The organism is Streptomyces sp. NBC_00572, from assembly GCF_026341815.1.
Taxonomy (GTDB): Bacteria; Actinomycetota; Actinomycetes; order Streptomycetales; family Streptomycetaceae; genus Streptomyces.
Genome location: NZ_JAPENX010000001.1, coordinates 5,001,739 through 5,058,478 on the forward strand (window position 1 = coordinate 5,001,739; position 56,740 = coordinate 5,058,478).

General features: G+C 70.3%; 51 protein-coding genes and 2 pseudogenes (2 of these 53 running past the window's edge). 24 read left to right on the forward strand and 29 right to left on the reverse strand.

Annotated elements, in window-relative coordinates; genetic code table 11:
- The 7 genes from OG514_RS23025 to OG514_RS23055 form a co-directional block, all read right to left on the reverse strand.
- Positions 1-810 carry the 5' portion of an AAA family ATPase gene (locus OG514_RS23025; RefSeq protein ID WP_266897704.1) on the reverse strand. 177 nt of this gene lie to the left of the window's left edge, so only the first 810 of its 987 coding nucleotides appear in the window; the start codon lies at positions 808-810; the stop codon falls past the left edge of the window.
- A 256-nt stretch (positions 811-1,066) separates the two neighbouring features.
- Positions 1,067-1,315: a hypothetical protein gene (locus OG514_RS23030; RefSeq protein ID WP_266897706.1), complete on the reverse strand. Its 249-nt coding sequence runs from the start codon at positions 1,313-1,315 to the stop codon at positions 1,067-1,069.
- 335 nt (positions 1,316-1,650) lie between these two features.
- Positions 1,651-1,782, reverse strand: coding sequence for a hypothetical protein (locus OG514_RS23035; RefSeq protein ID WP_266897708.1), 132 nt, complete (start codon positions 1,780-1,782; stop codon positions 1,651-1,653).
- A 705-nt stretch (positions 1,783-2,487) separates the two neighbouring features.
- Positions 2,488-3,924, reverse strand: coding sequence for a cellulose binding domain-containing protein (locus OG514_RS23040; protein ID WP_266897710.1), 1,437 nt, complete (start codon positions 3,922-3,924; stop codon positions 2,488-2,490).
- A 356-nt stretch (positions 3,925-4,280) separates the two neighbouring features.
- Positions 4,281-6,206: an acyl-CoA synthetase gene (locus OG514_RS23045; RefSeq protein WP_266897712.1), complete on the reverse strand. Its 1,926-nt coding sequence runs from the start codon at positions 6,204-6,206 to the stop codon at positions 4,281-4,283.
- A 227-nt stretch (positions 6,207-6,433) separates the two neighbouring features.
- Positions 6,434-7,885 carry an amidase gene (locus OG514_RS23050; RefSeq protein ID WP_266897714.1) on the reverse strand — a complete coding sequence of 484 codons (1,452 nt, stop codon included), beginning with the start codon at positions 7,883-7,885 and terminating at the stop codon, positions 6,434-6,436.
- A gap of 155 nt (positions 7,886-8,040) precedes the next feature.
- Positions 8,041-9,105 carry an Lrp/AsnC family transcriptional regulator gene (locus OG514_RS23055; protein ID WP_266897716.1) on the reverse strand — a complete coding sequence of 355 codons (1,065 nt, stop codon included), beginning with the start codon at positions 9,103-9,105 and terminating at the stop codon, positions 8,041-8,043.
- A 119-nt stretch (positions 9,106-9,224) separates the two neighbouring features.
- On the opposite strand from OG514_RS23055, the gene OG514_RS23060 reads away from it, so the two are divergent.
- From OG514_RS23060 to OG514_RS23090, 7 genes are all read left to right on the forward strand, one after another.
- Positions 9,225-10,793, forward strand: a complete 1,569-nt coding sequence (locus OG514_RS23060) for an ABC transporter substrate-binding protein (RefSeq protein ID WP_266897718.1) — start codon at positions 9,225-9,227, stop codon at positions 10,791-10,793.
- On the forward strand, positions 10,793-11,788 hold the full coding sequence (locus tag OG514_RS23065; RefSeq protein ID WP_266897720.1) for an ABC transporter permease: 996 nt from the start codon (positions 10,793-10,795) through the stop codon (positions 11,786-11,788). Before OG514_RS23060 ends, OG514_RS23065 begins: the two co-directional genes overlap by 1 nt.
- Positions 11,788-13,626: a dipeptide/oligopeptide/nickel ABC transporter permease/ATP-binding protein gene (locus OG514_RS23070; RefSeq protein ID WP_266897722.1), complete on the forward strand. Its 1,839-nt coding sequence runs from the start codon at positions 11,788-11,790 to the stop codon at positions 13,624-13,626. Before OG514_RS23065 ends, OG514_RS23070 begins: the two co-directional genes overlap by 1 nt.
- A complete protein-coding gene (locus OG514_RS23075) occupies positions 13,623-14,414 on the forward strand; it encodes an ATP-binding cassette domain-containing protein (protein WP_266897724.1) in 792 nt (263 codons plus the stop codon). The genes OG514_RS23070 and OG514_RS23075 overlap by 4 nt, the downstream gene beginning before the upstream one ends.
- Positions 14,411-15,652, forward strand: coding sequence for an amidohydrolase (locus OG514_RS23080; protein WP_266897726.1), 1,242 nt, complete (start codon positions 14,411-14,413; stop codon positions 15,650-15,652). The genes OG514_RS23075 and OG514_RS23080 overlap by 4 nt, the downstream gene beginning before the upstream one ends.
- A 92-nt stretch (positions 15,653-15,744) precedes the next feature.
- Positions 15,745-16,695: an alpha/beta hydrolase gene (locus tag OG514_RS23085; RefSeq protein WP_266897728.1), complete on the forward strand. Its 951-nt coding sequence runs from the start codon at positions 15,745-15,747 to the stop codon at positions 16,693-16,695.
- A 128-nt stretch (positions 16,696-16,823) separates the two neighbouring features.
- Positions 16,824-17,939 carry an alpha/beta hydrolase gene (locus OG514_RS23090; protein ID WP_266897730.1) on the forward strand — a complete coding sequence of 372 codons (1,116 nt, stop codon included), beginning with the start codon at positions 16,824-16,826 and terminating at the stop codon, positions 17,937-17,939.
- Between the two features lie 19 nt (positions 17,940-17,958).
- Here OG514_RS23090 and OG514_RS23095 read toward each other — a convergent pair whose 3' ends face one another.
- The 7 genes and pseudogenes from OG514_RS23095 to OG514_RS23125 form a co-directional block, all read right to left on the reverse strand.
- On the reverse strand, positions 17,959-18,789 hold the full coding sequence (locus OG514_RS23095) for an SGNH/GDSL hydrolase family protein (protein WP_266897732.1): 831 nt from the start codon (positions 18,787-18,789) through the stop codon (positions 17,959-17,961).
- A 28-nt stretch (positions 18,790-18,817) separates the two neighbouring features.
- Positions 18,818-19,660: a formylglycine-generating enzyme family protein gene (locus OG514_RS23100; RefSeq protein WP_266900932.1), complete on the reverse strand. Its 843-nt coding sequence runs from the start codon at positions 19,658-19,660 to the stop codon at positions 18,818-18,820.
- Between the two features lie 161 nt (positions 19,661-19,821).
- The gene (locus tag OG514_RS23105) at positions 19,822-21,162 is read right to left on the reverse strand and encodes an MFS transporter (RefSeq protein WP_266897734.1); all 1,341 of its coding nucleotides are present in this window, start codon (positions 21,160-21,162) and stop codon (positions 19,822-19,824) included.
- Between the two features lie 113 nt (positions 21,163-21,275).
- A complete protein-coding gene (locus tag OG514_RS23110; RefSeq protein WP_266897736.1) occupies positions 21,276-23,042 on the reverse strand; it encodes a sulfatase in 1,767 nt (588 codons plus the stop codon).
- Entirely contained in the window at positions 23,039-23,632 is a 594-nt protein-coding gene (locus OG514_RS23115; protein ID WP_266897738.1) for a PadR family transcriptional regulator, read from the reverse strand. The genes OG514_RS23110 and OG514_RS23115 overlap by 4 nt, the downstream gene beginning before the upstream one ends.
- Positions 23,633-24,329: 697 nt before the next feature.
- Positions 24,330-25,173, reverse strand: a pseudogene (locus OG514_RS23120) (IS5 family transposase).
- A 216-nt stretch (positions 25,174-25,389) separates the two neighbouring features.
- Positions 25,390-26,658 (reverse strand): cytochrome P450, encoded by a 1,269-nt coding sequence (locus OG514_RS23125; RefSeq protein WP_323181588.1) that lies wholly within the window; start codon positions 26,656-26,658, stop codon positions 25,390-25,392.
- 906 nt (positions 26,659-27,564) lie between these two features.
- Between OG514_RS23125 and OG514_RS23130 the strand changes: the two genes are divergently transcribed.
- Together OG514_RS23130 and OG514_RS23135 are read left to right on the forward strand one after the other, a co-directional pair.
- Complete coding sequence (locus OG514_RS23130; protein WP_266897740.1) at positions 27,565-27,933, forward strand: biotin/lipoyl-containing protein; 369 nt, start codon at positions 27,565-27,567, stop codon at positions 27,931-27,933.
- A 100-nt stretch (positions 27,934-28,033) separates the two neighbouring features.
- Complete coding sequence (locus tag OG514_RS23135; protein WP_353962704.1) at positions 28,034-28,501, forward strand: 2-oxo acid dehydrogenase subunit E2; 468 nt, start codon at positions 28,034-28,036, stop codon at positions 28,499-28,501.
- Positions 28,502-28,716: 215 nt separating this feature from the next.
- On the opposite strand, the gene OG514_RS23140 is transcribed toward OG514_RS23135, so the two are convergent.
- From OG514_RS23140 to OG514_RS23160, 5 genes are all read right to left on the reverse strand, one after another.
- Positions 28,717-29,235, reverse strand: coding sequence for a hypothetical protein (locus OG514_RS23140; protein ID WP_266897742.1), 519 nt, complete (start codon positions 29,233-29,235; stop codon positions 28,717-28,719).
- Positions 29,236-29,321: 86 nt separating this feature from the next.
- Complete coding sequence (locus OG514_RS23145) at positions 29,322-30,809, reverse strand: hypothetical protein (RefSeq protein ID WP_266897744.1); 1,488 nt, start codon at positions 30,807-30,809, stop codon at positions 29,322-29,324.
- Between the two features lie 14 nt (positions 30,810-30,823).
- Complete coding sequence (locus OG514_RS23150) at positions 30,824-31,192, reverse strand: hypothetical protein (RefSeq protein ID WP_323181589.1); 369 nt, start codon at positions 31,190-31,192, stop codon at positions 30,824-30,826.
- Between the two features lie 126 nt (positions 31,193-31,318).
- Positions 31,319-31,858 carry a hypothetical protein gene (locus tag OG514_RS23155; RefSeq protein WP_266897748.1) on the reverse strand — a complete coding sequence of 180 codons (540 nt, stop codon included), beginning with the start codon at positions 31,856-31,858 and terminating at the stop codon, positions 31,319-31,321.
- A 30-nt stretch (positions 31,859-31,888) separates the two neighbouring features.
- Positions 31,889-32,011, reverse strand: a complete 123-nt coding sequence (locus OG514_RS23160) for a restriction endonuclease fold toxin-2 domain-containing protein (protein WP_266897750.1) — start codon at positions 32,009-32,011, stop codon at positions 31,889-31,891.
- Between the two features lie 253 nt (positions 32,012-32,264).
- On the opposite strand from OG514_RS23160, the gene OG514_RS23165 reads away from it, so the two are divergent.
- Positions 32,265-32,912: a hypothetical protein gene (locus OG514_RS23165; protein ID WP_266897752.1), complete on the forward strand. Its 648-nt coding sequence runs from the start codon at positions 32,265-32,267 to the stop codon at positions 32,910-32,912.
- Between the two features lie 47 nt (positions 32,913-32,959).
- On the opposite strand, the gene OG514_RS23170 is transcribed toward OG514_RS23165, so the two are convergent.
- Positions 32,960-33,916 (reverse strand): helix-turn-helix domain-containing protein, encoded by a 957-nt coding sequence (locus OG514_RS23170; protein WP_266897754.1) that lies wholly within the window; start codon positions 33,914-33,916, stop codon positions 32,960-32,962.
- A 467-nt stretch (positions 33,917-34,383) separates the two neighbouring features.
- Between OG514_RS23170 and OG514_RS23175 the strand changes: the two genes are divergently transcribed.
- The 5 genes from OG514_RS23175 to OG514_RS23200 all read left to right on the forward strand — a co-directional run bounded on the left by OG514_RS23175 (position 34,384) and on the right by OG514_RS23200 (position 39,866).
- Positions 34,384-34,824, forward strand: a complete 441-nt coding sequence (locus tag OG514_RS23175; protein ID WP_266897756.1) for a spore-associated protein A — start codon at positions 34,384-34,386, stop codon at positions 34,822-34,824.
- 97 nt (positions 34,825-34,921) lie between these two features.
- Complete coding sequence (locus OG514_RS23180) at positions 34,922-35,359, forward strand: spore-associated protein A (protein ID WP_266897758.1); 438 nt, start codon at positions 34,922-34,924, stop codon at positions 35,357-35,359.
- A 21-nt stretch (positions 35,360-35,380) separates the two neighbouring features.
- Positions 35,381-35,812, forward strand: coding sequence for a spore-associated protein A (locus tag OG514_RS23185; RefSeq protein WP_266897760.1), 432 nt, complete (start codon positions 35,381-35,383; stop codon positions 35,810-35,812).
- Positions 35,813-35,892: 80 nt separating this feature from the next.
- Positions 35,893-36,339: a spore-associated protein A gene (locus tag OG514_RS23190; protein ID WP_266897762.1), complete on the forward strand. Its 447-nt coding sequence runs from the start codon at positions 35,893-35,895 to the stop codon at positions 36,337-36,339.
- A 1,043-nt stretch (positions 36,340-37,382) separates the two neighbouring features.
- On the forward strand, positions 37,383-39,866 hold the full coding sequence (locus OG514_RS23200; protein ID WP_266897766.1) for an RICIN domain-containing protein: 2,484 nt from the start codon (positions 37,383-37,385) through the stop codon (positions 39,864-39,866).
- Positions 39,867-39,994: 128 nt separating this feature from the next.
- Here the strand turns inward: OG514_RS23200 and OG514_RS23205 are convergent, their stop codons facing one another.
- From OG514_RS23205 to OG514_RS23220, 4 genes are all read right to left on the reverse strand, one after another.
- Positions 39,995-40,597, reverse strand: coding sequence for a helix-turn-helix domain-containing protein (locus tag OG514_RS23205; protein WP_266897768.1), 603 nt, complete (start codon positions 40,595-40,597; stop codon positions 39,995-39,997).
- An 88-nt stretch (positions 40,598-40,685) separates the two neighbouring features.
- The gene (locus OG514_RS23210; RefSeq protein WP_266897770.1) at positions 40,686-42,008 is read right to left on the reverse strand and encodes a Cmx/CmrA family chloramphenicol efflux MFS transporter; all 1,323 of its coding nucleotides are present in this window, start codon (positions 42,006-42,008) and stop codon (positions 40,686-40,688) included.
- Between the two features lie 385 nt (positions 42,009-42,393).
- Positions 42,394-43,116, reverse strand: a complete 723-nt coding sequence (locus OG514_RS23215) for a response regulator transcription factor (RefSeq protein ID WP_266897772.1) — start codon at positions 43,114-43,116, stop codon at positions 42,394-42,396.
- Entirely contained in the window at positions 43,113-44,063 is a 951-nt protein-coding gene (locus tag OG514_RS23220) for a HAMP domain-containing sensor histidine kinase (RefSeq protein ID WP_266897774.1), read from the reverse strand. The genes OG514_RS23215 and OG514_RS23220 overlap by 4 nt, the downstream gene beginning before the upstream one ends.
- Before the next feature lie 234 nt (positions 44,064-44,297).
- Between OG514_RS23220 and OG514_RS23225 the strand changes: the two genes are divergently transcribed.
- Both OG514_RS23225 and OG514_RS23230 read left to right on the forward strand, forming a co-directional pair.
- A complete protein-coding gene (locus OG514_RS23225; RefSeq protein ID WP_266897776.1) occupies positions 44,298-44,768 on the forward strand; it encodes a cation:proton antiporter regulatory subunit in 471 nt (156 codons plus the stop codon).
- Positions 44,769-44,775: 7 nt separating this feature from the next.
- Positions 44,776-46,071 (forward strand): cation:proton antiporter, encoded by a 1,296-nt coding sequence (locus OG514_RS23230; RefSeq protein WP_266897778.1) that lies wholly within the window; start codon positions 44,776-44,778, stop codon positions 46,069-46,071.
- 15 nt (positions 46,072-46,086) lie between these two features.
- On the opposite strand, the gene OG514_RS23235 is transcribed toward OG514_RS23230, so the two are convergent.
- Both OG514_RS23235 and OG514_RS23240 read right to left on the reverse strand, forming a co-directional pair.
- Positions 46,087-47,505, reverse strand: a complete 1,419-nt coding sequence (locus OG514_RS23235; RefSeq protein WP_266897780.1) for a flotillin family protein — start codon at positions 47,503-47,505, stop codon at positions 46,087-46,089.
- Between the two features lie 90 nt (positions 47,506-47,595).
- Positions 47,596-48,114, reverse strand: coding sequence for a hypothetical protein (locus tag OG514_RS23240; protein WP_266897782.1), 519 nt, complete (start codon positions 48,112-48,114; stop codon positions 47,596-47,598).
- A gap of 176 nt (positions 48,115-48,290) precedes the next feature.
- On the opposite strand from OG514_RS23240, the gene OG514_RS23245 reads away from it, so the two are divergent.
- Together OG514_RS23245 and OG514_RS23250 are read left to right on the forward strand one after the other, a co-directional pair.
- On the forward strand, positions 48,291-48,695 hold the full coding sequence (locus OG514_RS23245) for a BlaI/MecI/CopY family transcriptional regulator (RefSeq protein ID WP_266897784.1): 405 nt from the start codon (positions 48,291-48,293) through the stop codon (positions 48,693-48,695).
- Positions 48,696-48,700: 5 nt separating this feature from the next.
- Complete coding sequence (locus OG514_RS23250; protein WP_266897786.1) at positions 48,701-49,657, forward strand: M56 family metallopeptidase; 957 nt, start codon at positions 48,701-48,703, stop codon at positions 49,655-49,657.
- An 82-nt stretch (positions 49,658-49,739) separates the two neighbouring features.
- Here OG514_RS23250 and OG514_RS23255 read toward each other — a convergent pair whose 3' ends face one another.
- Together OG514_RS23255 and OG514_RS23260 are read right to left on the reverse strand one after the other, a co-directional pair.
- Positions 49,740-50,195 (reverse strand): tellurite resistance TerB family protein, encoded by a 456-nt coding sequence (locus OG514_RS23255; RefSeq protein ID WP_266897788.1) that lies wholly within the window; start codon positions 50,193-50,195, stop codon positions 49,740-49,742.
- 89 nt (positions 50,196-50,284) lie between these two features.
- A complete protein-coding gene (locus OG514_RS23260; RefSeq protein WP_266897790.1) occupies positions 50,285-51,532 on the reverse strand; it encodes an SLC13 family permease in 1,248 nt (415 codons plus the stop codon).
- A 220-nt stretch (positions 51,533-51,752) separates the two neighbouring features.
- On the opposite strand from OG514_RS23260, the gene OG514_RS23265 reads away from it, so the two are divergent.
- Together OG514_RS23265 and OG514_RS23270 are read left to right on the forward strand one after the other, a co-directional pair.
- Complete coding sequence (locus OG514_RS23265) at positions 51,753-52,439, forward strand: GntR family transcriptional regulator (RefSeq protein ID WP_266897792.1); 687 nt, start codon at positions 51,753-51,755, stop codon at positions 52,437-52,439.
- Positions 52,440-52,542: 103 nt separating this feature from the next.
- Positions 52,543-53,769 (forward strand): PLP-dependent aminotransferase family protein, encoded by a 1,227-nt coding sequence (locus OG514_RS23270; protein WP_266897794.1) that lies wholly within the window; start codon positions 52,543-52,545, stop codon positions 53,767-53,769.
- Between the two features lie 116 nt (positions 53,770-53,885).
- Here OG514_RS23270 and OG514_RS23275 read toward each other — a convergent pair whose 3' ends face one another.
- Positions 53,886-54,371, reverse strand: a complete 486-nt coding sequence (locus OG514_RS23275; protein ID WP_266897796.1) for a VOC family protein — start codon at positions 54,369-54,371, stop codon at positions 53,886-53,888.
- A gap of 200 nt (positions 54,372-54,571) precedes the next feature.
- Between OG514_RS23275 and OG514_RS23280 the strand changes: the two genes are divergently transcribed.
- The 3 genes and pseudogenes from OG514_RS23280 to OG514_RS23290 all read left to right on the forward strand — a co-directional run.
- The gene (locus OG514_RS23280; RefSeq protein WP_030322791.1) at positions 54,572-55,003 is read left to right on the forward strand and encodes a cell division protein SepF; all 432 of its coding nucleotides are present in this window, start codon (positions 54,572-54,574) and stop codon (positions 55,001-55,003) included.
- A gap of 55 nt (positions 55,004-55,058) precedes the next feature.
- Positions 55,059-56,450, forward strand: a complete 1,392-nt coding sequence (locus tag OG514_RS23285; protein ID WP_266897799.1) for an ATP-binding protein — start codon at positions 55,059-55,061, stop codon at positions 56,448-56,450.
- Positions 56,447-56,740 (forward strand): annotated as a pseudogene (locus tag OG514_RS23290) (nucleotide pyrophosphohydrolase) (its annotated part continues 24 nt past the right edge of the window); the annotation flags it as partial. The gene OG514_RS23285 and the pseudogene OG514_RS23290, both read left to right, overlap by 4 nt.

Here is a 56,740-nt window from a genome sequence, read left to right on the forward strand (position 1 = left end):
ATCCATTCCGGCTAGGCGTCGGCGCATCACCTGAACCGCTTGCTCGGGAGTGGGAGGGCCGTAGGTGACGACCATGTCGAAACGGCGGAACAGCGCCCGGTCCAGAAGTTGGTGGTGATTGGTGCCAGCCACCACGAGGCTCTCGGAGGGCGCCTCGTCGAGGAACAGCAGGAACGAGTTCAGGATCCTTCGGGCCTCGCCGACGTCATTACCCGCCGCCCGCTCGGCACCGAGCGCATCGAACTCGTCGAATAGATAGACCGCCCGTGTTTGGGCCACCGCGTCGAAGACCAGCCGCAGCTTTGCCGCCGTCTCGCCCATGAACCGGCTGATCAGACCGTCCAGGCGGATGGTGAACAACGGCAGCTTCAGCTCGCCGGCCAGTGCCGAAGCCGTCATGCTCTTGCCTGTGCCCGGGGGCCCCGACAGCAGGATCCGGTGTACTGGAGTGAAGCCGAAACGCTCCAGCCTGGCACGCTGGCGTTGCTCGTGCAGCACCCGGTCCAGAGACGCGAGCAGCCCGGCATCCAGAGTCATGTCGTCGAGCTGTGTGTCGGGGTACCCGGCCGTCAGCAGGCTGGAGAGCTCACCGCGGGGCTGCACCACCGGCGTCGCGGCACGCCGCTTATCGGCCTGCCCCTGTTTCTGCCGTGCGGCCTCGACCAGCTCCCGCAGGTCCACAGCGAACTTTCCCTGCCCTTGGCGGGCGGACTTCGCCGCCACCTGCAGGGCCACGCTGTAGAAGAGATCGTCATCGGCTTCGGCATGCGCGCGCACCAGGGCTTTCAGGTGCTCGGCGTTCGCTGCCATCGCCTGTCACCCTTCTGATGCCGGCTTCCTCGTACGAGAGCGTTCGGTGATTCGATACCCGGGAGCCACGAAGGCACCCGCGCCTGCATCGTACGGCCCTATCGGACCGGCCGCCGCCAGAGTGGGCATGGCTGGCGTGAGCCGCAGCAACGCCACACAGAAGGCGACCGTATCCCGCTGCCGCCGGACATGGTCGCCAAGGAAACCTTCCACAGCCGGTCTCACTACAGGCCCCGGCGTCGATGAGCCTGCCGATTCAAGCGGACACGGTACCGAGGCGGAAGAGCTGGGTCAGTGTCCGGAACTGGTGGCCCCGTAGTGATGGAGGAAGAGGGGCCTCGACGTGTGCCATGTGATCGATGTCGGCTGGGTCGACGCTTTCGTTGGGAGCGTGGGTGAGGCACTGGGGTTCTTCGACGTGGAGGATCTGTTTGGCGAGGTTGCGCAGGGGGATGGAACCGCCCTGTCCGAGGTAGGCCATGGGATCGCTGTAGACCTCAGTCATGGCCTGGTCGAGGGTGGTGTACGCGGGGCCGTCGATGCCGCGCGGGTGGCGGAGCCGCTGCTTTCGGTCTTGACGGTGACGCGCGCCCCTGGGGACGGCGGCGCGCAGGGGGCGGTGAGAGCTGCGACGGCGTCGTCGGCGTCGGTGCCGGGCGGGAGGCACGGCGAGCCACAGGCGCGGGCGGGCGGGACGGAGGCAGAGGAGCCGACGACGGGCGGGCAGTCGATGCCGAGGACGAGTGACGGCGGGCCGGGCCTACAGCTGGTCAGTGATGGTGCCGGTACCGGTGAGCCGGCGCCGTCAAGGACGCTGGCGTCGGGGCGGACTGCTGCTCGTCAAAGCCGACCCCGTCCCCAGCCCTCGCAGTCGAGGCCGTCGATGCGCATGGCGTCGATCTTGGGGGCCCGCGGGGTGGACAAGGCATAGATGAGGGCGGCGAGGGCGTCCAGGGCGGGGCCTCCAAACATGCCGGAGTGGATCTCGCCCTATGAGCCTCTCGACGGTGACGACGATGTTCGCCAAGCCCCGCAAGGAGGCGGTCGCGGCTCCCGTGCCGACGGCGGCGTTGCCGATGTCGCAGATCAGGAAGGCGTCGGCCTGAAAGTGCTCGGGGTGCTGGGCGCCTCTGTCTGAGTCTCTGTCTGAGGAGATCCGTCGGCGCTCTCTGGTGTGCGTCAGAGGTCGCCCGTAGCGCCCATAGCGCACGTAATGCACATTGATCTTGAGTCCGTTTTGTGGTCTACATGCTGCTGACCTGCGGTTTTCCTTGACCTGTTTTGGCTCTACATGTTTGCGATGACGCACCATATCGAGTGCGTGGCGATCCTGGAGCCGGTGAAGAAGGACGCCTGACCTGCGGTTTCACCAGTGCGCATTATGTGCGGTGTGGGCGTTACGGGCGATATCTTGACGCTGAGATGACGCTCGTTCTGATGGGTTGTCAGGTCGAGTTTGGTGCAGGTGACGGTGGGTGGAGCGCCGCCTGCACCGGGGCTCGCCCCGGCTCGGTGGGCCGGCCGGTTGGCAGCCGGTGCTCGTGGTGAGGCACGGAGTAGCCGTCGGAGAGCCCCGGCACCTGGTCAGGTCAGACTGCTCAGCGCCGCCGCCACATCGACGACGGTGCCGGCGCCGCGGGCGATCGCACCGCCACAGCCCTGCCCGGGCCGGTTCGTTCAGGAGGCGGGAACGGAGTCCTCGAAGGCCGTCCCGGTCGTGCGGTACGCGGCGACCTTCGCCGCCACTTGGGCGGGGGTGAGGACCTGGTCCTTCACGTGGAGGACGTAGTCGACCTGCTCCTCGTAGGCGCGGGGCACTGTGGAGGTCTGGCCGGCGAGGTCGATCAGCCACTGGTTGAAGTGGATCGACATGGGCCGTTCCGGCAGGTAGCGGGCGTCGTGCCGGGCGAACTCCCGGCCGTCGAGGTAGTAGACGAGCGTTGTGTCGTCGATGGTCAGGACGAGGTCGTGCCAGCCGGCGTAGCTCGTGCGGGCCTCGGTGTGCTGGTTTACCGCCTCCCAGGGGTCGGGCCGGAAGGTCTCCCAGGAGGTGGTGTAAAGGACGTTCGCCGCCTCGCCCCAGCCGCCGTTGGGGAGGTACTCGAAGTCGTACTCGGCGTAGTCGTCCGCCATCGGTGCAGTGAGGTCGTTGATGGTGAAGAAGCTCTGGACCAGGTGGTCGCCGTCCGGACCGCTGGTCGGGGTGTCCGCGAAGCGCACGCGGGCGGCGTACGTCCCGTTCTTGAACTTCCGTGCATCGGTGTGCACTTCGGTCTGCCGGGTCGACGCGCCGGTACCCGCGGTCGACGTGCGCAGCGTCATGACGGAGTTCGCGCCCTCTTTGGCGAAGGTCACGTTCTCGGGCGCCCAGGTCGCCTGGCCGACCCCGGGGCCGCCTCCGCCGGAGCGGATGGTCCAGCCGTGTGCGGCGATCGCCGGGTCGGTGTGACCGGTGTATGAGAAGTCGTCGAAGAGGACACCCTGTCCGGCCGGGGGAGTGGTCGGACCTGAAGGGGACGGGGCACTCGGCGTCGGGGTGGGCGTGTCGCCGCCCGGGACGGTGCCCCAGACCTGGACCCCGCCGATGGTGGCGGTGACCTTGGTCCAGTTCCCGTACGTGGTCTGGGCGGGCCCGAACGAGTAGTCGTCGGACTGGTCGAGCGACTGCCAGTCGGAGCGGTGGAAGCGCAGCTGTACGTCCCCGGTGCCGGCGCCCGGAGCCAGCGAGCCCGCCCCCGCCGTGAACCCCACCTCCAGGAACCGGTCCGCCTCGGCGGTGGGACTGGCCGGCGTGCCGAACGTGCCCGTCAGGTGCGTACAGCCCCTTACGGCCCAGTCGCAGGCGTAGGTGTACGAGGCGCCGGGGTCGGCCTTGAAGTAGTAGCGCAGCTTGACCTGGCTCAACGGGACGCTTGTCGTCCCGGTGTTGACCACGGTGAACCAAGGCGCCGCCTGGTCGCTGCCCGCGCTGCCGTGCCGGTACTGGACGGCGATGCTCTCGTCCGCGGCGGCGGCAGGGAGGGCGGTGAGCGCGGTGGCGCCGAGGCCGATCACGGTGGCGGCGACGAGCGCGGTGCGCATGCCGGGCTTCCGCCAGCTCGTTCCGTTGCGCATGGGGGTTCCTCTCGGAGAGGTGATGGGGGGAAGGCAGCACGGTGCCGCGGGCGAAGCCTGATGCTTCAACGCTCGTGTGGGGAACGGCTGATCACGCGCCGAGGAGAAGTTGGCATAGACCAATGGTCCGGTCAACCCCTGGAGCTGCGTCCGGATGTGGGAGTCATGGGCACGGCCTGACTGCTGGCGCCACCGGGAGGCCCTGCGGCACTCGTGCGCGATCAACTCTGCGCGAACACGGCTGTCGGGCAAGCTGGAGCCGGCCAGTCCCCTGGGCCGCGGCCTTCCTGCCCCCAGGCGCGCCGGCCCGGTTGGGGTCTGTTCACGGGAGGTGCCACGGTGACGGCAGGCCTGCCTCAGTAGCTGCCGGAGTCGCTGAACGCCCAGTCCACGCCGTATGGGGCTAGTTGGCCGGCGATTCGGCGGCGTAGGTCGGGGCCGGAGACCGGAGGCAGGGTTACCGTCGGGCGGCCGTCGGCCAGGTCGCACCGGATCTGCTCGTCGGCGTAGGCGATGCCGATGTCGGCCAGAGCGCTGGAGACCGCGCGCCGGGTGGAGTCGAGGTGCAGGGGGACCTTGGAGGGCTTGCCGATGTCGGTCAGCGGAAGCGCCGACAGGACGATGACGTCCTTAGGGGCCGCGGCTCGCTCGGGTACGTGTCGTGCGGCGAACGCGATCAGTTCGTCGGGGTCGGTGTCGGTCGTGCCGGGGGCCAGGGTGACGTAGGCGACGGGGACTTCGCCGGAGTGCGGGTCGGGGCGTCCGACGGCGCTCGCGCCGGTGACGGCCGGGTGGGCGAGGAGGGCGTCCTCGATGACGGCGGGGTCTATGTTGTGGCCGCCGCGGATGATCAGGTCCTTCGCGCGGCCGAGCAGGTGGACGAAGCCCTCGGGATCCACGCGCGCGAGGTCACCGGTGTTGAGCCAGCCGTCGCGCACGCTGCCGAGGGAGTCCATGCGCGGTCCGTCGGCGTCGTGGCCGACGACGTAGCCGGGGAAGACGGTGGGGCCGCTGATGGCGAGGATGCCGGGTTCCCCCTGCGGGAGGTCGTGCCAGTAGCCGTCGCTGTCGATCCGTACCGTCTTCACCTGCTGGTAGGGCATGCGCTGGCCCGCCGCCTCGGGGCGCTGGTGTTCGCGCAGGAAGCTTCGGGCGCTGCCGCAGGTGGCCTCGGTCAGTCCGTACCCCTGGCACAGGGGGACGCCGGTGTGGTCCTCGAACGCCACGCGTACCGCCGACGGCAGAGGGGACGCCCCGACGATCGCGAAGCGCAGCGAGGTGATGTCCGCGTCGAGCGGCACCCGGGCTAGCCCGGCGTAGACGGTCGGAACGGCGGACATGGTGGCGATCCGGAAATGCTCGACGATCCGCCAGATGACCGTGAACAACGTCGGTTCACGGTAGCCGAGGGGACCGGCCCACACACTGTGCTGACCGCGCAGCAGCGGTGCCAGCAGTGTGACGACCAGGGCGTTGACGTGGAAGAGCGGCAGCCCGGCGAAGAGTACGGAATCGGAGTCCAGTAGGCTGTTGGCCGCGATCATCCAGGCGTCGGTCACCTCGTTGGTGTGGGTGTGCGCGGCCAGCTTGGGGGCCCCGGTGGTGCCGCCGGTGTGGAAGTACGCGGCCAGGTCACCGGCTTTCGGGGGCACCACGCCGGGACGGAGTTCTGTCGGCTGGGCAGCGGCCGCGACGTGCAGGTAGGCGACCTCGATGCCGGCGACGCGTTCCAGGGCGGGCGCGGGATCGGTCGCGCCGAGGGGACGTAGGGCGAACAGCGCCGAGCAGCGGAGCGATGCCGCCACGGCGCGGGCCGTCCGCCATGCGTCGGGGTCGAGTTCGGGTCCGGCCGCGACGAGGATCCTGGCCCCGCCCAGGCCCAGAAGGCGTTCGGCGTGCTCGGCGGCGAGGGCAGGGTTGACCGGTGCCGCGATGCCCGAGAGCTGGGCGGCCAGGAGCGTGGCGGGCAGCAGGCCGGTATTGGGGGTCAGCAGGCCCACCGCGGTGGTACGGCGGACACCGTGCTGGTGGAACAGGTTCGCGATGCGGTGCACCTGGTCGCGTAGTTGACCGAAGCCCACGGTCTCGCCGCGCGTCCACTGCTCCGCGCTGGGCAGTACGGTGAGAGCCGGCCGGTCGGGCCAGAGGGTGGCGGCGCGGGCCAGAACGTCGTAGGTGGTACCGGGCAGGCCGCGGTCCTCCAGTGCGAGGGACTCGATCGTCTTCAGGTCGCCCGGCTGGTCGTACGCCGGCCAGAGCGGATCGGGTTGAGGGGCGTTCACGGGGGCTGCCTTTCGAGGGTTGACCGATGAGTGTGAGGTTGCTGCGCTGGAGCCTGACCGGGCATTCCCGCGCGGGCGGAGACGTCTGTGCCGCTCTTCCGGCGGTAACCGTCGCGTCGCCGACCGGTCTTCGGCGTCGGCCGGCAGGGAGGTCAGCAAGGGGGTGAGGCGCGCTGGTGCGGCCCAGCCGTCTCCACGGTCGTCCCGCCGAGGAATCCCCGTCGTGGTTACGACAGGTGGTCTTCGAGCTGCGCGTACGGCCAGGGGCGGAGGGTCTCCAGAGCCTTGCCGACGCGGAAGACGGAGGGGTCGTCGTAGGGGTGGCCGACGATCTGGAGGCCGGTGGGGATTCCCCAGCTCGACATGCCGGAGGGGACGTTGAGGACGGGGCAGCGGTTGTTGATGTTGAAGGGGGTGGTCATGGCGCTCCACAGGGTGTCGGCCACCTCCTTGCCGTGCACCACGACCTTGTCGCCCGCGAGGTCGTCGCCCGCGTGCCAGCCGGGGATGGCGGTGGTGGGGCAGACCAGGGCGTCGAATCCGTCCATGGCGGTGGCGAGCCCGCGTTGCAGCTGGTGTTCGGCGCGCAGGGAGTCGAGGTAGCTGACCTCGGTGCGGGCGTACGTCATGGTGTCGGCGAAGGCGACCGCGTACGGGCTGAGCAGGTCGCGGTGGGTTTCGGCGGCTTCGATGACGAGGGCGCCGAAGATGGTGGAGAAGTGGCCGGCGATCGCGGTCAGCAGGTCGAGGTGGGTCCAGGGGAGGGTGATCTCCTCCACGTGGGCTCCGGCGTCGGCGAGGGCCTGGGCGGCGGCGCGTGTGTTGGCCTCGATCTCCGGGTGGACGTCGTACTCGCCGAGGCGGACGCACAGGGCGATCCGCATGCCGGTGACGTCCTTGTACGCGGTGGGCAGGGTGAGCTTGGGGCGGATCGAGGTGTGGTCGCGGGGGTCGGGGCCGGCCAGGACGTTCTGGAAGGCGATGACGTCGTCGACCGTGCGGGCCATCGGGCCGTCGCCGCGGTAGTGGTCGGCGGTGAGCACGCCGAGCCCGGGATTGCGGCCGTAGGGGGCCTTGAAGCCGACGGTTCCGGTGAAAGCGGCCGGGATGCGGGTGGAGCCGCCTATGTCGGAGGCCGAGGCGAGCAGGGTCGTGCCGGCGGCGAGGGAGGCGCCCGCTCCGCCGGAGGAGCCGCCGGGGGTGAAGTCGGGGTTCCACGGGTTGCGGGTGACACCCCACATACGGGAGTGGGTGTAGGTGGCGAGGGAGAACTCGGGGGTGGCGGTACGGGCGTGGATGATGCCGCCCGCGTCGAGTATGCGGTCGACGACGGGGGCGTTCTCGGTGGCGACCTGGCCCTTCCTGGCGAGGGAGCCCTCGGTCAGGGTGCGGCCCAGGATGGCGTGCTTCTCCTTGGCCGCGACCGGGATGCCCTCCAGGGGGCGGGGGGTGAGACCGTTCTTGCCGAGATAGCGGTCCTCGGCGTGCCGGGCCTGCTCCAGGGCCTCGTCGAAGAGGCGCTCGGTGAAGGCGTTGATCCGCGGTTCGACTTTCTCGGTGCGATCGACGACGGCCCGCATCAGCTCAACGGGGGAGACCTCGCGCAGGGCGAAGAGCCGGATCGCTTCGGTGGCGCTGAGGTGGACGAGGTCGTCGCCGGCGGGCGGGTTGCTGGGCATGGAGGTGTCCCTCTCGGTCTTGGGCTGAGGCCGGTCGGCCGTCCGGCGGTGGTGCCTCAGCCTCGGGTACCCGTCCCACCCGCCTCGCAGATTGCACGGATCCACCAGAACCGGCGGCAGTGTGCGAGAAACCGCAGCCCGCTGGGAGGAGGGATTCAGGCGATCGGGTGCCACAGATCGATCGGGACGCAGCCGGTGCTGCGGCCGTCGTCTCCGAGCAGACGGCCCATGCGTTTGACCCATCGCAGGGTGACCGTGCGGTTCAGCACCCGCAACGAGGGGATCCGTGCGGCGGCCTGGGCCTCGTAGCGGGCGAGGTCGTCCAGGGCGTGCAGCCACGCGACGCTCAGCAGGTTGGCCTCGGAGGACACCGACGCCGCCATGCGGGTGTCCCGCAGCCGGGTCAACTCCTCACCGGCCGTCGTGAGCTGCGCGGGCGGTACGGACATCCAGAGCGTCGCCGAACTGCGCCATCCCGCGTGCAGGTGGGCGGTGTCGCAGCGCAGCACCGCTCTGCCGCCGTGGAGCAGCGAGTGCAGCAGCCGCCGTACCGTCGACTCGGGGCGGTCCGACTCGGCGGCGATCGAGGCGACGGAGCGGCGGCCGTCCTCGGCGAGGGCGAGCAGCAGGGCGCGGTCCTCGGGGCTCAGGGTCGCGGCGGCGGTGCGGGAGGCGCTGTCCTCGGTCTCCGCCAGATCGCGCCGCTGGTCGCGGGAGAGCGAGTCCATGCGCCACTCGCTTCCGTCCTGGTGCAGGTGCTGCACCAGGTGGGTGCGGGTGGCGGTCACCGCCTCGTCGCGGCCGAGAGCGAGGACGTACGCGGTCATCAACGACTTCGTCGCCGTGGCCACCGTCAGCAGCAGGTCGCACGATCCCGCCACCAGTTCCACGCTCGTCGCCTGCGGGTGACGGGCGAGCCGCCCGGCCAGGGCCTCCCGGGCCTGGGGCACGCACGACACCTCGATCAAGGCGAGAGCGCCGTACGCCACTTGGGAGGGAGCCGCGTGGCAGGTGATCCACGCCTCGCCGGAATCGCGCAGCCGGGCCCAGCGTCGTGAGAGCGTCGCCGCGTCCACTCCGAGCGGGCGGGCCAGCTGCGCCCAGGGAGCGCGGGGCGCCATCTGCAGGGCGTTGACGAGCGCGAGATCGAGTTCATCGAGTGTTCCCCGGGACGGAGTGTCGCCCCTGACCGAGCCGACGGATGCTGCGGATTCGTGCATGCGATCACCTTTCCCGTGCGGATTCTTGCAATTTCGAGGTGGGGAGGGAAGCGGCCTGTTTTGTATCCCGCATCACACCGCAGCACCGCCCTCCCACCCTCAGCCCTGGGGAGTCCTCCATGCACCGTTCGCGGTTCCTCGCCGGCACCATCACGGTCGCCGCCACATCCCTCCTGGCCTCCGCCTGCACCACCGGCTCCGCCGGCGGGCCTTCGTCGAGCGGCGACACGAGCGGGGGCACCGTCAAGGTCGGCGTCACCTCCGACGTCACCTCGTTCGACCCGGCGAAGGGCGCGAGCGCGACGGACTACGTGATGACGTCGCTGCTGTACCAGCCGCTGATCGGGCAGGACGACGGAGGCACGTTCGTCGCGGGTCTGGCCGAGACCTGGACGTCCACGCCGACGAAGACGATCCTGACCTTGAAGAAGCGCCTGACCTGCTCCGACGGCTCACCGCTGACCGCCACGCAGGTAGTGGCCTCCCTGAAGCGCTACCGGGCGACCTCGGCCGGAGCCCTGCTCGCCTTCGGCGCCGCGAACGCCGGCGAGAAGACCACGATCACGGGCGACGACGCGGCCGGGACCGTCACCGTCACCACCGCCACCCCGTGGGGTGAGGTCCTGAGCGGCCTGTCCAGCACCGGCGCCGGGATCGTCTGCGAGGCCGGTCTCGACGCGGGGGCCGCCGCGCTCGCCCAGGGCGCCGTCAAGGGCGCCGCCTCCGGCCCGTACGAGATGGCGACGGCGCGGCGCGGAGCCTCGTACGAACTGCGGCTGCGCAAGGGCTTCGACGCGTACCCGCGCTACGCCTCGATGCCCGCCGGGAAGCCGGCCGACACGCTACGGATCCAGATCGCGAAGAACGAGTCGACCCTCGCCAACCAGCTGCAGACCGGCGCCCTCGACCTGGCCCCCATCACCGGCACGGACGTCACACGGTTCACCGGCAAGACCGGGTACGTGATCAGGTCGACGCCGTTCATCCGCAACTACATCGCCTTCAACCAGCGCCCCGGGCACCCGGGCGCCGACCCCGAGATCCGCAAGGCGGTCGCACACGCCGTCAGCGCCTCCGCTTTCAACAAGGTCTTCGGCGGCGCCGGGCAGACGATGACCTCGTACGTGGACGAGAAGGCCGCCTGCGTCTCCACCGACACCACCCTGCTGACCACGACCGACCCGGCCGCGGCGAAGAAGACCCTCACAGGGGTGTCCCTCAAGCTGGAGGGAACCAACGGCGTCGCAGGCGGCGCCGGCAACTCCTACGTCGCAGAGGCCCTGCGCGCCGCCGGCGCCGAGGTGAAGCTCACCAACTCCGACAACGCCACCTGGGCCACCGACGTCACCGCGAACCAGGGCGACTGGGACGTCACCGTCTTCCCCCTGATCAGCGGCACCCTCGCGCGTGGCGGCAGCTACTTCCTGGGGCCCGAGCCGGCCAAGGGCGGCCAGAACTACGGCGCGATCACGAACACTGCGTACGCCGAGAACTACGTCGCGGCCACGTCCACCACCGATCAGGGCGCCAAGTGTGCCGCCTGGCAGAAGGCCCAGGAGGCGCTGCTCAAGGCGAACGACGTGATCCCGCTCGCCACGGTCGACGTGCACTACGTCGCCCGCAAGGGAATCTCCTTCGCGATGCCGGGCGGACTCCTGACCGTCTCCACGCTCAGGGTCACCCGCTGATGGCGGCGACACTGACCAGCAAGCCGGCAGTGGGGGCCGGGCGCGCGACGGTGCTCGGCCCCTGGGGCACCTTTCTCGTCCGGCGGCTTGTCGGGCTCGTCGCTGTCGCGGTCACGCTCGTCGTCGGCACGTTCCTGATGGTGCAGCTCATCCCCGGCGACCCGGCGCGCGTGGTCGCGGGCATCGACGCGACGCCCGCCGACGTGGAGCTGGCCCGCCACGAGCTGGGCCTGGACCGGCCCCTGTCGGCGCAGTTCGGCACGTACGCGAGCGGCCTGCTCCGCGGTGACCTGGGCACGGCCTTCCAGACGAAGGAGCCCGTTGCCGAGATCATCGGCAGCCGCCTGCCGTTCACCGCCGAGATCGCGTTCCTCTCCGTCCTGGTGGTGCTGGTGCTCGCCGTGCCGATCGGCCTCGCCGTCGCCGCACGGGGCAGCCGGCGCACCGACGGGGCGTTCACCTTCGTCACCGGCCTGGTCGGCGCCACACCCGAGTACATCATCGGCACGCTCCTCGTCCTCGGCTTCGCGATCAGACTGGGCTGGCTCCCGGCGGCGGGCGCCGAGACGGTGACGTCGATGGTGCTTCCCATCGCCGCGTTGGTCCTGCCCGGGACCTGCGTCATGGCCCGCATCGTGCGCAGCGAGGCCGCACACGTCCTCGCCCAGGACTACATGCGCACCGCGCGCGGACGCCGCCTGCCCCCGCTGCGCCTGTACGCCCGCCATGCCCTGCCCAATCTGCTGACCGCCACGCTGACCCTCGGCGGGCTGATCCTCGCCGGGTTGCTCGGCGGCACGGTCGTCGTGGAGACGGTCTTCGCCTGGCCCGGCATCGGCCAGCGGGTCGTCGAGGCGCTGCTCGTGCGCGACTACCCCGTGATCCAGGGCTGCGTCCTGGTCCTGGGGCTCCTCGCGGCTCTGCTCAACCTGCTCGTCGACGTCGCCCTCGCGCTGCTCGACCCGCGCACCCTGGCCGGAAAGGGAGGCCGCTGATGCGACGCATACGGTGGAACACGCCTCTGGTGGTGGCCCTCAGCGGCCTCGGACTGATCGCCCTCCTCGGCATCGCCGCCCCCTTCCTCTGGGAGGAGGAGGCGACCGCGCTGAGCGGAGCCGCCCGTGCGCCCGCGAGTGCCGAGCACTGGCTCGGCACCGACGCCCTCGGCCGCGACGTACTGGCCCGCACCCTGGTCGCCACCCGCCTCACCCTGGAGATGTCCCTCGCCGCGACCGCGATCGCCTCGGTGGCGGGCATCCTGCTCGGCACCGTCGTCTGGGTGTCGGGCCGTCGCGTACGCGAGCTGGGGCTGCGCCTGATCGACGTGATGATCTGCTACCCGGCGCTCCTGCTGGCGATGGTGATCGCCACGGTCCTCGGCACGGGGCCCACCGCCTCGATCCTCGCGATCGGCCTGGGCGGCGCACCCGCGTTCGCCCGTCTGACCGCGAACATGGCGGCCTCGGTCGCCCAGCGCGACTTCGTGACGCAGGCCCGCCTGATGGGCGTACCGCCCTCTCGCCTGCTCGCCCGCCACCTGCTGCCCAACATCTCCGGGCCGCTGCTCATCCTGCTCTCGGTGGCCTTCGCGAACGTGCTCGTCGCGCTGTCCGGCCTGTCCTTCCTGGGGGTCGGCGTGCAGTCGCCGGACTACGACTGGGGGTCGCTGCTCAACTCCGGCCTGGAGTCGCTCTACACCAATCCGGCCGAGGCGATCGGCCCGGTGGCGGCCATCACGCTCACCGGCGTCCTCGCGGGCTTCGTCGGCGACGGCCTCGCCACGGCACTCGACCCGCGCGGCGGTGGTGCGAAAGCCAGGACGAGGCGCCCTGCCCCGGTGTCCCCGAGCTCGCTCCGGGCACCCGCGGACGCCCTGCTGAAGGTGGACGGCCTCGTCGTCACCCTGCCCGACGGCACCCGTCTCGTCGACGGCGTCTCCTTTCACGTCGCGCCCGGCGAGATCGTCGGCCTCGTCGGAGAGTCCGGTTCCGGCAAGTCGTTGACGGCGATGAGCGTGGCCCGGCTCCTGCCGGAGGGGCTGTCCGCGCACGCGGCGGAACTGACCTTGGACGACCTCGACCTGGCAGGCCCCGAAGCCGACCCGAGGCGTCTGGCCACCGAGATCGGCATCGTGTACCAGGACCCGTCAGCCTCCTTCAACCCGGCCCTGAAGATGGGCGGTCAGCTGACCGAGACACTCCGCGTGCACCAGCGTGCAGGCAGGGCGGAGGCGTACAAGCGCGCCGTCGACGCCCTTGAGCAGGTGCGGATCGAGAACCCGGACCGGGTCGTGAAGCAGTACCCGCACGAGCTGTCCGGCGGCATGCGGCAGCGCGCGATGATCGCCGCCGCCCTCCTGCCCGGTCCACGGCTGATCGTCGCCGACGAACCGACCACCGCCCTCGACGTGACCGTCCAGGCCGACGTCCTCGACCTCCTGAAGGACATTAACCGCACGCACGGCACGAGCATGCTCTTCATCTCCCACGACATCGGCGTGATCGGCACGGTCTGCCACCGGGTCGTGGTGATGTACGCCAGCCGTGTCGTCGAGGAGCTGTCCGCGGCCGACCTGCGGACGGGCCGTGCCCGACACCCCTACACCAAGGCGCTGTTGGCGGCGAGCCCGCGCCTTCAGGACACGGACGCCGGGGAACGCGCGCTGCTCGCCACGATCCCGGGACGACCGCCGGCGCCCGCCGACCGGCCGACCGGCTGCGCGTTCGCCGACCGCTGCCCGGTGGTGCTCGACGGCCTCTGCGCGACCGAACGGCCGGACCTCACCGACGCCGTCGCCTGCCATGCCGTACACCAGGAGGTGCAGCCCATATGACCACGTCCCCCCACAAGCTGGCCGTCGATGATCTGACCGTCACTTTCGGGCACGGCAGGCGCGCCCGCGACGTACTGCACGGCGTGTCCACCGGTGTCCGGGCCGGGCAGACGCTCGGCCTGGTCGGCGAGTCCGGATCGGGCAAGTCGACGATCGCCAAGGCGATCGTCGGCATCCACCCGGTCCGGGCAGGCCGCATCACCCTCGACGGAGAAGACCTCACCGGCCTCAAGGGGAGGGAGCTCGTCGCGGTTCGCCGCCGGGTACAGCTCGTCTCCCAGGACCCGTACGCCTCGCTCAACCCGCGCATGACCATCGGCGAGGCCATCGCCGAGGCCGTCGACCCCGTGCGGGCCGATGCCAGGAAGCACGCGGCGACGGTCGAACGGTGGCTGGAGACCGTCGCGCTGGACGGCTCGGCAGCCGGCAAGTACCCGCACGAGTTCTCCGGCGGCCAGCGCCAGCGCATCGCCGTGGCCCGAGCCCTCGCCGTGGAGCCCGAAGTGGTGATCGCCGACGAGATCACCTCGGCGCTGGACGCCTCCGTGCAGGCCGAGGTCCTCAACCTCCTTGAAGAGCTGCGGCGTTCACTCTCCCTGACGATGGTCTTCATCTCCCACGACCTGGCCGTCGTCCGCCACGTCAGCGACGAGGTCGCTGTCCTGCGCCATGGAGAACTGGTGGAGCAGGGGCCGGTGCGCGACGTGTATCGCGCGCCGCGACACCCCTACACCCGCCGCCTGCTGGCGAGCGTGCCGACATTCGACGACAAGGAGACAGCAGCATGAGCGAGTCGACCGGCGTCGCCCGCCTCACTCGGGAGATCACCTCTGGCCTGAAGCCCGCCGCACTGGAGGAGTTCTACCGGGACCTGCACCGCCACCCCGAGCTCGCTTTCCAGGAGCACCGCACCGCGGCGAGGCTCGCCGCCCGTCTGCGCGCGACCGGCTACGACGTGACGGAAGGCGTCGGCCGCACCGGTGTGGTCGGTGTCCTCGCGAACGGCGACGGCCCGGTCGTCTGGCTGCGCGGCGACATGGACGCCCTGCCGGTCCACGAGGCCACCGGACTGGAGTACGCCTCCACCGTCGACGGAGTCATGCACGCCTGCGGCCACGACCTGCACGTCACCTGGCTCGCCGGCGCCGCCGAGGCGCTGGCCGCCGCCCGCGACACCTGGTCCGGCACGCTGGTCGTCATCGGGCAGCCCGCCGAGGAGTCCGGCGGCGGCGCGTCGGCCATGGTCGCCGACGGGCTGCACACCCGCTTCCCGCGCCCCGACGTGCTGCTCGGCCAGCACGTCACGCCGGGTCTCGCCGGGTTCTACCCGCACACCCCGGGCCTGACCATGTCGGCCTCCGACGACATCGACGTCGTCGTGCACGGCGTAGGCGGCCACGGCTCACGCCCCGAGTCGACGGTCGACCCGATCGTCACGGCCGCCTACATCGTCACCCGCCTGCAGACCGTGGTGTCGCGTGAGGTCGCGGCGGCGCACTCGGTGGTGCTGACGGTGGGCCAGTTCCACGCCGGTACGAAGCACAACATCATCCCCGCCGAGGCCCGGCTCTCCCTCAACCTGCGCACCCAGGACCCGCAGGTGCGCCACCGTGTCCTCGGAGCCGTCCGCCGTATCGTCGCGGGCGAGTGCCGGACCGCCGGCTGCCCGGTGCCGCCCGAGGTCACGCTCCGGCCCGGCTACCCGAACACCGTCAACGACTCCGCACTCGACGGGCAGATCGCGGCCGGGCACCGCGAACTATTCGGCGCTGAAACGGTGTTCGACTTCGGCCCGGCGATGGGCAGCGAGGACTTCTCCCTGCTGGCACCCGCCGGTGTCCCGTACGACTACTGGTACGTCACCTCGACCCCGGCCGACGTGTGGGAGGCGGCCCCCGGCACGGACCTGGCCGAGAAGATCGGCGAGGTACCGGGCAACCACAGCCCGCTGTTCGCCCCCGACCCGTCGGTACTCGTGCCGGGTGCCCGGACACTGGTGTCGGCGGCGCTGAGCCGCCTGGCGTGAGCGGACCCACGCAGGCACCTACCCGTCCCTCCGTGGGACCTGACCCGCGCCCGACGCGACCACACGTGTACCGGAGGAAGGAAGGGATCCGCATGACTGCGGCCGGGCCCAGCTGGCAGACCAGAGCGGTCGGCAAGCTCCTGCGGCTGCGCGGAGGCAAGAAGGTGCTCGCGTCCGCGGGCCACACCCGCGCCCGCGTCGCCCAGCGTGCGCTGCGCCCCGCTCCGTACGCGCCGCCGAAATCGCTGGAGGGCAGGACCGCGCTCACGGTCGACCTCCAGGGCGACTGGCCCCTGTACGACGTCGGCCCGGCCACCGAAGCGGCGAGCCGGAGGGTGCTGTACCTGCACGGCGGCTGCTACCTCTTCGAGATCCTCCCCGCCCACTGGCGATTCGTCGCCCAGCTCGCCCGCCGCGCCCCGGCGCGGGTCACTGTGCCGATCTACCCCCTGGCCCCGCGCCGCCACGCCTCCGACCTGGTTCCCGCCACCGCGAGCCTTCTGGCCCGCGTGATCGAGGAGGCCGGGCCGGACAACGTGATCCTCATGGGTGACTCGGCGGGCGGCGGCCTGGCACTCGCCACTGCCCAGTACCTGCGCGACCACCACGGTCTGCAGCCCGCCCGTACCGTCCTCATCTCGCCCTGGCTCGACGTGACGACGAACCACCCCGACCAGGCGGCCATCGAACACCTCGACCCGATGCTCGCCCGCCCCGGACTCACCGAGGCCGGACGCCTCTACGCCGGAGGGCTCGACCCGGCCGACCCCCTGGTCAGCCCACTGAACGGAACCATGAAGGGCCTCGCCCCGCTCACCGTCCTGTGCGGCACCCACGACATCCTCGTCACCGACAGCCGCGCCCTGACTGTCAAGGCCCGCGCGGCCGGAGTCCCGATCGACTACCACGAAGCCGCCGCCATGCCGCACGCCTTCCCGCTCATGCCCACCCCCGAAGGCCGTACCGCCCGCGCCCTCGTCGTCGACGCCTGCCGCGTTCCGACGCGGACCGCACTCTCGCACCCGCCCCACCCCGGCGAGTAAGGGCGACGATGAAGAGAAACCACGTTCCAGCGGTTCCCGAGCAGCACGCAGCACGCAGCACGCAGCACGCAGCCCGCACCCATACCGCTCGGCGTCCGGCGGCCCCCCGGTCCCGTCTGCGCCGACGCGTGCTGACCGGACTCGCGTGCGTGCTCGCGCTCGCCGTCGCCCTGGGGGCGGGCGCGATGTGGCTCATCACGGGCAAGTTCGTACAGCCCATCGACGACACCCCGCTGAACACCCACGTCGTCTCGGCGGGCCGGGGAACGGTGACCCTGCCAGCCACCGGCGAGAGCCGACAGGCCGGCGTCTACGGCCTCATCTGGAAGGACGACTCCACCGGCGAACGCCGACAGGGCATCCTCGGGCCGATCGTCCGGGCCGACGCCGACACGGTGACTCGCGAGCTCACCCACGACGGCACCCCACCCGCCGCGGACGCCGAAGCGAAGATCTCCGTCACCGTGTGGGCCACCGACCCGAGGCGTGCACGGGGGCTCGACTACCGGGACGTCACCTACCCCACCGAGAACGGCCCGATGCCGGCCTGGTTCCTGCCCGGCACCAAGAGCACCTGGGTCATCCAGGTCCACGGCCTCGGAGCCGGTCGCAGCGCGGGACTCCGTACCCTGCCCCCGTTGCACGCATTGGGCTACCCCGTCCTCGACATCACCTACCGCAACGACCCCGGCTCCCCGCACGACGCCGGCGGGAACCGAAAGTTCGGCGACAGCGAGTGGCGCGATCTGGAAGCCGCCGTCCGCCATGCCCGCGCTCAAGGCGCCGCCGACGTGGTGCTCTACGGCTTCTCGATGGGAGGCGGCGTCGTCGAGACCTACCTGCACCGCGCCACCGACACCAGTGCGGTCCGATCCGTCATCCTCGACTCTCCCGCACTCGACTACCGCGCCGCCATCGACACGATCGCGAGCGGCCTCGGCCTGCCGACTGCCGTCGGCGGCATCACCGCCGCCTTCGTGGAGCTCCGATCCGGAGCCGACCTCGACGCCGTCGACGCCCTGTCCGCGAATCGCCGGGCCGGCGGACCCCGGCAGCCCGTGCTCCTCTTCCACGGCACCGGCGACCGCGTCGTTCCCCACTCCACCAGCGTCGCCTTCGCGCGCGACTGGCCGGACGAGATCACCCTCGTGACCGTCGAGGGCGCGAGCCACACCGGCGCCTGGAACGCCGACCCCGACACCTACGACAAGCACCTCGCCGCGTTCCTCGAACGAACCGCGTGACGACGCGGCGAGGCCCGGGTCAGGCGGCGGCCTGGAGGGCGGGCAGGTAGGCGCCTGCCTGCCCGGCCGCCGTGGGGTGGAAGGACTGTCCGAGGGGCCAGTTGAGGGCGTGAAGCCAGGGGGCGGAGCCACACAGCTGGTGGCCGGCGAAGCGGTCGGCGACGTCTTCGTAGACGAAGCCGCTGTGCTGGGCGACCTCGTCGCGGATCACGGTGTTGAGGGCGTCGGCTCCCTTGTTGAGCGCGGTGCGCTTGGTGGCGCTGATGCCGGGGCAGGCGGTGATGGCGAGGTCGTAGAACCTGGGGTAGCCGAGGATCACGACGCGGGCCTGTGGGGCGCGGGCGCGGACGGCGTCGTAGAGGGTGCCGAGCTTGCCGGGGAGCGCGGTGCGGGCGGCGGTCTCGGCGGTGGCGACGGCGTCGAGGCAGGCGCTGTCGCTGCCGAACAGGCAGGTCGTCATGACCGTGCCGAGGCCGATGTCGTTGCCGCCGATGGTCATGCTGACCAACGTGGTGGTGCCGTCCAGCGGACTCAGCTGGTTGGTGAGGACGTCGGTGGTCTTCGCGGCTCCGCACGCCTGGAAGTCGAAGGTGTCGGGGGCGGTGAGCTGGTTGTAAAGGTAGGGGTAGGAGTTGACGCTCTGGTTGCAGTCGTTGAGGTACGTGGTCGAGGAGCCGCCGCCGGCGGAGTAGGAGTCGCCGAGGGCCACGTAGTGGACCCCCGCGGCGGGGGCGGCGACGGCGTGACCGGTGGTGGTGAGGCCGAGCGCCGCTGTCGTCAGCGCGGCGAGGACGGCGGCGAGGGCGCGGACGCGGGTTCTGGGCATGCCGGGGGAACGGCTCTTACGCATGGTGGTCTCCAGGCGGGTGAGGGGGTGGTCAGACGCTGCGGGCGCAGCGGAATCCGGCGTGGCCGCTGGTGCTGTTGGGGGTGTTTGCGGTGCGGGCGGCGACGCGGTAGCGGTTGCAGTACGAGCGGTGGCACAGGTGGGATCCGCCGCGGATGACCTTCGCGGTTCCGGTGGCGGGGCCGGGCGGGTCGTCCAGGGGGCGTTGGGCGGGATGGCCGGTGGTCCACCAGTCGGCGCACCACTCCCATACGTTGCCCGAGGTGTTGTACAGGCCGTATCCGTTCGGCTCGAAGGCGTCGACCGGCGCGGTGCCGCGGAAGCCGTCGGCGGCGGTGTTCTTCGAGGGGAAGGTGCCCCGCCAGATGTTGCAGCGGTAGGTGCCGTCCGGCTCGAGTTCGTCGCCCCAGGGGTAGCGCTTCTGTTCCAGGCCCCCGCGGGCGGCGTACTCCCACTCGGCCTCGGTCGGCAGACGCTTGCCGGCCCAGGCCGCGTAGGCGGCCGCGTCGTTCCAGGACACGTGGACGACCGGATGGTCGCTGCGACCCGCGACGTCGCTGCCGGGCCCCTCGGGCCGGTTCCAGGCGGCCCCGGATACCCCGCACCACCACGGCGTCCGCTCCGGGCGCCGGGCACCCCGGCGCAGCGCGGCGGGCAGGAACCCGGCGAACACGTAGGACCAGCCGAAGCGTTCGGCTTCGGTGACATGACCGGTGTCGGCGACGAACCGGCCGAAGGCGTCGTTGGTGACGGCGCGAGTGTCGATGAGGAACGGTTTCAGCCGCACCGCCCTGACCGGTCCCTCACCGTTTCCGGGAAAGCCTTCCGCGTCGTCCGTGCCCATGAGGAACTCGCCTCCGGGCAGCAGCACCATCCCGACGGCCGAGCTGATGTGGCGGGGCGGCGGTGAGGAGAGCAGCCGTAGAGGTGAGGTGGACCGGCCGGGCGACCGTGCGGGTGTGCAGCAGGCGGCGGGCGCGCCGGGGACATGTCCCGCCCTCTCGTCGCCCTGCTCGCGCGTGGGAGGCCCCGGCTTCATGACAGGGCCTTCTCGCGCCGCTGGTCGAGGTCGGCCTGCATGCGGGCGCTGTCGCGGGCGTACGCGCGGTGCAGCAGGGTCAGGAACGCCCCGTTGACCAGCATCAGGACGACCAGGACCCACAGGAAGACGGGGCGCAGCCCGATCGCGTCGCCGAGGAAGCCCGCGCCGAGTCCGAACAGGGCCCAGGCGATCGCCTCGAAGACGGAGATGTAGAGGGTGAAGGCCGCCGGTCGTAGCTCGGGCGGGACCACAGCCATGATCATCGGCCGGTTGATGCCGGGGTTGACGCCCTGGGCCACGCCCATGAGGCCGAAGAACAGCGCGTACAGGCCGATGCCGCCGTAGTGGAACTGGGTGCCGAAGAAGGCGAGGACGGCGAAGAGGATCTGGGCGGCCTGGAGCACGGCGGGCAGGCCGTGGCGCGGGCTGAGGCGGGCCGCCCAATCGGCGACCAGACCGCCGAGGATCGTTCCGGCGAAATAGCCGATCCCCATGGGCATGAGGACGACGGACGCGGTCTGGGTGGTGAAGCCGTAGACCTCGACGAGGAAGACCACGGCGAAGGAGAAGACGAGCAGGTGCCCGGAGAGGAGCCTGGAGACCAGGAGAACCACCAGGGTGGGGATCTTCAGGAGGGACGCGACCTGGCGTCGGCTCACCAGGCCGGAGGCGTCCCGGGTGGCGTGGTCGAGGTCGGTGAGCTGCGGCTCGGAGGCGCCCCGGCCCGGGTCGCGCAGCAACCGCCACAGCACGAGGCCGAAGAGGATGCTGAACGCGCCGATCGCCCACAGGCCCCAGCGCCACCCGTCCTCCACGCCCGCGAGCTGGCCTTTGAGCGTGGCGAAGACCGACGAGGCCAGCGCGGTCGCCCCGAAGAGCATGCCGACGGCCCGGCCGCGGGACGAGCTGTCGAACAGGTCACCGACAAAGGTCGTGATGATCGGGTGGGCTCCGGCGTATCCCGCGGTGAGCAGGGTCGAGAACAGCAGGAGCTGGGTGAAGTTCTGGGCGAAGCCCGCAGCGATGCCCCAGATGCCCCACATGCCGGTGCAGATGACGAGCACCGCCTTGCGGGACCAGCGCTCGGCGGCCCACACCCACAGCGGTGCGGTGATCACGCCGATCAGCTTGCCCGCGGCGGTCAGGACTCCCAGGGCGCCGAGCGAGAGCCCGAGGGCCTGCCGGATCACCGGGAACAGGCCGCCGATCATGCCGGCTTCGGTGTTGTCGACGAGCATGGCGCCGCCCAGGAGCGACAGCTGCCGCCACCGGCCGGGAACTCTGGTGTTCGGGGCCCGTCCGGTTCTGGAGGGATCCTGGATAAGCTCGGGCATGACGCCTCGCTTCCTCTAGGTGTGTGGTCTCTTCGCTGGAGATGCACGGGGGAAAGGGGTGTGTCGGTCGGTGACGGGGCGGCAACCCCGTCACCGGCCACTTCGTCGGTGGTTCAGAGTGCGGCGAGTTCCTCGGCCACCGCCATGAGCGCGTCTCGGGGCATGGCCCCGGCCGCCACCGCCGCGACGTCGATCAGCGGCATGGGCCCGAGGAGCTGGAGGAGCTCGGAGTCGAACAGGCTGGGCAGATGCCTGCGCAGCACGACGGAGGTGACCGGGTCGGACATCAGCGTCCGCATCGGCGTCCGCAGCGACACCCGCCCGGCCGGGAACTCCTCGGGCCGCGGCAGCGCTTCCGCAGCCCGCTCGGCCTGGGCGCGCTGAGCGCGCACCAACAGGTGCTTCTCGGTCACCGGGTCGTCGGCGGGCAGCCCGAGCCTCTCGTACTGGCTCGGCGGCGCGTCGCTCTCCCGCATCAGGCCGACCAGCAGGGAGGCCATGCGCAACTCGGCCTCGTCATCGACCAGCGGGGCCAGCTGCTCCGGATCGCTCCCCAGGTCGAACAGGAGAGTGCCGTGCTGATAGGGGTTGAGGAGGCTGCGTCCGGGCGTGCGCAGGGTGCGGACGCCCTTGGTGAAGCCGAACGGCTCGGCCAGCTCCGCGTCCACCAGCTCGGCCGGGCTGAACCGGCCGCGCATGTGGGTGGGCATCAGCGTGTGCTCGTACAGCGGGGCGTTGTCGGACGAGACGGGCGCCCGCATGTACACGTACCGTCCGTCGGTGACGTTGACGTGCCCGCCGTGCGCGCCGAAGAGACCGGCCTCCCGTACCGGAGCGTCGTCGGCGACCGGCAGCGGCGCGCCCTGTACGTCGGCCGGTCGGTCGACGCCGAAGTACTCCAGGACCGTCGGCGCCAGGTCGATCGTCTGCACGAGTGCCGAACGCCGCTCACCGGCCGTCTCCGGATGGCGCGGGTCCCAGGCGAACAGCGGCAGATGGACGAGCTCGTTGTACCAGGGTTGCACCCACTTGGCCCACCAGCCCTTCTCGCCGAGCAGGAACCCGTGGTCGGTGTTGACGATGAGCAGGGTGTCGTCCCACAGTTCCAGCTCGTCCATGGTGTCCAAAACGCGGCCCAGGGAGCGGTCACACATGGAGAGCAGCGCCGCGTACTCGAAGCGGGCGTGTGCCACCTGGTCGTCGGTCTCGGTCACCCGCTTGTAGTCGGGCCAGTCGAAGTGCGGCCCGTCGTATTCGTGCGGGTAGAGGTCCTTGTACCGCTGGTGGGAGAAGAAGGGCTCGTGCGGGTCGAAGGTCTCGATCTGTACGAACCAGCGGTCGGTGTCCTTGTTGGTACGGATGAACTCCAGACCGGCGTCGAAGGTCAGCGTCTGCGGATGCCGGTCCTCCGTCGCCATGTAGGAGCGGTTGATCCAGTCCTGGCGGTACGCGGGGGTACGCATTCGCTTCAGCCCCTCGGGTATCTCGGGGTCCGCGACGTGGCCCTTCCACGGGTCGCCCTCCTGCCCGCGGAAGAACTCCCAGGTGTTGTACCGGCCGTGGTAGGTGGCCCCGCCGTCCTCCCAGTAGTGCGGATGGTCGCTCGCGAGATGGGTGTAGACGCCGTTCTGCGAGAGCAGTTCGGGCATCGAGTCGTCGAACGGCTCCAGCGGTCCCCAGCTACGGTGCAGGAAGTTGTGACGGCCGGTGTGCAACTCCCGGCGGGCTGGCATGCAGGGCAGCGAACCCGCGTACGCGTTGTCGTACGTGACCGCCCGTTCGGCGAGGCGCGCGAAGTTCGGCGCGTGCGTCCAGTCGGAGCCGTAGGGCGGCAGCATGCGCCTGTTGAGACTGTCGAACATGACCATGATGGCCTTCATGCGGAGGAATCCCCTCTCTCGGTGTCCGGCGTACGGTGGTGTCCGAGGCGTTCCCGCATGCCCTCCAGCCAGGCCACCCAGGTGTCGACAGCCGACGCTCCGTACGCGTGCAGCTCGTCGAAGACCTCTTGGGCCAGCCCCGGGTCCAGCTCGGGCAGCGGGCCTTCGAAGCGCAGGGTGCGGTCGCGGCCACGGTTGCGGGCGATCTGGGCGCGCCGATAAGCGAGTTCGGTCTCGATCAGACCGATCGCGGCCTGCCGGTTGAGCGGGGCGGTGAAGGCGAACCGGGCCAGGAAGTCCGGATCCTGGAACCGGCTGGTCGGCTCGTACGGCGAACGGACCCACTCCCACAGCACGTCACGCCCACGCGGGGTGAGGTGGTACACCTTCGCGTCCGGCCGCCCCTCCCGCGGATCGACCTCGAACGCTACCCAGCCGTCGGCCGTCATCCGCCCGAGCAACCGGTAGATCTGGCTGTGATGCGCCCGTGACCGCAGGAACTGGCCCTCGGTCTCGACCCAACGGCCCAAGTCGAAGCCGCTCCGTGGGCGCCCCGCGATCAACGCGAGCAGCACGTATTCGAACTTCACCGGCCCACCACCCCTATGTGCACTGTCATCTATGTGTTCAGTGTTGTAGGCGCTGTGCGGAGGGGCGTCAATGGATCCGGCGCGCACTTATCAAGGCCGTATCACGCCGTTCATGCTCAGCCGTGGTCGTGGCGGAGCCGAGTGGTCGGTGCGTCGTGGCTGGCTCCTCCAGCCGATGGCGTCGTGTGGCGGGAGGGGGGAAGGGGTGCCGTTCGCAGCCGGACGAGTCCGTTTCACCCCGCGATTTGTTCAGCGCGGTGCTGCGTCAGCATGCCCAGTCGAGGAGTGGCGGATGGCGAAGTGGCGCGTCGGCGGTGCTGAAGCGCTCCGTGCCGACCGCGTACGGCAGTCGCGCCTTCTTGTATGCCCCCTGGCGAGATTTGGTCGACTCCCCACGGCTCTGACCTCGGGCCCCACGTCAGGTCGCAGAGCGAACCTTCGCTCACCTGCTCAGGCCCCGCTGCCTACGGATCCGCTGAAGGATCCCGCGACGACACCCACGAAGCCGGCGTCACCTCGCCCGCCGGCACGGGACGGCCGTGGCATGGCATGGACGCGTCGGGCTCGACCCCGAGCGCATCACCTTGCAGGAAGAATGTTCTGCCGGGAATGGTGACGCTCGCTTGACGCCGGTGTCCGGTTGCCCCTACCGCGCGGTGGGCTCCGGAGGTGCAAGACGTCGTTTCATCCTGCTGTCTCATCTTGGGATGCGGCTTTGCTGTACTGGTGACGGGTCGCGCCAGGAGATGGTGCTCTCGCCGGTGAGGCGGCGGGCCATGAGGTCGGTCATGGCGAGGTGGATCACGGCTTCGGAACGGTGCGGGAGGGTCTCGTAGCCGCGGGCCAGGCGGCGGTGGAGCATCAGCCGGCCGTAGGTCCGCTCCACCGCCCACCGTTTCGGGATCGGAGTGAACCCTCCGGCCCCAGGGGTGCGTTGGACGATTTCGAGGTCGATGCCGAGGGTGGCGGCGTGGACGGCGAAGTGCTTGCGGTAGCCGCCGTCGACCCATGCTTTGCGCAGGGTGGGGTGGTGGGCGGCGGTCTGCTCCAGGCGGGTGTGGCCGACGGTGGGGTCCTGCGTGCCGGCAGCGGTGACCAGCGCTGCCAGCGCGCAGGCCGAGGGTGTCAATGACGATGCTGCGCTTTCGGCCCACGATCTTCTTGCCCGCGTCGATGCCCTGGCTTCGGGCGGGGACGCTGGTGGCGGTCTTGACGCTCTGTGCGTCGATCACGCAGGCCGACGGGTGGCGTTCTTGCCCTCCTGCTGGCGGACCAGTTCTCGTAACAGGCCGTTGAGCTGGCGAAGATGCCGTCCTTCTGCCACCTCGCGAAGTGGCCGTATGCGCTCTGGTGCGGCCGAAAGTCGTGCGACAGGTAGGCCGCCCTGGACGCCCACTGGCAGCCGGTGCGGCCCACGTAGAGGATCACGTTCATGATCTCACGCAGGTCATGCCGTGGTGGCCGGCCGAAGTCCAGGGCCCGCCCGCGACGTTCGAAGCGCCAGACCGGCAGCACCGGCTCAGCTCCCAGCGGGCTCCCATGCCCCGTCGCGCCGGTGGGCGAGGAAGAGCCCCTTCCAGATGCTCGCCAGCAGCGGGGTCGCGGTCATGACGATCGCCTCGCTCCTGTCCGGTGCGTGACGCCACTGTCGCAGCACTGCGGACAGTGTCACCCCGCCACCGACAGGCCCCGCCGACCTGCGCGAACGGCGTGCCGCGACGGCTCACCCGCCCGTCAGTCCGCCCGCGGCGGACGTGTCACCACCGCACGGGCAGCTCCCGCCTTCCCCGGATCAGCATCCCCGGGAGCCACTCCCCGGGCTCCCCGTCCGCCGCCAGGTCCGGGAGGCGCTTCAGGAGGGTGCCCAGCGCCACCTCGCCCTCGAGGCGGGCGAGGGGGGCGCCCAGGCAGAAGTGGATTCCGTGTCCGAAGGAGAGATTGCTCCGGGCGTCGCTGCGCCGTACGTCGAAGCGTTCCGGGTCGGGGAAGCGCGCCGGGTCGTGGTCCGCGCCGGCCATGGCGATCAGCACGATGGCGCCGCGCGGCACCTGTACGCCGCCGATCTCGGTGTCCTGCAGGGCGATGCGCGGCGTGGTGGTCGCCACCGGACCGTCGTAGCGCAGCGTCTCCTCCACCAGCCCCGCCGCCAGCCCGGTCGGATCGGCCCGTACGGCCGCCAGCTGGTCGGGGTGATCGAAGAGCGCGCGCACGGCGTTGCCGATGGTGTTGACCGTCGTCTCGTGCCCGGCGACGAGCAGCAGGAAGGCCAGCGAGACCAGCTCTTCCTCGGTGAGCCGGTCGCCGCCCTCGTCGACCGTGTGGACGAGGGCGCTGAGCAGGTCCTTCCCGGGGCTCTCGCGCTTGGCGGCGATGAGCCCGGCGAGATACGGCATGATCTGCTCGTACGCCTCCTTCTCCGCCTCGGGGCTGGTGGGCGCGAGGGTCTCGTTGGACCAGGCGTGGAAGGAAGCACGGTCCAGGCCGGGGACGCCGAGCAGTTCGGAGATGACGATCATGGGGAGCGGGGAGGCGAACGCCTCGATGATGTCGGCGCTGCGCGCACCGTCCGCCGTCATGCCGTCCAGCAGCTCGTCGGTGATCTCCTGGACGCGCTGCCGCATCCCCTCGACCCGCCGGGCCGTGAACTCCTGCGACACCAGCTTCCGCAGCCGGGTGTGGTGGGGCGGGTCGCTCATCAGCATGTTGGAGTTGCCGAGCATGTTCAGGGCGTACGGCGGCTCCCAGCCGGGCTGCCGGTAGTCGCGCTGCCAGTCCCGGCTGAGGTGCGGGGAGCCGAAGGCCTCGCGCGCGGCTTCGTACCCGACCACGAGCCACACCACCCCCCTGTCGGGTCCCATTACCTGGTGCACCGGACCGCGCTCGCGCAGCCGGCGGAAGGCGGTGTACGGGTCGGCGACGAAGTCGGGGCTGAGCGAGGCGAGCACCTCGATCTCGCCGATGCTGTCGGGCCGGTCTGTTCTGTCGGGTATCGCGGGATCGACGGCGGCTTTCTCGGTCTCGGTCACGACGGAATTCCCTTTCCTCAGGCCCGGGTTACCGGCCCCCGCCGGCCACTCCGAGCACGGCCGCTGACTTTAATCCCGCACCTCCACCCACACAACTACCCACTAGTCCCGCGTTCACCAAACTGACAAAGAACATCAAAAGAATTCGCTTACCAGAGCCACATATGCGGATGCGTCGGCAACGCGCCTGTGCGGACAGGCCACCTCCGTCCCTGTGCTTCGACGTGGGGTTCCGCCGCATCGGCCGCCCTGTCTGCAGGGGGACAGGGCAACTGCGCCGCTCCTGGCCGGATTCAAGCGTCGATAATTTCCTTCTGTGCCAATTTTCGCAGACGTCGTCTTGGTTCCGCCGCTGTCAAGGTCATCCATGGAGCTGAACTCTGACTGATTTCAAGCCAATTGAAACTCAGTCACACCCTTCGCTCTGAGCGAACGGCTTCTCAACTCCCCCTGGATGGGGGGCGGAGTGCGTGTTAGCTTCGTTAAGCGCGAGAGGGTGGGTGGAATGCTGCTTCCGGCTCTAATTGGGCGCCGCTGTTGACGAAGGCGTGAGGGCCCTTGCCTGGGATGGCGAGGCGGCCGACGAGGCGGCAACAGTGCGGGGCGCGAGACGTCAGCCGCGCTGGAGAAGGTGAGCCGGCAGACCAGGCAGGAGTCGGCCGGGGTGGGAAGTACTGCACATGGCAGCCAAGCCCGAGGCGTGGGCCGCGAGGTGAATGTTCTCCACCGCCGCGCCGATGGCCAGATGGTGGCGCAGCCTTCGAGGTCGAGCAAGGTCTGCGGCTGCGCGGCGTCGACGCGGCAGTTCAACGCCTCGTCATGGCTATGAACTGCCAGCGCCTGTTGCCGCCGGACGGCGCGTGGATGCCGTGGGCGACCAGGCGGCGGATGCCTTCGGGTGCAGCCGTGACTGACGTCGCGGACCGCACGATCCGGGAGTTCCTCGTGCCCGACCTGGGCGAGGGGCTGCTCGACGCGACCATCGTCGAAGGGCTGGTGGTGCCGGGGGATACCGGCACCGTCAACCAGCCGCCGTGCGTCCTGGAGACGGCCAAGGCCGAGATGGAGAGCCTGTCCCCGTACGCCGGGACCGTCGTGGAACGGCGCGGCGAGCCGGGACAGACCCTGCCGGTGGGCACACCGCTGACCTTCATCGACAGCGGGGCGCCCGCGGGCACCGGCAGGGCTGGGCGTCGCCGAGGACCCAGGTGCGGCCACGAGTGCCGGGCCGGACACGGCCGTCGGCGCGGTCAGCGCCGACCGTACCGGCGCTGATTCGGGACCGGTGCTCGTCGGATGCGGCACGCGGGCAGGGTCGGACACCGGGCGGCGCGCGGTCCGCAGACGCCCCGCTCCCCGCCGTTCGCCGTCCACTGTGCCGACCGACATCGGGCGCCCCCGGGCCAAGCCGCCCGTACGGCATCTCGCCCGCAGGCTCGGGGTGGACCTGGCCGCGGCTGGGCGCCGGCTCGGGTCCGGACCTGTCGACCGTGCGGCTCGCCCAGGAACCGGCGCGGCTGACGGCCGGGGCGCGCGTGGGCGCATTCACCCCCCCCGTGAGCTGACCGGCTCCACCTTCATGGTCTCCAACTTCGGCGCACTCGGCCTGGATGAGGGCGTGCCGGTCGTCATCCACCCTGAGGCGGCGATCCTCGGCGTGGGGTCCATCCGTCCCCGCCCCCACGTCGTGGACGGCGACCGGCTCGTTGTACGTGTACGGCCCACTGCGAAGCTCACCTGCGCGTTCGACCGCCGGGTGTGTGATGGCGCCGAGGCCGCGGCCTTCCTCACCGCACTGGGCGCACTCGTGGAGGACCCCGACACCATCCTGCTGCGGATGTGAGCGGGCACCCACGCGCTCACTCCCTGTCCATGACTCCTGACTCCCTATGCCTGAGGAAACGGCGCCACCGAAGACGGCGTTATTGGAGTACGCGGACGCCCGACGGGCAGGGAGGCGGTAAAGGCGTCTTCTCGCGCCAGTTCACGTCGCCACTACGGATTTCAGGACGAACCGGGTGGGTCGCATCCGTACGTCGGCCTGAGCGTGCGTGGCAATCAGGAGTCAAGGGGCGGTGTGAGCCCCGGCTCGATCGTCGAGCGGAGGTAGATGCGCGTCGTGCCCGGGGTGTACTCGTGCGAGAACACCTTCACGCAGTACGCGAGGTGCTCGGTATCGGGCGAATCCACGTTGTCGGGGCAGAATCCTCCCATCAGTAGCCCGTCGACGAGCGTTTCGGGCTCCGGGAGCTTGAGGTGCGTGAATCCGGCCGCCGGACGGTAGTCCGACGGTTCGGGCTCCAGGTTGCGGATCATGCGGGCACCCTTGGGCGTCAGCGGAGCCAGGTACGCCTTCGCTTCGAGGGTCGGCAGTGTGAAACTGAGCAGCCCCGTGTCGTACCGCTCGCCGACCTTGTATCCGGCCCGCCGGTCCGCGGCGTTCGCGGGGACGCGCAGGCCGATCTGCTCACTCATCCACGCGGGCGTGGCGCCGGTCTCCCAGCAGCACTCCTTCTCCTTCCGGGCCGAGTCCGAGAGCCATGTGTCCGCGAGCAGGTAGAACGCGCCGAGTGCCACGACGACGACTCCCACGAGCCCCGCGGCTGCGACAAGCAGCCGACGCCTCAGGCGTGAGTCACCCGGCCGCATGCTGTCCACGTCACTCACCTGCCCGTACCTGCCCGTCCCTCGCGTGTCTCCCGACCGTTGTCCGTACGGCCTCCCTCGCGGCCCGGCTCGTCGGGTTCTGGCAGCGGACCGTCGTTCGGCGTCGAGGAGCCGAGATCGTAGTGCTTGACGGAGCTGCTTCCTGACATGTCGAACTCCTGCGCGAGGCCTGTTGTGTGCAGTCGTGCCATCTGGCCGTCGGGAATGTCCATCACGCCGAAGATGTCGACGCCCTTGTTCTCGTCCCAGTTGTAGCGGTCCCAAGCGTTGGCTTGGTAGTCGAGGCCGACCTCGGGGTTGCCGTCGGCATCCGGGACGACCGTGACGACGCCGGTGACGTTCGCCCTCGTGGAGCCGACCGCGTAGAACCAGTTCTGGTTGCTGTCCCGGGTGAAGCTGTAGTCGTTGATGTTGGGCGTCTCCACCGGGATCGACACCGGCTTCCCGCCATTGGCTTTGAACTCGGCGAGAGCCATCTCCCGCCATTCGTCCTGGTACATCCTGATGTGCCCGTCGATGTGCTTCCTGAAGCCGTCGTCGTCGGCCATCATCTTGTCGACGGGCAGGTTCATGGGCTTGCCGTCATTGTCGAGGTAGTGATCCATGTGGCGGCCCGCGTCGACCAAGTCCATCGCGTCCGCGCCTTCCGTGATTCCCCGCATCTTTGCGAGCGTGGCCCACTCCTGGAAGCCCGGCTTCTCCGCGTCGTACGGACCCGATCCCTTGTCCGGGGCGATCTGCTTCATGGACGGGCTGAGCAGCCCGGCCGCCACCAGGTTGTCTTCTTGTCTCGCCCACAGGTCCGCTCTGGCTTCCGGACTCAGGGAACGCCACAGGCGTACCAGCTCAGCACGTTGTTCCTCGTTCGCACCCTCGCCGAGCGACGCGAGCTTGGTCGCGCGGGGCAGCTGGTCCTCGTCGAGCGAGGTGTACATGGCATGGCCGGCATTGTGCACATCGCCGCCGTGGCTGCGCTTCAGGGCCCGAGTGGCGGCGGCGTCGATCTCCGCGGCATGGGAGAGGAGGCCGGTGAGAGTGTCTGCGTACCACTGCATCAAGTCCTTGGTCCGCTGCGTCGTCCCCTCCGGGGTGCACATCGCCTCCATGACCCGGACGGTGCCGTTGCCGCCGTCCGTCACCAGCAGGCCGGGGTCCTTCTCCGAGCCCTTGGCGGCTTCCTCGGTGAGCGCCTTCGCCCGCTTCTGGATGCTGACGAGCTCCGTGTGGGCGTCCGCGAGAACGGCGTGGATGCTGGTGGCCTCGGACTTGAGATCCGTGATCTCCTTCGCGGCGCCGGCCACGAACTCCCTGGTGACGTCGGCATTGACGCCTTTCCACCGGGCCTGTTCCGACGTGCGCAGCAAGCCGTCCCTGGCGGCGGTCTCCAGCTTGGCGAGCTTGCCGGCCATGGCCTTCCAATCACCGACGGCGGTATCGAGCTTGCCGAGGTCCATGCCCATGAGGTCGGTATATGTGAGCGTCATCGGTCCACCGTCCTTCAGCGCACGTACGTGGAGATCTCCGAGACCGAGACGGCGGTGCCGTCGCGGTGCCGCAGCGAGTCCTCGATGCGCTTGTCGTTCTCCGCGTACGACCTCTTCGAGTAGTCGAGGTGGTTCGAGATGTGCGCGCACATTTGCAGGACCGTCTTCACCTGGGAATCCCACACGGAGAGTGTGGTCAGCAGCTCATTGCCCATAGTCATGTGCCGCAAAGACAACTCGTTGGCGGCCTGCACCGTCGCCCCCTCCCCGCTCTTGTCGCTGCCGACGCCCGCGATGTCGGGCTCTTCGCGTAACTGCTCGTGCAACAGATATGCCTCGTGCCCCACGGCACCCAGGTCGTCCTGTGCGACGACCAGATTCATCGACCCCGAACCCGCACCTCCCGGACCGGCCGAGTTGAGCCGAGTACTCGCCGACTGTCGATCCCTTGACGCGGACACGACCGCGGCCCAATCGTCGTCGAATCCCATGACTCTCCCCACTCGACGTCAATGGTTTACCGAAAGACTCATGGTAGGCAGGATGTTGGCGTCATTGCACATGCTATGAGGTGACCACTCCTGTACGAGGGGCCCGATGGCGGAATGGGGATGTCGGTTCACATCCGCACAGCACTGGGCACCCTTCCCCTTGTCGCCGTCGGCGGGCAGGCGCCAGTCGGTCTCGATGCCCCGTTCCACGGCCGGCTCGCTGCTGAAGCCGATGAGGTCGGGGGTGGGCAGGTAGGTGTCGCGCAGCCAGAGGAGGAAGGGGGCCGCCTCACCCGCCGTGATGTCGGCCAGCATCACGCAGTCCCGTCCGTGGACGGTTGCGGTGCCGTCGTACTCGGTGCCGTCGTCGGTGCCCGCCCGGAAGGAGAGGTACGGCTCGCCCTGGTGCGTGCGGTCCTGGCGGACCTTGTAGCGGACCTCGGAGAACGATTCCCGCAGGGCTTCACCCAGGCCGGCCAGGTCGAGGCCCCAGGCGTGCGGTTCCCGCTCCGGGGCGTGGAACAAGAACGTGGTCCGGTCGTCGTCATCGTGCGTCATGGGGTGTGTCCTTCCTGGGGCGGGGCAGGGTCACTTCACGTACCGGGCGGTTCCGGGACGCTGCTGGAGGGCCATGAGCGTCTGCCAGTACGCCGCGGCTTCCTTGTCGTTGGTGACGATCTCCCAACCTCGGATCTGCTGGCGCTCGTCCATCGTCTGCCGGTGCCTCTCTCAAGCTCGCTCTCTTCCCTGCCGATCAGGATGTCCTTCCGGTTCCACTTCTTCGCGCCGGCCGGTTTGAACTCGCCCTTGTCTCGAAGGCGGACGGGCGGAGCCACACGGGCCTGGCCGTGGATTCCCGCGAAGACTCCGGGCGTCTTGCGACGGTAGGGCTGTCAGTGGCTGCCCTCTCGCCTGTGACAGACACGGACGCCCTCCAGATCGCCCCGATCGTGTCGTTGCGGACGTGGCGTACGAGGAGAAGAGCAGGACCGCTTCGTGGTCCGGAGCCGAGTTCCTCGTCTCAGCCGGATCCAAGACACGGTTCGTCGAGCTCGCCGACATCGCGGGGCAATTGATTCTCGAGGAGCTCAGCGACACGCTCGCCGGGTTCCGTACCCTCCTGGGCAAGCAGCGGTGGACGGCGCGGACCGGCACGATCCTCGTCGCCTTCCGGAACGCGATGGACCATCTGCGTCCGGCCTGTCCCTGTGGCTCGGCCGAGCTCCGGTGGGCCCTCGAACACGTGGCCTTCCACGACCTCCGCCGGCATCTGGGCGAGGGGGCGGCCGCAGAGGTCTCGAACGAGGCCCGGGAACTCCTCGACGAAGCGTCGGCCTACGCCTTGTTCTCTCTGACCCTGCTCGACGTCTTCGGCAGGGGGGACTTCGCCCGCCGTCGGGATGAGGCAGCGGCACGCGGCCCCGTCGGGGCTCTGGAGCTGCTCGGCCGCGCCCGTCAGGAGCTGGAGGTGTCCCCCTACAGTGCACGGCACTTGATCGGATCGATCCGTACCGCGTGGCGGCTGCCGGAGGGGCCGACCGTCGGCCCCTCGGCCACGATTCCGGCGCCCCGCAGCGCCGACTGCCCGCGCCATCCGAGGGTGTCGGCCTGATGCTGTCCACACAGCATCATTCGGCTATCCGTGTTGCTGGTGGAGCGTCAGGCGCGGTTGAGGTCGCGCCAGTCCCGTGGAGTGAGGCCGTACTCCTGCTTGAACACCTTGCTGAAGTGAGTCGCGTCCACGAAGCCCCAACCACGCCCGATCGCAGCGATCGTTCGGTGCCGGGCGCTCGGCGCGGCCAGTTCCCGATGGCAGCCTGCCAGACGCTGGGAGCGGATCCAGTCGCCCAAGGTGATACCCGACCGGGCGAGCAGCGTGTAGAGGTGTCGGACCGAGACGCCGTGGACGGACGCGATGCGCGCAGCCGACAGGTCGCGATCACGTAAGTGCTCCCGCATGTATCTCATGATGCGAAGGTTCAGTGTCGTCTCCATCGATTCCCGGGCCAGCTGCGAGTCGCCAAGCCGGGAGGCGACGGCCGCGCGGATCAGTTCGACGCTCGGCTCAGTGATCACCTGGGCGTGACGTTCGTGGCGGAGTCCGTCCGTGACGGCCAACTGGGAGAAGTACGCGAAGGTAAGGGCGGCAACGGGGTTCTCGGCGCCGAACGTGACCGCGGTCATCTCCCGCAGGGACCGCTCGGGTAGCGCGAGCGCGCTGCGGGGAAAGCGCAGAAAGTGGTGGTCGACACCGGCCTCGAAGGAGAGCGCGTACGGAACGGATGTGTCGTAGAGGGCGAACTCTCCCGCTCTCAGTACTGCCTGCCGGTCGTTCTGTTGGACCAGGCTGGTTCCCGTTGCCTGCAGGCCAAGAAAGACGTACGGCTCGGTGTCCTCTCGCGCCAGCCTTTGCGTCCGCCGTATTGTCAGGCTGGTTGCCTCTCCCGAACAGATGACGATGCAACCGACCTTATTGAGACTGACCTTGACCGAGAGATCCTGCGGCGGATGATGGTGGTCGATGTCAATTTTTACGACCGACTCCCAGATGGCATGCCGGACCGCTTCCGCTCGCTCCTGTGGGGAAAGAGGAGCGGTGTCCAGGGTCGCACTCACCTAGCGGACCATCCTCTTCTTCAGCCGGGCTGTGCGCCGCAGGTGGCCGACATCTGCGACCTTCGCCCCGGACCGTGCTGCTCGCCCACCGAGTCATCCTCCCCCGCGTAGTCCTGTGACCAGAGTGCCAGGGCGCCAGGCAGGGCGAGCAACAGTGCCCGTTGAGGCCAAGTTCCTTGGTTCCAGGGCTTGTTGGTCAAGTGTGGATTGCGGGCGGCGGGGCCTGGTCCCGACGTGGAGCGCCTGCGCACAGCTGACCAACTTCTCTGCAGGCACAGCACAGTCGGCGTGACTCGGGAGACCTAGTTTGAAGAGGAAGCAACCGCGGAGAGCCGCGGATCCACTTCTCAAGGAACCGAGTTCGATGTGCACCTCGGCGTGATCCGGAGCGTGATCCACAAAATTCTCTACCAGCACTCGGATGCGCGATCTCGTTCGTCGCTCGGAGTCAGTCCTGAAGGAGAGAGATGAAGAGAAGTCTCAAGGCTGTCACCACATCGCTGATCGCAAGCGGTGTGCTGCTGATGGCGCTGCCCGCAGCAGCATCCGCAGCCGAGATCCAGTCGTATCCCGGAAAGGCTCAGGCGGCCGTCGGTTACAACGGTGCCTGCGGCAGCGGGTACACGGTGATCGACAGCCTACGGCTGGAGTCGGGCGCCAACGTCTTCCTGACCTATTCGGCCAGTGGCTACAACTGTGTCGTGACAGTCGCCGAATACCCCGGGTCTCCCAGGCCCATGTCGGCGTGGATCCAGCGGACCGACGACGAAGCCTCCCGTGACTCCGACAGTGCCGAATACACAGCCTACGCCGGCCCGGTCTACGTCTACGCCAAGGGAAGCTGCGTTGACTGGGGAGGCTCGTACGCATACGGGAAGTACCAGCAATACGGCGCCCACTGCGATTGATGTCGTACCGCGGCACTTTCCGATTTTCCGCATCCCCGGGTACTCCGGCCCGGGCCACTCGCCTCACTCGCTCGACCGATCGAACGAAGGAGCCTCTGTGAGGAAGATCCGGTCACTCTGTCTCCGCGCGGGAGTCATCCTGTCCGTAGCGGCGGGCCCGTTCGTCCTTCCGGCCGCGGCCGAAGCTGCCCCGGTCAACGGGACCTACAACGGATCGTGCGGGTCCGGATACGGCGTAGTCGATTCCCTCGACATCAGCGGTTACGGACGCGCGTTTCTGACCTGGAACAAGTCCAATGGCCACAATTGTGTCGTCACGCAGAGGTACGGGGCGAACGACGGTCCCGCCGAGCTCTACTTCATGACGGCCTGGATCCAGCGGACCACGGACGGCTTCGAGGAGGAGGACAAGGGTCTGTACCGCCACTACGCCGGTCCGGTCTACGCGGACGGGCGGGCCACCTGTATCAACTGGGGCGGCTATGTGGACGACGCACCCACCGGGTCGTACCAGTTCGAGTCGCACTGCGGGTAGCAGGCGGAACGGGGAACGTTCATGAGCGTCGAATCATTCGGCTCCGGGCGGCTCCGGGGTCTCAGGATCTCCGCTTCCATGGTCACCGCAGGGGCGATGACAGCAGGACTGATGGTCCTCGCCGCGCCCGCCGCCGAGGCAGCCGGGTACGGGCTCTGCGGGAGCGGCCACAAGCTCATCGATTCCGCACCGATCGGGGACCTCGGAATGGCATACCTGACCTGGAACGCGGACTCGGGCCGGAACTGCCTGGTCGTCGTGCGCGGCAATCCGGGCGCCCCTCTGCGGATGAGCGCGGTGATCGGGCGGGGCGACGGCGTCCAGGACTCCGACTCCGGCTCCTACAGCTCATACGCGGGCCCGGTCTACGTGGACGGCCGCGGCACCTGCATCGACTGGGGCGGTGTGATCCACGACCAGGAGATCAACCGTTGGCACTCTCACTGCGGCTAGGCCGTGTCCGGAACGTCCCGCCCGTTCGGGAGCCTCCCGGTGAGACGCGCACTTCACCTGACGAGAAAGGGAAAGATCTGATGATCGGCACTCGCAGAAGGATCGGCACGCTCGCCGGCGGCCTCGCTGTGGCGTTGGCCGCCGTGGCGCTGACTCCGGGAGTGGCCAACGCGGCCTCCAATCCCTACAACGGAATCTGTGGTGCCAACTACACCGTCATCGACCATCTCAAGATGACCAGCGGTGGAACGCACCTGGGGGACGCCTACCTCACCTACAACTCCTCCAACGGCTACAACTGTTCGATCATGCAGATCGTGCCAGGGTCGGGAACCATCTTCGCGGAGACCACCCTTCAGCTCACCGGTGGCGGCGACGGGGACTCGGACTCCGGCTATTTCTCCTCGTATGCGGGGCCCGTCTACCTTTCCGCGAAGAACAGGTGCATCGACTGGATAGGCAGTATCGGGGGAAACAGCTCCGAGAGGCTCGCAAGTCACTTCATCGGCAACTCCCACTGCGGGTGACCGTCGTACGATCCAACCCCGGGTGCTGTTCGCAGCACCCGGGGAGGAGAACCGGGTGACCACCGAGCCCGACCATCAGGACGCGGTCGCGCAGCTGACGAAGGGGGCGCAGGCCTCGGGTGTCGACCGAGCGGCTGGTCAGCCCAGACAGATTTCGCCGGGCGTGTCATCCGTCCGGCGTGTGGTGCGTACCAACAGGTGGTAGCCGAGGGGGCGTCGAGGACATCCTCCGCCTCCTCGACGACGTCGGCGTGGCAGGCCGTGGAGACGGTCGGGACGATGAGGCCGAGCGTAGTGCTGCTGCAGGCGGCGAGCGAGCGTGCGTCGAAGTGGGGGACGTAGCCGGGTTCGGCGATGGCGGCGCGCGCCCGGGTCTCCGTGGCGGGCCGTACGGCGACCCGGCCGGACAGCACGTCGGAGACGGTCTGCTCGGTGGCGCCGGTGCGCTCCGCCCCATCCTGCGTCGGCGCCGTGAATGCCTCGATCGTGCCGGTCGACAGGGCGGCGTGCATGGCCGCCACGGGGAGCGACGGTCGACATGCTCCGCTCGGTGATCGCCTGCGTCGGCTCGTGACGGAAAGTCCAAGCGCCGTGGCGATTCATCCCTAGGCGTCATGACGCGCGTGCGAGCAGTCTGAGTGCCGCCAAGCACATCCTCACCGACGGGTGGACAGCGGATGAACGTCCTGCCTCGTGCCGCCCCCAACGAGCGCCACCGCGCCGAACAGCGGCCCGATGAGGCCTCGAAGTGATCGGAAGGTCAGCGGCAGTCGAGACCCGATCTGCCGCTGAGGATCCCCACTCACCGCGTGGCGGACCGGGGCACCGGGCTCGTCACAGTGGTCGCCTGACCGGCCGGCCGGCACAGAGCCACCCGGCGGGGATCCGGTCCGCGTTCCACACCGCCCGGGGCGGGTCAGTTGAGCCGCTGATGGGGAGCCGACCGTACGGGCCGTGGCGCCGCCTGAGCACGACCGCCGTCCCCCGGACGCCGGACCATCCACGGAGCCGTCCCCTCTCGGCTCCTCCGACCAAGGAGAACCATGCGCACTCCTCGAAGCAGACTCGCCGGGGCGCTCGTCGCCGCCGCGCTGGTCGCGGCCGGCGGCGGCACGCTGGCGACGACCACGGCCTCCGCGGCACCGGACGCCGCCACCTACACCGTCACCGTCGGTGCCAAGGGCTCGTGGACGCACCCCGATGACACGCCCGCCGGCACGTACATCGACAAGGACGGCACCTTCTACTTCCAGCAGGCCCACGCGCTGTACGGCGCGAGCGATCCCCGTAAGTGGACCTTCTTCACCGGAACGAACCTCGACACCGCCACCCGGTCCGGCGCCATCAGCGACGCGGTGAACCCGGCGAACTCCAACGACCGCAACAACGACACCACGTGGCGCTGCAACAACAGCCCGACAGGCGTGGAGTCCACCCAGGCGCCCTCCACGGCCTCCTACGCGCACCGCAACTACTGCGACCTCGCCGGTGTCTGGGTCGACCCGGACACCGGTGACTGGTACGGCCTCGTGCACAACGAGTTCACCCCGCAGCCCTTCGGTGACGGCCTCCACTACGACGGCATCGACTACGCCGTGTCCAAGGACCAGGGACGTACGTGGGCCATCAAGGACCACGTCATCACCTCGCGGTACAGCACCAAGCGCGGCGACACCGCTGCCTTCCCGCAGCAGACCTACCACTACGGCACCGGTGACCAGCGCCTGTTCGTCGACACGGCGTCCGGCTACTTCTACGCCTTCTACGGCTCCCGGATCGTGAACAAGGGCGGCGGCTGGGCCGCGTTCTACGGGCACGTCGCCCGAGCTCCGATCTCGTCGAAGATGGCGCCCGGTTCCTGGCAGAAGTGGTACGACGGCGCCTGGTCCCAGCCCGGCGTCGGAGGCCGCGAGAGCAACATGGTCCCGGTCGGCCCCGGCAGCACGACGGGCTACACCCCGCCGTCGAAGGAGTACAACCCCGCCAACAGCGGTGACGTGAACCAGCAGGTGGCCGCCGGTCTGATGCCTCCGACGTCCCCGATGTTCGTCATGGACATCACCTACAACGCCCATCTCGGCCTGTACATCGGCCAGCCCCAGGGGGTCGACCAGAGCGGCAACGCCTCCCAGGAGATCTACGCCACCGACAACCTGGCCACGCAGAAGTGGTTCCGCCTGGGTGACACCGGCAGCTACAGGAACGCGTCCTGGTACCGCTGGTTCCTCGACAGCGGGAACAAGACCAGCTCCGGAATCGTCGGCAAGGACTTCCGCTCGTACTGCTCCTTCGGCTGCTCCAACGGATCGAGCAGCGAGTACGTCAACCTGACGATCGGCACCACTCAGCCCGCGACCCCGGTCGACACCTCCCAGGCGTACCGGATCGCCGGCGCCGGCGGCCGCGTCCTGGCCCAGGTCTCCGGTAGTTCGGCCACCACCTCGCTCGCCGCCGCCACCGGCTCCGGCCTGGAGTCGTGGATCTTCACCGCGAACGGCGACGGCTCGTACCGCATCGCCAACTCCGCCTCCGGCCAGCTCCTCGGCGTGAGCTCCACCTCCACCGCCACCCGGGCCTGGGGCACCAAGCCCACTGTCACGGCCGCCGCACCCAGCGGTCCCACCGTCGGACAGCAGTGGTTCGTCATCCGCGGCACCTCGCCCACCGACGGCTCCGCCACCGGCACGTACAAGATCGTCAATCGCTACAGCGGCCTCGTCATCGGCCTCTCCGCCGACTCCGGCCGTCTCGCCGAGACCACGCCCACCCGTAGCTGGAACAACACCACGGGCAACGCGGTCGGCGGCACCAGGACGGCCGGTGAGCAGGTCCTGACCCTGACCCCCACGGCCCAGGTCCCCGAGTCGGTGACGGTCGGCAATCCCGGCAACCGGACGGCCACCCTGAACAAGGCCGTCTCCCTCCAGGTGGAAGCGACCGACTCCGCCGGGAAGCCCCTCACCTTCACCGCCACCGGCCTTCCCGCCGGTCTGAGCATCAGCACCGGCGGACTGGTCACCGGCACCCCCACATCGGCGGGCGTTTCCACGGTCACCGTCACCGCGTCCTCCGGCAGTGCCAGCGGCACGGCCACGTTCACCTGGACGGTCTCGGCCTCCCTCGACGGAGTCCACACCCTCACCGCCGCGGGCAAGGCGCTCGACAACCCCGACCACAGCACCACCGCCGGTACGCAGCTCATCACCTGGGTGCCGACCGGTGGCCGCAACCAGAGCTGGCGCTTCACCCAGCAGGCCGACGGCACCTACGAACTCAAGAACAGTGAGTCCGGGCTGTGCGCCGACGTGGCGGGCGGCTCCACCAGCGCCGGCGCGAAGATCATCCAGTGGACCTGCACCCAGGGCACCAACCAGCACTGGAACATCGTCCGTCAGGCCGGCGGCACCTACACCGTCGCTTCCGCAGGAAGCGGACTGCTCGTGACCACGGCCTCCTCCGCCGACGGGGCCCTCGTCACCCAGCAGCCCGACACCGGCTCGACGCTGCAGCAGTGGACCATCAACTGATGCCACCGCGACCGTAACCGGCCTGCCGGGTCCCCGCGCAGCACGCAGGGGCCCGACAGGCGGTCGAAGGCCGGGCCCGCCACGCCCGGCGCACCGCATGCTTCCTTCCTTCGCGCCCGTCTCCGGCCTCAGTCGTCGGAGGCGGGCGTTCGGCGGTCGGGGCGGGCGCGGACGTGCATTCGTTCGCCCTGGCGGCCGAAGAGGCTGAGTACTTCGACCGGGCCCTGCCCCGTGCTGCCGAACCAGTGCGGCAGCCGGGTGTCGAACTCCGCCACCTCGCCCGGGTCGAGGACGATGTCGTGGTCGGCGAGCACGATCCGGAGCCGTCCGGAGAGCACGTACAGCCACTCGTATCCCTCGTGGGTGCAGAGTTCCGGGGTGTCGCGGCTCGCCGGCAGCACCATCTTGTAGCTCTGCAGCGGGCCGGGCTGTCGGGTGAGCGGCAGCACGGTGTTGCCGTTCACCGCGTGCGGTTTGAGCCGGACCCTCGGGTCGCCCACCTCGGGGGCGCCGACCAGTTCGTCGATCGGTACCTGGTGGGCCTGCGCGATGGGCAGCAGCAGCTCCAGGCTGGGGCGGCGCCGGCCGGCCTCCAGGCGGGAGAGGGTGCTCTTGGAGATGCCGGTGACCTCCGACAGCGCGGCGAGGGTGACACCGCGAGCGGTGCGCAGCCGCTTGAGTCGGGGGCCTACGGCGGACAGGGCCTGGGCGATGGACGAGGGCTGCTCCACACCGTTATTACATGCAGTCGCTGTGGAGTGTGCAACGAGAGGTGCTGTTTTCGGACTCGTCAGGGCGGCCATGACGCTGGGTCAGTCGTCAGTCGTCCGTCGGCTCGGGGATCGGCATTGCCCGGTTGCGGGTCATCGTTCGGTCGGCCAGGACTGCCGGGACGGTGAGGGCGGCCAGGGCCGCGCCCAGCCAGGGGATCGCGGTGAGGCCGGCGCCGGCGCCGAGCGCGACGCCCGCGAGGACGGGGACCACACTGATGCCGAGTTGGAACATGGAGACGGCGGTGGCCCCGGCGAGCGTGGGCGCGCCTGCCGCCACGGTGAACACCCGCCCGTAGACAGCCGGGTTGAGGACGAAACCCGCGACGCCCAGGACCAGCACCAGAGGGACGACGGCCACGGCGTGATCGGCCAGGAGAGCGAGCAGAACGGAGCAGACCAGGATCCCGCCGGCCCCGATGAGCAGGGCGTGGTGGGGGCGCCCATCGGCGATCCGGCCCCCGACGGAGAGGCCGATGAAGGCCCCGATACCGAAGAGGACGAGGATGCCGGGCACCCACACGGAGTCGACACCCGTGATGTCCGTGAGGAAGGCCGCGAGGTAGTTGTACGAGATCATGTACGCGGCGGTGCTGAGCAGCGTCGCGGCGTACACCGCCCACAGCTGCGGCTGCCGCATCGTCCGCAGTTCGCGCTTCACGCTGGGCTCTTGAGCCGCCTTGGTGGCGGGCACGGCGACGATCGTGGCGATCACGCTGAGCACGGTGAGCGCGACCACCGCCCAGAAGCCGCCCTTCCAGCCGGTGAAGTGGCTGAGGAAGGCGCCGGCCGGACCGCCCGCGACCATGGCGACGCTGAGACCGCTGACCACTACGCCGGAGGCCCGGGCGGTGCGGTCGGGCGTGACGAGGGAGATCGCGGTGACCGCGGCGACCGCCCAGAAACCGGCGTACGCCAGGCCGATCAGGAAGCGGGTGACGAGGAGCACGGTGAAGTCGTCGGTCAACAGTCCGACGGCCACCCCGGCGGCGAACACGGCCTGCGAGATCACCAGGGTCGTGCGGCGCGGCCAGCGCAGCGTCAGCACCGCGAGCGGCGGACCGCCGATCACCACGCCGATGGCGAAGGCCGAGATGAGGGCACCCGCGGAGGACAGCGAGATGTCGAGGTCGTCGGCGATGTCCGGGAGGACGCCGGCGAGCAGGAACTCGGCGCTCCCCATCGCGAACAGGCTGAACGCGAGCAGGTAGACGGGGAGCGGTAGCCTCCCGCCGCCCTTGGGTGCGGTGGTTTCCCGCAGTTCGGTGGTTTCCCGCAGTTCGGTGGTTTCCCGCGGTGGGGTGGTCTCCTGCGGTGGGGTGGTGGTCTCCTGCGGTTCGGTCGGCTCGATCGGTTCCGTTCGGACGCTCATCGGAGGCCACCTCCCGCCTGCCGTGCGGGTTGCGCGACGGGTTCCGGGGTGACGCTGCGCACTGGCCCAGGGGTGGTCGAACGCATGGGCGGGCTCCTCGTTCTCACGGTCGGGCATACGGCTCAGGGCGGATGCGCGCTGATATGCCGGCCTCGTCGGTCTGCCGGATCGTGGTGATCACCGGTGCCCTCATGCTCGAACCGGGAGTCCTGTGGGGACAATATTTGTTGCCGAAACCGGGACACGGAACGCAGGATGCAGGACGAAGGACGAAGGACGAAGGGCGAAGGACGAGGGACGACGGACGAAGGACGACGGACGAAGGACGTGGGACATGGGGCGAAGGACGTGGGACGTGCGACCTGGGTACGGAGGTTGAGCCCGTCTACGGCTCGATCAGCCCCACCCGGATCGCGTAGCGCGTGAGCTCCAGGCGGTCTCGCATGCCCAGTTTCTGGAGGAGGTTGGCGCGGTGGCGTTCCACCGTCTTCGGGCTGATGACGAGGAGGTCGCCGATCTCCTTGGAGCTGTGGCCCTCCGCCACCAGTTTGAGGATCTCCTCCTCGCGTTCCGTGACGGCCTTGTCCGGGAGCGGCCTGCCCTGTTCCGCTCGGTCGAGGTACGTGCGGATCAGAGCTGTTTCCGCGCCGGGGTAGATGAAGGGCTCGTCGCGTACCGCCGCCCGGCATGCTTCCACCAGGTCGCGGTCGGCCACCGACTTCAGGACGTAGCCGCTCGCGCCGGCCTTCAGCGCCTCGAAGAAGTACTGCTCGTTGTCGTACATCGTGAGGATCAGGATCCTCAGCTCCGGCTGGAGGCGGCTGAGTTCGCGGGCCGCCTGGAGGCCCGTCCTGCGGGGCATCGAGATGTCCAGGACCGCCAGGTCGATCCGTTCCGAGCGGGCCAGCGCCACCGCTTCCGCGCCGTCCGCCGCCTCTGCCACCACCGTCAGGTCCGGTTCCGCGTCCAGGATGAGGCGGACTCCTCCGCGGACGAGCGCGTGGTCGTCCGCCAGCAGGATGCGCGTGGGAGTGGGAGCAGGGGTGGGTGCGGGTGTGGGGGCGGGACGTGGCGTGGGTGTGGTCGGTTCGGTGGTCGGGCCCGTCATGACATCGCCTTGTCGCGCTTGGTGTTCAGGTGGACTTCCGTGCCGCCGCCTTCGCCTTCGCGGATCGTCAGTTCCGCGCCGATCAGCAGCGCGCGCTCCCTCATCCCGCTCAGGCCCGCGCCGTCCGGCGCCCGGCCGATTCCCAGGCCGTCGTCCTTGACCAGGAGGCCGATCCCGCCGTGGGGGAGTCGGCGGAGACGTAGATCCACGTGTGTCGCCGCCGCGTGCCGGGCCGTGTTGGTGAGGCCCTCCTGCGCCACCCGGTAGAGCACCAGCTCCGTCTCGTGGTCGAGTTTCGGGAGCCCGGACTCGATGTGGGGCCGTACGGTCAGGCCCCGCGTCGAGAACTCCGAGGCCAGCGACCTGAGCGCGCTGTGCAGGCCCAGCTCCTCCAGGACCCCCGGGCGCAGTCGGCGGGCGATGCGGCGGATCTCGTCCAGGCTCGTCCGGGTCGTCTCCTGCGCCTGGTGGAGTTCCGTCCGCAGCTCGTCCGGAGCGTGGTTCGCGGCGTGCTTCAGCTGGAGGAGCACCGCAGTGAGGGTCTGCCCGACCTCGTCGTGCAGCTCCTGCGCGATCCGCTGCCGCTCCTCCTCCTGCGCCGAGAGGACCCGGGCGGTGCTCACGGCCCGTTCGGCTTCGAGTCGGTCCAGCATCGTGTTGAACGTACGCGTCAGGTCCGCGATCTCGCCGCGCCCCGCCACCTCGGCCCGGCGGCCCGGCCTCAGCAGGTCCGCCGTCCGCATCGCCCGGGTGAGGCGCTGGAGCGGTGCCAGGCCGAGCCGGAGCAGGAGCGCGTTCGCGAGGAGCATCGCGACCAGACCGGCCACGAGCACGATCGCCTCGCCGAGGAGTACGGGGGTGGAGACCGTCACCGGGCCGAAGAGGAGGAGGACGGCGACGATCAGCACCGAGGCGTTGAGAAGGAAGATGCGCCAGTACAGCGACACTGTTGCGGCTCTCTCCCTCTTGTCGCCCCCGGCTCCCACTACCTGGCTCCGGGCCTCTGACCTGCGGCGGGATCCATGTCCCCGCCTCATCCTGACCAGTTTCCGGTGGCTTGTCCATCCGTGCCGACACCCATGTTCCGGGGCTCCTCGCGGGTGGCACCATGGCCCCCGACCACCGACCTGATCACCCTTTGACATGACAACAGGAGGGACGGGCCCTTGCCTGCTCCGCGGATGAGAACGACACCCCTGCCCGGCATCGGAGTCCAGTACGACTTCACCACCCGGGAGCACCGCCAGCTGTCGGTCATCGCGCACCGCGACGGGACCCGGACCGTGAACGTGTACCGGGGCGACGACCCCGACGCGTGCGCGCAGTCGCTGCACCTCACCGAGGCGGAGACCGCCTCACTGATCGACGCGCTGCTCCCCGCCCACCACAGCCCCAACGTCCTGCACACCACCGACCTGGGGCTCGTCGCCGAACGCATCGAACTGTCGGCCCACTCGCACTGGAACGGGCGCCTGCTCGGCGAGACGCGGATGCGCACCGAGGCCGGGGCCTCCATCGTCGCCGTACTGCGCCGCTCCGGGGCGATACCGTCCCCGACGCCCGCCTTCCGGCTCGCCGGCGGCGACACGCTCATCGTCATCGGCACCCGCGAGGGCGTCGACGCGGCCGCCGCGATCCTCGGTCGGGAGTGAGGGCGGCGTGCACTCCGCGGTCTTCCTGATCGAATTCGGCGCCATCATCCTCGGACTCGGCCTGCTCGGACGCCTCGCCGGCCGGTTCAGCTTCTCCCCGATACCCCTCTACCTCCTCGCCGGGCTCGCCTTCGGCAAGGGCGGCCTGCTGCCGCTCGGCACCAGCGAGGAGTTCGTCGCCATCGGTGCCGAGATCGGGGTGATTCTCCTGCTCCTCATGCTCGGTCTCGAGTACACCGCGAGCGATCTCGTCTCCAACCTCAAGACCCAGTACCCCGCCGGACTCGTCGACTTCGCCCTCAACGCGCTGCCCGGCGCCGCCGCCGCGCTGCTCCTCGGCTGGGGACCCGTCGCCGCCGTCGTCCTGGCGGGCGTCACCTGGATCTCCTCGTCCGGCGTCATCGCCAAGGTCCTCGGCGACCTCGGGCGCCTCGGCAACCGTGAGACACCGGTCATCCTCAGCATCCTGGTCCTCGAAGACCTCGCCATGGCCGTCTACCTGCCCATCATCACGGCCCTGCTCGCCGGGGTCGGCCTCGCGGCCGGCAGCGCCACGCTCGCCATCGCCCTGGGCGTGGCCGGCGCCGTCCTCTTCGTCGCCGTCCGCTACGGACGGCTCATCTCGCGGTTCGTCTCCAGCGACGACCCCGAGAAGCTGCTCCTCGTCGTCCTCGGTCTGACGCTGCTCGTCGCGGGCGTCGCCCAGCAGCTCCAGGTCTCCGCGGCCGTCGGCGCGTTCCTCGTCGGCATCGCCCTCTCCGGGGAGGTCGCCGACGGCGCCCACGCCCTGCTGAGCCCCCTGCGCGACCTCTTCGCGGCGGTCTTCTTCGTCTTCTTCGGACTGCACACCGACCCCGCGAGCATCCCGCCGGTGCTCCTCCCGGCCTTCGCCCTGGCCGTCGTCACCGCGCTGACCAAGATCGCCACCGGTCACTGGGCCGCGCGCCGCGCCGGGATCGGGGTCAAGGGCCGCTGGCGGGCGGGCGGCACCCTGGTGGCGCGCGGCGAGTTCTCCATCGTCATCGCCGGGCTCGCCGTCACCGCCGGGGTGCAGCCCCAACTCGGGCCCTTCGCCACCGCCTATGTGCTCATCCTCGTCGTGATCGGCCCGCTCACGGCTCGCTACACCGAGCCGATCGCCACCTACCTCACCCGTCGGCGGACCCCTGTGCCCCCGGGCGGGGGAGGGGCCGCCGTACCCGGGCCCGAGGCCGTGCCCGTACGTGTGCCGGAGCCCGGTACCGAATCGGCGTCCGCCCGTGTGTCCGAGCCCGGAAACGAATCGGCGTCCGACCGTGTGTGACTGACGCGGTCCTTCTCAGTCCGCGATCTCGACCGACTCCCGCTGCGGCTCCTCCTGCCGCGGCTTCCCCTTCTGCGTGATGCCCTGGAGGAGCTGGGCGAGGTCCACCCCGGTCGTGGACGACAGGAGTTCCATGCCCTGGGCGACGTTGTCCGTGACGGTACGGGTCAACCGGCTCGCCCCGTCCGTCGAGATGACCGTCATCTTCTCTACGGCCGACAGCGGCTCGGACGCCTTGGCCACGACCTGGGGCAGGACTTCGACGAGCATCTGGAGGACGGCCGCGTCCCCGTACCGGGCGAAGGCGTCGGCCTTCTTCTGCATGGCTTCGGCTTCGGCGGAGCCCTTCGCGGCGATCGCCGCGGCCTGGGCCTCGCCTTCGATGCGTACGGCGTCGGCCAGGGCCGCGCGGTGGGCCTTCTCGCCCTCACCGGTGAGCCTGGCCCGCTGCGCGTCCGCCTCGGCCTCCTTGACCAGGGCGATACGGCGGGCCTCGGCCTCCTGCTCGGCCTGGTAGCGGGCGGCGTCGGCGGGCTTGCGGACCTGGGTGTCGAGCTGGCGGTCGGTCAGCTCGGCCTGGCGCGCGGCGACCTTCTCCTGCTCCGTCAGGATGTCCTGCTGGCGGGCGGCCTCGGCGAGCGGGCCTGCGGCGTTCGCCTGGGCGGCGGCCTCGTCCGTCTGCGCCTTGATCTCGGCCTGCTTCAGGTAGAGGGTCCGCTGGGCGATCGCGATCTCCTCCTCCGCCTTCAGCCGCGCCTCTTCGGAGGCGCGGCGTGCGACGGCCTCGGCGATGTCCGCCTCCTGCTTGGCACGCGCGGCCTCGGGACGGCCGAGGTCTTCGAGGTACGAGCCCTCGGTGGTGATGTCCTGGATCTGGAAGGCGTCCAGGACCAGGCCCTGCCCGGAGAGACTGGCCTCCGCCTCCTCGGCGACCTGCCCGGCGAACGCGGCCCGGTCCCGGATGATGTCCTCGACCGACATCCGTCCCACGATGGAACGCAGCGCGCCCGACAGCACCTCCTGGGTGAAGCCGACGATGCCGTTCTGCTGCATCAGGAACCGCTGCGCGGCCGCCCGAATCGAGTCCTCGGTGCCGCCGACCTTGACGATCGCGACACCTTCGAGGTTGGCCTTCACACCGCGCAGGGTGACCGCGCCGCGGACCGCGACGGGGATGTGACGGCTGGAGAGGTCGAGCGTGAACTTCTGCTGCACGAACGGGACGACGAACACACCGCCACCGACCACGACCTTCTGGCCGCTGTTGTCGGTGAACACCCGCCCCGTGGCCGGGTCGGTGGCCTTCTTGCCGCGCCGGCCGGTGATGATGAACGCCTCGCTGGGGCCGGCCACCTTGTAGCGCGTGACGACGACGAGGCCGAGCAGGACGACGAGGACGACTATTCCCACGACAGCGGTCAGGACAGGGCTCATGCGGAAATCCCTCGAATTGAATGAACGGATCGATGAACGGGTCGATGAACGGGTCAATGAATGAAGAGAGTTGGTCGAGCGGTGGGAAGGTCAGCGCTCTACGGGGCGGACCGTGACCGACGTCGGTGACAGCACCGACTCCACCCACACCTCGGCACCCCGCTCGACCGGAGCGGCCGCCTTCGCCGCGTATTTCACCGGCTGGCCGGCGAGATACAGCAGGACCTCGCCGTAGCCCCCGGCGGGAATCGCCGTGACGACCGCGCCCGATGTGCCCGTCAGGTCCTCGCCCCGCGGTGCGGGCGCTCCTCCGTCCCGGAGCAGCGCCCGGCTGAACCGCCAGGTCAGCCAGCCCACCAGGGCGCCCGCGGCGATGCCCGTGAGGGTCGCGACGACCGCTCCGGCGCCGGCCGCGCCCGTCGCGATCGCGCCCGTGAATCCGAGCGCCGACACGAATCCGGCGATCACCGGGAGCGAAAGGAATCCGTCGAGGCCGCCGCCGAGACTTTCCGGGATGCCGTCCAGGACGCCGTCCAAGAAGCCGTCGAGGACGAGGGAGAGCGCCAGGACGGCAAGTCCCGCGATGCCGAATCCCAGAAACCATTCCATGCGCCGATCCCCCTTGCTCGCCCCTTGTCGTCCTTGCTCCCCCTCGATCCCCCTCTATTTCTGAATTGTTCCATGTAAGCAGCGTGTAGGACATGGGTGTCAGCACCCATTGGCCATCGATGGGGCTCCCGCCGTTCAGTACGATGGGCTGCTGTTCTTACGTGGAGGAGGGCGACGTGACGGACCGGAGCGAGGGCGCGGCGGAGCCCTCCCCGCGCAGGCGTGGCCAGGGAGAACTGGAGTCCCAGGTGCTCGCCGTGCTGCGCGAGGCGTCCGAGCCCGTGCCCGTGGCGTGGGTACGGGAACGCCTCGGGGGTGCTCTCGCCTACACCACCGTCATCACCATCCTCACCCGCCTCCGGGCGAAGGGCGCCGTCGAGCGCGAGCGCGTCGGCCGCTCCTTCCGGTGGACGGCGGTCGCCGACGAGGCGGGGCTCGCCGCCCTGCGGATGCGGAAGGTGCTGGACGCGGAGGCCGACCGCCAGGCGGTCCTCGCCAGTTTCGTCACCGGGCTCTCGCCGAACGAAGAGCGACTCCTTCGTGAACTGCTCTCCAAGGCCGCCGAGGAGGAGGAAGGCTAGCCGCCATGGGAGTCTTCGTCTTCCTTCCCCTCGTCCTTCCGCTCACCGCGTGGCCGGTCGCCCGCCTCGCGGAACAGCGGCTCCACCCCCGTACCGCGACGCGTCTGCTCGCCGCCGTCGCCGGTGTCTCCGCCGTCTGCAGCACCCTCTGCCTCGGCCTGCTCATGATCGTGGGCACCGCGCAACTGCCCGGCAACCCGCTCCCCGACAGCTGGTCGGACCCCGACGTGCGCGCGGCCCTCCCGTACGACGAGATCGCCGGCCGTGCGGCGATCCCGGTGCTGCTCGCCGTCCTCGTCTCGTGCGGCGCGGCGGCCTGGCGTCAGCTGCGGGTACGCCGACGGGTCGCGGGCGCACTCGTCGGGCTGCCGCCGACGTCCGTCGCGGTACTGCCGGACCGCACCCCCTACGCGTACGCACTCCCCGGCGGGCGGGGGCGCGGGCGGGCGCCGGGGCGGGTCGTCGTCAGTACCGGAATGCTGACCGGCCTCACCTCCGCCGAGCGCCGGGCCCTCTTCGCCCACGAGCGGGCCCACCTGGCCGGGCGTCACCACCGCCATCTCCTGACGGTCCATCTCGCGGCGCGCGCGAACCCGTTCCTGCGCCCACTGCGTACCGCCGTCTCGTACACCGCCGAACGCTGGGCCGACGAGGAGGCGGCCGCCGAGGTCGGCAGCCGTCGCTCCGTCGCCCGCGCGATCGGCAAGGCGGCTCTTCTCGCGCCGCGCGCCCCGGCCGCCACACTCCCCGCCCTGACGGGCGCGGGCGCCGGCCCGGTGCCCCGACGGGTCGCGGCCCTGATGCGCCCGGCCCCGGTGGGTCGCGCGTGGCCGCCGGTCGGAACCGCCGTCGGACTCGCCGCCTGGGGCGCCGCCTTCGGTACGACGGTGTCGGCACTGTCCTCGGCCAACTCGGCGGTCACGCTGTTCCTGGTACTGCGCGGGGTCGCCGCACCGGTGTAGCCCGGCGGCGTTGCCCTGGACGAGTCCTGGGACGAGCCTTGGACGAGTCCCACGCGACTCCTGGACAACTCCAGGGCGAGTTCTAGAGGTCGAACTCGTGGGGCGGCAGGTCGAGGGTGAAGCACGCCTCGCGGACCACGGCCTGCTCCGTCTTGTCGAAGTCGCCGTCGGCGCCGCCGATGACGATGCCGATCTGGATGACGGCGCGCGCCTCGGCCGGCTTCTTCTTGGCCTTGGCGATCTCCTGCAACACGCTGACCTTGCCGAAGTCGAAGTCGGCGGTCAGCTTGTTCAGGTTGTCGTCGAAGCGGCGCTGCAGATCGATCGCGTCGAAGTTCTGCAGCACTTCGTTGGTCGAGATGAGCTGGGCGACCCGGCGGCGCTCGGCGGGGTCGATCGTCCCGTCGGCGGCGGCGACCAGTGCGCACATGGCCATGCTCGCGTCGCGGAACGCGCCGCTCTTCAGGTCGTTCTTCTTCGCCATCAGCTGGGTCTGCATCGTCGATGCGGATTCCTTGAAGCGGTCCCACAGGGCCATGAGCTCTCCAGACGTCGATTACTTCTACGGTCTTGTAGAACGTAGCAGTGGGGCGTGGAGTTCCCGGGACTTGAGAGGCGACCGCGCCGTCAGATGCCGAACAGCTGGAGCGAGGCCCACAGGGCCACCGTCGAGGCGGCGAGGGTGGCCGGGACCGTCAGGAGTCCGAGACGGGTGAACTCCCCGAGGGCGACCGGGTGGTCGTGGTCCTGGGCGATGCGGCGCCAGAGGAGGGTGGCGAGGGACCCTGCGTACGTGAGGTTGGGGCCGATGTTCACCCCGAGCAGCACGGCGAGCACCGCGCCCGGGCCCGAGGCCGCCGCGAGGGGGGCCAGGGCCAGGGTCGCGGGGAGGTTGTTGATGAGGTTGGCCAGGACCGCAGCAATGGCGGCGATGCCGAGCAGGGCCGGCAGTGAGGTGCCGTCGGGGAGGACGTGGGCGAGGGCGTCGCCGAGGCCGTTGTCGACGACGGCCCGGACGACGACCCCGAGGGCCAGCACGAACGCGAGGAACGGCAGCGACGCCGAACGCACGAGCGCGCGTGGGCTGGTGCGGCGGCCGGCCAGGGCCCGTACGGCCAGGACGGTGGCGCCCGCCGCGGCCGCCCACGCCGGGTCCACGCCGGTCGCGGAGGCGAGGGCGAAGCCGCCGAGCGTCGCGGCCACGGTGAGCAGGGCGAAGAGGGGGAGCGCGACGGGCGCCGACGGTTCGGTGGGGGTCGCCGGGGCGGCGAGGTCGCGCGCGAAGAAGCGGCGGAAGACGACGTACTCGACCGCGATCGCGGTCAGCCAGGGGAGCAGCATCAGCAGCGCGAACCGGGTGAAGCCGAGCCCGGTGGCCGTGAACGCGAGCAGGTTCGTGAGGTTCGAGACCGGCAGGAGCAGCGAGGCCGTGTTGGAGAGGTGGGCGCTCGCGTAGGCGTGGGGTCCGGGGCGGGCTCCCATGCGGGTGGCGGTCGCGAAGACCACCGGGGTGAGCAGGACGACCGTCGCGTCCAGGCTCAGCGCGGCGGTGATCAGTGAGGCGAGGGCGAAGACGGCGCCGAGCAGTCGCTGCGGGCGGCGGCGGGACCAACGGGCCATCCAGGTGCCGCAGGCGTGGAAGAGCCCTTCGTCGTCGCAGAGCTTGGCGAGGACGAGGACGGCCGCGAGGAAGCCGATCACCGGTCCCAGCCGTTCCGCCTCCTCGCGCACGGCCTCGGGTGTGATCGCACCCACGGCCAGGACGGCGCCGGCGGCCGGTACGGCGAAGGCCGCCTCGGGCAGGCGGAACGGGCGGACGACGGCGCAGATCAGCACCACGGCCAGGGCGAGCAGGGACACGGACGCAACGAGCATGTGTTCGATGATCCGGGTCGCCTGGAGTGGCCCCTCCAGGGGGTGCCTCCGCCGGGCCCTCGGCATCCCCCGGTCCCGGGTCCTGCCCGGCGTCTCCGTGTACGGCGCCCACGACGTCGAGGACCACGCGTCGGCCCGTACATCGAGGACCACGCGCAGACCCGGAAAGAGCAACGTGACATTGTACGATGCTCCTCCGTGACTTCTCGGAGGGCGCACGATGGGTGACCTGAAGCAGTACGGCCTCGTCAGAGCGCAGGAGCGGCTCCGCGACCAGGTCGGGCACGCCCTCCGCGCGGCCCTGATCGCCGGCGAACTGCGGCCCGGCCAGGTCTACTCGGCCCCTGGTCTCGCGAGCGACCTCGGCGTCTCCGCGACCCCGGTCCGCGAGGCCATGCTCGATCTGGCCCGGGAGGGACTGGTCGAACCTGTCCGAAACAAGGGCTTCCGCATCACCGAGGTCAGCGAACGGGACCTCGACCAGTTCACCGAGCTGCGCACCCTCATCGAGGTGCCCACCATCGGCCGCATCACGAGGAAGGCCGACCGGGAGCAGCTGGAGGCGCTGCGGCCGGTCGCCGAGGAAATCGTCTCGTGCGCCCGGGAGCACGACCTCATCGGCTATCTGGAGGCGGACCGCCGCTTCCACCTCGCGCTGCTCGCCCTCTCCGGCAACGACCGTCTGGTCGAGACGGTGGGGGAGCTGCGCAAGCGCTCCCGTCTCTACGGCCTGACCGGCCTGGACGAGGCGGGCAGGCTCGTCTCCTCCGCCGAGGAGCACCTGGAACTCCTCGACCTGATGATCGCCGGCGACGCGCGGGGCGCCGAGGCGTGCATGGTGCGTCACCTCGGCCACGTACGGTCGCTGTGGGCCGACGCCCGCGACGAACCGGTCGGACGCGCGTAGGGCCGAAGGGTCGGGCGGATGCCTCGACAGGTGCCAACTGGGCGCGCTGCCACCGGGGTTCGAGCACCTGGACAGCGTCTTGAACCTCTATATGCTGACACCCATGCTTTCTGCCGCCTCCGTGCCCGCGAACGCCGCAGCTTCCGTCTCCTCCGCGCCCACGCCGGCCACCGCGTCCCGGCTGGCCAATGTCGGTTCGTCGCCGGTACGGGAGATCCTGGCGCTGACCGCACGGCCCGAGGTGATCTCCTTCGCCGGCGGCCTGCCCGCTCCCGAGCTGTTCGACGTCGCGGGCATCCGGGCGGCGTACGACGGCGTCCTGGCGGACAACCCGCAGTACGCGCTCCAGTACTCGACGACCGAGGGCGACCCGGAGCTGCGCACCGCCGTCGCGGCCCGGCTGACCGCACGCGAACTGTCCACCGAAGCCGACGACTTGCTCATCACGACGGGCTCGCAGCAGGCCCTCACGCTCCTCACCACCGCGCTCGTCGAACCGGGTGCCGTCGTGCTCGTCGAGGACCCCTGTTACCTCGCGGCCCTCCAGACCTTCGGCTTCGCCGGCGCGCGGGTCGTTCCCGTGCCCACCGACGACCAGGGCATCATCCCGGAGGCCCTCGACGAGATCGCGGCGCGCGAGAAGCCGACCCTGCTCTACCTCGTGCCCACCTTCCAGAACCCCACGGGCCGCACCCTTCCCGTCGAGCGCCGCACCGCCGTCGCCGAGTCCGCCGCGCGGCTCGGATTCTGGATCGTCGAGGACGACCCGTACGGCGAGCTGCGGTACGACGGCGAGCGCGTCCCCTGGATCGCCGCCGACCCCGCGGCCGCCGACCGCACCGTGCTGCTCGGCTCCTTCTCCAAGGTGATGGCCCCCGGCCTCCGGCTCGGCTACCTGCGCGCGCCCGCCGGGCTGCGCCGCGCCTGCGTGATCGCCAAGCAGGCCGCCGACCTGCACACCTCGACCATCGACCAGGCCGCGGCCGCGCGGTATCTGCGCGACAGCGACCTCGACGCGCACGTCGCGGTGATGCGGGCGGCGTACCACGAGCGCCGGGACGCGATGCTCGGAGGCCTGTCGGCCGCGCTGCCGGAGGGCAGCCGCTGGAACCGGCCGGAGGGCGGCATGTTCATCTGGGTGACCCTGCCCGCCGGCCATGACGCGACGGCCCTCCTGAAGACCGCGGTCGGCCACGAGGTGGCGTACGTGCCGGGGGCGCCGTTCTTCTGCGGCGAGCCGGACCCGGGCGCGATGCGGCTCTCGTTCACCACCCACTCGGCCGACGAGATCAGGGAAGGCCTGCGCAGGCTGGCCAAGAGCTTCGCCTGAGGCCGCACGGAAAGGGGCGGGCTTCACGCCGTGGGACTGCGGCGCGCCCTGGCCGCCCGAGCCGCGACCGCCCGAGCCCTGGTCGGTCGAGCCCTGACCGCCCGAGCCCTGGTCGGTCACGTCCGGCCAGGGAAGAAGTCGGCGCTCTGGACGTACTCCATCGCCTTGGTGAACTCCGGTTCGCCGAGGCGGCGTTCCATCTCCTCCGGGCTCAGGTCCTCCACACGGGTCTGGATCCAGTACAGATTGCCCAGCGGGTCGCGCACCCGCCCGACCCGGTCGCCGAAGAACAGGTGGGTGACCTCGGTGACCGAGGTGCCGCCGGCCGCGACGGCCTGCCGGTGCGTGGCGTCGGCGTCCTCGACGTAGAGCCGGAGGAAGCCCGGGGTCGGCGGCCACTCCGGCCGCGCGTCGAACATCATCACCACCGAGTCGCCGATCCGGACCTCCGCGTGCTGGACGGCTCCTTCCTCGTCGGCCATACATGCGAGCTCCTCCGCACCGAAGGCCCTCTTCAGGAAGTCGATGAGCGCCACGGTGTCGCGGGAGATGATCCACGGCGTCACCGTGTGATAGCCCTGGGGAACGGGATTCACGGACATCTGGCCGCCTCCTGGGGTGTGAGTGCCTCTGCGAGTGCCTCTTCGGATGCCTCTGGGTGATGACGACGCTAGTCCCGATCTAGGCCGATTCGTGTCCTGGACGGGCCTCGTTCGGCATTCGAACCGTCCTGGACCCCGCACCGGCCCATCACCTCGTGTCGTTGTTGGGCCGAACGGGTGAGGAGCGGGAGGATGTGCCCATGAGTAGGTACGAGAGGTACGACGTCACCGACGAGCAGTGGGAGGGCCTCGCCCAGGTCGTGCCCCTGCGCGGCCGTGACGAATGGCCGTCCAGGGTCGACCACCGCACGATCCCCGAGCAGTACGAATCCGCCGAGCAGCGCCGCATGGTCGTGCTCCGCGTGCAGGTGTTCGCCGACGCCCGTGAGGTCGCCGAGTACCTGATCGCCCAGATCCCGGTGCTCCTCGATCTGACGAGCGCCGACACCGAGGTCGCCAAGCGCATCCTCGACTTCAGCAGTGGTGTGGTCTTCGGTCTCGGCAGCGGGATGCACCGCGTCGACCGGAACGTTTTTCTTCTCGCCCCGGCCGGTACGGAGGTCGAGGGTGCGGAGGGCGAGGACGAGGAGGGTGTCGTGGGCGGCCGGACCGCCGGCGTCCCCCGATCGTAGGAAGGTCATCTAGCCGTAACGGTTCGTCAGGGAATGACCTGCGTACGGTCCGATCATGGATCTCACCGGCGGCTTCACGCTCGACCATTCCTCCTCCACAGCTGCTCCTTCCTCCGGCGCTCCTCGCATCGGGGCTCCGTCCACCCGCGCTTCGACCACCTGTGCTTCGTCCACCCGGGCTCCTTCCGTCGGAGCTGCTTCCGGAGCCGCCTCGGCGGGGGCCCCGCCCCGGCTGCCGTCGCAGGGTGGGGCCGAGCGTCGGGCGGAAGGCGGGTCCGCGCGGCTCGCCGAGGGCGGATCCGCCGGTGGGGGAGGGGGCAGGGGACTCCGGAAGCGGCCCGCCGTCACCGAGCTGCGGCTCTCCGCTTTCGCGGGTCACCGTTCCGCCGTGCACGCGCTGGGCCCCGTCACCCTCTTCGCCGGGCCCAGCGGCAGCGGCAAGTCCACCACCCTGCGGGCGTACGAGGCGCTGGCCCGGCTCGGTGCCGGTGACACGCTCGACGAGGTGTTTCCCGATGCCGTCGACTGCGTCCCCGAGCGGGCCCGGCCCGACGCCCAGGGCAGGCGCGGGTTTCGCATCGGGTGCACGGTCGACGGACCCGAAGGCCCCGTCCACCTGGACCTCGCCGTGCAGGCCGAACCCCGGCTCCGTATCGTCGGCGAGCGGCTCACCGGGCGCGGCCGCACCCTCCTCGCCACCGCGCTGCGCGATCCGGGCCGCACCACCGTCCAGGCCGAGTGGCACACGGCCGGCACCACCCCCGTCACACGGGCACCGTTCCCCGACGACCTCCTCGGTACGGCGCTGCTGCCGCTGCGCGTCGCGGGCAAGACGCCCGGGCAACTGGAGGTCCTGGCCGCCGCCGAGCAGGTCGTGATCGGACTGCGGTCCGCCTTCGCCTGCGACCCCAGGCCCGAGGGCATGCGGGCTCCCGTACCGCCGGGCGAGGGGCGGCTGCGGCGCGGCTGCGGCAACCTCGCCGAAGTCCTGCACCGCACCCATACGGACTGCCCGCGCCGTCACCACCGCCTCGCGGCCGTCGCGGGAGCGGGCTGCTCGGGACCCGTCACCGGGCTCGGCGTGCAGGAACTCCCGGAGGGCGCGGTCCGGGCGGTCCTCGAACGGGGCGGCAGGCCCGCGACGCCGCTCGGGCGGCTCGGGGACGGGGAACTGCGCTATCTGGCGCTCGCGCTCACCCTGCTCACGGGCCCCGGCGTCCTGGAGATGGACCGGATCGCCGAGGTGCCCGACGCCATGCAGTCCCTGACGCTGCTCGCCGACGGCCTCGACCGCGACCTCGACGCACGGCAGGTGGGCGAACTGCTCGGTCTCGCCACGGGCATCGCCGCCGACGGACACATCCGGGTCGCCGGCGCGGTCGGGGACCGGACGGCGGCGCAGGCGCGACGGATGCCCGGGGTGACGGTGGTAGACCTGGGCACGTGACGGACAACGACGTAGCGGGACTGCAGCGCAGGCTGGCCGAATTCGCGGCCTCCCGCGACTGGCAGCCCTACCACACGCCCAAGAACCTGGCGGCGGCGCTCAGCGTGGAGGCGGCCGAACTCCTGGAGATTTTCCAGTGGTTGACCCCCGAGCAGGCGGAGCGGGTGATGGACGACCCCGAGTCGGCGCACCGCGTCGCCGACGAGGTGGCGGACGTGCTCGCTTATCTCCTCCAGTTCTGCGAGGTGCTCGGGGTCGATCCGCTGGCCGCGCTCGCGGCCAAGATCGAC

Coding starts and splice junctions, on each gene's coding strand:
- OG514_RS23030 (WP_266897706.1), bottom strand. CDS start 1,315: ATGACTGAGGTCTACAGCGATCCCATGGCCTACCTCGGACAGGGCGGT.
- OG514_RS23035 (WP_266897708.1), bottom strand. CDS start 1,782: ATGTTTGGAGGCCCCGCCCTGGACGCCCTCGCCGCCCTCATCTATGCC.
- OG514_RS23040 (WP_266897710.1), bottom strand. CDS start 3,924: ATGCGCAACGGAACGAGCTGGCGGAAGCCCGGCATGCGCACCGCGCTC.
- OG514_RS23050 (WP_266897714.1), bottom strand. CDS start 7,885: ATGCCCAGCAACCCGCCCGCCGGCGACGACCTCGTCCACCTCAGCGCC.
- OG514_RS23055 (WP_266897716.1), bottom strand. CDS start 9,105: ATGCACGAATCCGCAGCATCCGTCGGCTCGGTCAGGGGCGACACTCCG.
- OG514_RS23060 (WP_266897718.1), top strand. CDS start 9,225: ATGCACCGTTCGCGGTTCCTCGCCGGCACCATCACGGTCGCCGCCACA.
- OG514_RS23065 (WP_266897720.1), top strand. CDS start 10,793: ATGGCGGCGACACTGACCAGCAAGCCGGCAGTGGGGGCCGGGCGCGCG.
- OG514_RS23070 (WP_266897722.1), top strand. CDS start 11,788: ATGCGACGCATACGGTGGAACACGCCTCTGGTGGTGGCCCTCAGCGGC.
- OG514_RS23075 (WP_266897724.1), top strand. CDS start 13,623: ATGACCACGTCCCCCCACAAGCTGGCCGTCGATGATCTGACCGTCACT.
- OG514_RS23080 (WP_266897726.1), top strand. CDS start 14,411: ATGAGCGAGTCGACCGGCGTCGCCCGCCTCACTCGGGAGATCACCTCT.
- OG514_RS23085 (WP_266897728.1), top strand. CDS start 15,745: ATGACTGCGGCCGGGCCCAGCTGGCAGACCAGAGCGGTCGGCAAGCTC.
- OG514_RS23095 (WP_266897732.1), bottom strand. CDS start 18,789: ATGCGTAAGAGCCGTTCCCCCGGCATGCCCAGAACCCGCGTCCGCGCC.
- OG514_RS23100 (WP_266900932.1), bottom strand. CDS start 19,660: ATGGTGCTGCTGCCCGGAGGCGAGTTCCTCATGGGCACGGACGACGCG.
- OG514_RS23105 (WP_266897734.1), bottom strand. CDS start 21,162: ATGCCCGAGCTTATCCAGGATCCCTCCAGAACCGGACGGGCCCCGAAC.
- OG514_RS23110 (WP_266897736.1), bottom strand. CDS start 23,042: ATGAAGGCCATCATGGTCATGTTCGACAGTCTCAACAGGCGCATGCTG.
- OG514_RS23145 (WP_266897744.1), bottom strand. CDS start 30,809: ATGACGCTCACATATACCGACCTCATGGGCATGGACCTCGGCAAGCTC.
- OG514_RS23150 (WP_323181589.1), bottom strand. CDS start 31,192: ATGAATCTGGTCGTCGCACAGGACGACCTGGGTGCCGTGGGGCACGAG.
- OG514_RS23155 (WP_266897748.1), bottom strand. CDS start 31,858: ATGACGCACGATGACGACGACCGGACCACGTTCTTGTTCCACGCCCCG.
- OG514_RS23160 (WP_266897750.1), bottom strand. CDS start 32,011: ATGGACGAGCGCCAGCAGATCCGAGGTTGGGAGATCGTCACCAACGAC.
- OG514_RS23175 (WP_266897756.1), top strand. CDS start 34,384: ATGAAGAGAAGTCTCAAGGCTGTCACCACATCGCTGATCGCAAGCGGT.
- OG514_RS23185 (WP_266897760.1), top strand. CDS start 35,381: ATGAGCGTCGAATCATTCGGCTCCGGGCGGCTCCGGGGTCTCAGGATC.
- OG514_RS23190 (WP_266897762.1), top strand. CDS start 35,893: ATGATCGGCACTCGCAGAAGGATCGGCACGCTCGCCGGCGGCCTCGCT.
- OG514_RS23200 (WP_266897766.1), top strand. CDS start 37,383: ATGCGCACTCCTCGAAGCAGACTCGCCGGGGCGCTCGTCGCCGCCGCG.
- OG514_RS23210 (WP_266897770.1), bottom strand. CDS start 42,008: ATGAGCGTCCGAACGGAACCGATCGAGCCGACCGAACCGCAGGAGACC.
- OG514_RS23215 (WP_266897772.1), bottom strand. CDS start 43,116: ATGACGGGCCCGACCACCGAACCGACCACACCCACGCCACGTCCCGCC.
- OG514_RS23225 (WP_266897776.1), top strand. CDS start 44,298: ATGAGAACGACACCCCTGCCCGGCATCGGAGTCCAGTACGACTTCACC.
- OG514_RS23235 (WP_266897780.1), bottom strand. CDS start 47,505: ATGAGCCCTGTCCTGACCGCTGTCGTGGGAATAGTCGTCCTCGTCGTC.
- OG514_RS23240 (WP_266897782.1), bottom strand. CDS start 48,114: ATGGAATGGTTTCTGGGATTCGGCATCGCGGGACTTGCCGTCCTGGCG.
- OG514_RS23250 (WP_266897786.1), top strand. CDS start 48,701: ATGGGAGTCTTCGTCTTCCTTCCCCTCGTCCTTCCGCTCACCGCGTGG.
- OG514_RS23255 (WP_266897788.1), bottom strand. CDS start 50,195: ATGGCCCTGTGGGACCGCTTCAAGGAATCCGCATCGACGATGCAGACC.
- OG514_RS23260 (WP_266897790.1), bottom strand. CDS start 51,532: ATGCTCGTTGCGTCCGTGTCCCTGCTCGCCCTGGCCGTGGTGCTGATC.
- OG514_RS23265 (WP_266897792.1), top strand. CDS start 51,753: ATGGGTGACCTGAAGCAGTACGGCCTCGTCAGAGCGCAGGAGCGGCTC.
- OG514_RS23270 (WP_266897794.1), top strand. CDS start 52,543: ATGCTTTCTGCCGCCTCCGTGCCCGCGAACGCCGCAGCTTCCGTCTCC.
- OG514_RS23275 (WP_266897796.1), bottom strand. CDS start 54,371: ATGTCCGTGAATCCCGTTCCCCAGGGCTATCACACGGTGACGCCGTGG.
- OG514_RS23280 (WP_030322791.1), top strand. CDS start 54,572: ATGAGTAGGTACGAGAGGTACGACGTCACCGACGAGCAGTGGGAGGGC.
- OG514_RS23285 (WP_266897799.1), top strand. CDS start 55,059: ATGGATCTCACCGGCGGCTTCACGCTCGACCATTCCTCCTCCACAGCT.